Genomic DNA, 56,519 nt, shown 5'->3' with positions numbered 1-56,519 from the left:
ACGACCATGTCGACGCCGTCCATCGTGTCGGGATTCCCGGCCTTCCCGATGCCAGCGATTTCGCCGTTCCGAATACCGATGTCGGCGGCGACGATACCGAGTATCGGGTCGATGATCGTCGCGTTCGTCAGCACCCAGTCGAGTGCGCCCTCCGCCTGTGTGACGCCGGGAGCCATCCCCAGCCCGTCCCGGAGCGTCTTCCCGCCGCCGAAGACGGCCTCATCACCGTGGGTCCGGAGGTCCTCTTCGACATCGGCGAACAGCTCCGTGTCACCCAACCGTATCGTATCGCCCGTCGTCGGCCCGTACAGCTCGGCGTAGTTCTCGTGGTCGATGTCTCGTGTCATTGGTCGGACTCCGCGTCGCTGTCCGCTACTTCCTCGCCGGTATCGCCGAACCCGGCCGCACGCATCCGCTCGACGGCGTCGCTCGTCTCGCCGTCGACGCTCCCGTTGACCAGTCCGTTCATCCCGTGGGCGCGGCGCTTGCCGCCGATCTCGACGAGTTCGACCGTCTGCTCGTCGCCGGGCTCGAACCGGACGGCCGTCCCGGCGGGGATGTTCAGCCGCATCCCCATGGCCGCCTCGCGGTCGAACTCCAGGGCCGCGTTGGCCTCGAAGAAGTGGAAGTGTGACCCGACCTGGGACGGCCGGTCGCCGGTGTTGCCGACCGTCACTTCGGTCGTCTCCCGACCCTCGTTCAGTGTGACAGTTCCCTCGCCCGGGATGACCTCACCGGGCACGAGTCCGTCGCTCATTGCACCACCGTCCAGAGTATTTCTGACTGTTCGTCTACCATCTGCCCCTCTCTTTGAATACACATACTAAAATGGTTGCTCTCTGCGCAAGTGACGCCTCTATATCGGAAATCGGATTAAATGCTAAAATTATGGTCGTATATAAAGGGTTCCGACTATCGAATCGTCCGACTTCTCGGGGTTAACGCGACTCACGTCCAGTCTGTCGGCAGTGCCGACGGTGCGTGGCACCTGTGGCGCGGGCGAGAATACGACGGCCGATCTGCGGTCAGAGAGCGCAAAACTCGCCGATAGCTGCGAGACGGACCGTTGCGACGGAAAGATACCAGGATTCTCTATTTTTGCCGTATTGACTAGCAGCATCCCAAAATTACTGAATAATCCAAATTTCAACTCTGGTCCTAGTGGTTTCACTTTCTATTCGTCATATCCTTTGACGACCTTATACTCTCCAGACTGTGTGAAGGACAATATAAGATAAGAGTGGTAAACCTTATTTTCCCCCTCCCAGACGGCAACACTGTGAGCGAAATCATGGACGAACGTTCGGATATCACGAGAAAAGAACGAGAGATAGTCAACGAATGCGAGTATACCGGCACTAACAACAATCCGGAACTGGCGGTGGAAGCATGAGTCGGTCGCCCATCAGCCGGCGGCAGTTCCTCGGGGCGAGTGGGGCTGCACTCGTCACTGGCCTCGCCGGCTGTTCGGCCGGTGAGGGCGGGACCTCGACGGACACCGCGAGCAGTACCGAGACGCTCAAGATCGGCGTCCTCGAGGACCAGTCCGGAAACTTCGCTCTCGTCGGCGACCCGAAAGCGAAGGCGTCGATGCTCGCTATCGAAGAGATCAACGCTAACGGCGGCATCGACGGGATGCAGATCGAGACGTTCCAGCGTGACCCACAGTCGGACAACCAGCGCTACCAGGAACTCACCCGGACGGCGATCAACGAGGAGAACGTCGACGCGCTGTGGGCCGGCTACTCTTCGGCAACTCGGGAGGCCATCCGTCCGATAATCGACCGCAACGAACAGCTGTACTTCTATACCACCCAGTACGAGGGCGGTGTCTGTGACGAGTTCACCTTCGCGGTCGGCCCGACCGCCCGCCAGCAACTCGGTATCGTCCTCCCGTATCTGGTCGAGGAGTTCGGGCCTGACATCTACACCATCGCGGCCGACTACAACTTCGGCCAGCTCTCGGCCGACTGGGTGAAGGTGCTGGCAAACGAGAACGACGCGAACGTCCTGGGCGAGGAGTTCATCCCGCTCAGCGAGTCCTCTTTTGGTTCGACGATCAACCGGATTCAGGAGGAAGACCCGGACTTCGTCATGTCGATGCTCGTCGGCGCGAACCACACGTCGTTCTACGAGCAGAAGGCCTCGGCAGGTCTCGACGTGCCGATCGGCACCTCGACGGCAATGGCACAGGGGTACGAACACCGACGGCTCGACGCCCCAGCGATGGCCAACATCTACGCGGGCGTCAACTACATGGAGGAAGTCCCGACCGACAGCAACACGCGTGACGGCGGCTTCGTCGACCGGTACTTCGAGATGTACCCCGACGCGCCCTACCTCAACGAGGAGGCCGAGACCAACTACTTCTCGACGTACATGTACAAGAAAGCCGTCGAGCAGGCCGGCACCACCGAACAGCCGGAAGTCATCGACGCTCTAGAGTCGGGGATCGAACTCGGCACGGAAGAGGCACCTGAAGCCCCAGAGGGCGAGACGATAAGCCTCGACGGCGCGACCCACCACGTCGACCACCACATGTGGATCATGCGCGCAGACGAGGAGCACAACGTCGAAGCCGTCGAGAACCGACAGATCCCCGAGACGTTCCTCTCGGAGACGGCCGGCTGTAACCTCCCCGAGAACCCGGAGCAGACCCAGTACACCCCGGTCGACTACTACGAGGAGGCCGAGTAGGGATGGTAAACGGCATCAACCTCGCGTTACAGTTCCTCGACAGCTTCGCGTTCATCGTGCTCGCTGCGGCGGGGTTGGCCATCATCTTCGGGATCATGGGCGTCATCAATCTGGCACACGGGGAGTTCATCCTCATCGGTGCGTACACGTCAACGCTGGCTGTGACCACGTTCGGGATTCCGCTCGTCGTGGCAATGGCCCTTGGCGGCGTCGTCACTGGCCTCTTCGGGATTCTGACCGAGCGGGTTATCATCTCCGGAGCGTGGCCCAACTACGTTAGCCAGCGGACGCTCGGCCGTGACATCATCCAGCCGCTGTACGACCGATTGGCCGATTCGATGGTCGCCACGTTCGGGCTCAGCCTGATACTGACTCAGGGAGCTCGGATCCGCTTTGGGAACTCTATCGACCAGATATCTACGCCGTTCGGTGCGATCTCGTACGGTTCGTTCTCCTACTCGACGTACCGGATCGTGTTGGCCGGCATCAGCATCGGGCTGCTGGTGGCCACCTACTACCTGTTCACCCGGACCGAGTTCGGCATGCGCGCCCGGGCGACGATACAGGACAAGGAAACCGCACAGGCGATGGGGGTCAACACCGACCGCATGTACATGCTCACGTTCGGTATCGGATCGGCGCTGGCCGGGCTGACTGGCGCGCTGTTCGCGCCCGTCGTCTCGATGCAGCCGTCTCTGGGCGACCAGTTCCTCGTCGAGGCGTTCGTCGCCGTCGTCGTGGGCGGCCCGAGTGTCGTGCTCGGGACCGCGCTCTCGGGCGGCGTCCTCGGGGCGATTCTGGCCACGTTCACGAACCTCTACGGGACGTTCATCGGCCGCATCGCGCTGCTGGTCGCCGCGCTGATCGCGCTCAGATTCCTCCCCGAAGGGATCACCGGCTTCCTCGAACAAGTACGGAAACGCAGACAGGAGAGCGAATAAATGTCGACAAACAGCGCAAACGGCGAGGCGAACAGGTCGCTCCCGGGCCGGCTCCGCAGCCGGTTCGAGGGGCCCAACACCATCGGGGAGTCGCGCGGGTTCTGGGTCGGCTTCCTGGTCGCCGTCGCCGCCCTGGCCGTCTACCCGGTGTTCGGCGACGGCTCGCAGCTGTCGCTGTTCATGGTGCTGGCGCTATTGGGGCTTTCGCTGTCGGTCGTCTGGGGCTACTCGGGCGTGCTGAGCTTCGGCCAGGTCGTGTTCTTCGGGATCGGGGCCTACACGTTCGGCGTCGTCTCGATCAACTTCGCGACCCCGGGCGGTATCACCGGCGCTGTCATCGCCGGAATCCTCATGGGAGGGCTTAGCGCGGCGATACTGGGCTACTTTATGTTCTATGGTGGGGTGCGTGACGTCTACGTCACCATCATCACGCTCGTCTCGACGATCGTGCTCCACACGTTCATGGCCCAGACCGCCGGGTCCGAGTGGGCCATCGGCGAGGCGGCCCTCGGTGGGTTCAACGGGATGCCGGACATCCCGCTGCTGACGCTGGGCATCGAAGGAGCCTCCTACCAATTCATCTACAACCCGTTCCCGATGCGGATCATCGGTATCGGAGCGTTCGAAATCAGCCCGTTCTACTACCTCGTCCTCCTCCTGCTGGTCGGAACGTACCTCGGACTGCGAGCCCTCGTGAACTCCGATTACGGCCGCGTGATGGTCGCTGTCCGCGAAGACGAGGACCGCACCGAGATGTTCGGCTACAACGTGACCCGCGTCAAGTTCGTCGTGTTCACGCTCGGAGGTGCGCTGGCGGGTCTGTCCGGCGTCCTGTACGCCGCGCGGAACGTCTACATCGACCCGACCGTGTTCTCGCTGCTGTTCGCGACGCTGCCGGTCATCTGGGTGAGCATCGGCGGCCGAAAGAGCCTGCTCGGAGCCATCATCGCCACGCTCGCCGTCGAATACCTCCGTATCTCGATGGCTGGAGAGCTGGCGCTGGTCCTGCTTGGGACCCTGTTGCTGGTGACGATTCTGGTGCTCCCCGGCGGGTTCGTCCCGTGGGTCCACCAGCGGATCGTCGACGCCCGGATCGGCCCGGGCAGCCCCAGCGGATCTGACGCACCGGACGCGTCGAGAGAGGTGAGTGACTAATGAGTGATACTGAAACCGAATCCGACATCGACCCGCTTGGGCCGAATGTCCGACAGACCGCGGCGGAACTGGCAACGGGTGATCGAACGGAGACGCTGCTGCAGACCGACGGTCTCGTCAAGCAGTTCGGCGGGTTCACCGCCACCGACGAGGTGGACTTCTCGGTCGCCGAGGGGGAACTGCGCTGTCTCATCGGCCCCAACGGCGCTGGCAAGTCGACGCTGTTGAACCTGATTACGGGGACCTACGACGTAACCGACGGGAGCATCTACTACAACGGCCACGAAATCACCGATCTCGACCCACACGAACGGGTCTCGCGCGGTATCAGTATGAAGTTCCAGGTCCCGTCCGTGTACGGCGACCTGAGCGTCAGAGAGAACGTCAGGCTCCCCGTCCAGCAGTTCGCCGACGGGGCGGAGCGACGCCGGCTGGTCGCCGAGGCCATCGAGGCTGCGGGGCTCACTGGCTACGAGGACGTTGACGCCAGCCAGCTCTCACACGGGCAGCAACAGCAACTGGAGATCGGGATGGCCGCCGCGCTCGAACCCGATTTACTCTTGCTGGACGAGCCGGTTGCCGGCCTCGACGTGGCCGAGCGCGAGGCCATCGCCGAGCGGATCACGCGGCTCAACGAGGAGCAAGGGATCGCCTTCGTCGTCATCGAACACGACACCGACTTCGTCGCGAGCATCGCCGACGAAGTGACTGTCCTGCACAACGGCGAGGTGTTCCGCGAGGGGCCGATCGAGGAGATAGAGTCGGACCCGGCGGTCCAGCGGATCTATCTGGGGGGTGAGTCGTGATGCTCGAACTCGACGGTGTCACCGCCGCCTACGACACGACGCCGATACTTCGGGACGTGGACCTCTCCGTCGAGGAGGGTGAAATCGTCGGCGTGATGGGGAAAAACGGTGTCGGCAAGACGACGCTGCTAAAGACCGTGATGGGGCTGTTAGAACCAAGCGAGGGAACCATCACCTACGACGGTACCGACGTGACGACCGCCTCGGCCGACGAGCGTGCCCGGGCAGGCATCGGCTACATCCCACAGGGCCGTGATGTCTTCCCCAAACTCACCGTCGAGCAGAATATCAAGATGGGCGAGACAATCCGGTCGGACAGCGACGAGACACTGTACGATCAGATATACGACTACTTCCCGGTGCTTCAGGAGCGGGCCAGCCAGGAGGCCGGCACGCTCTCGGGCGGACAACAGCAGATGCTCGCTATCGGCCGGGCGCTGGTCTCGAACCCAGATCTGCTCCTCCTCGACGAACCGAGTGAGGGTATCCAGCCCTCTATCGTCGACCAGATCAGTCAGGATATGCAAACAATCAACGACGACCTCGGGACGACGATCCTGTTCGTGGAGCAAAACCTCGGCGTCATCCGCGAGATGGCCGACCGCTGTTACGCGATGGAACGCGGCACGGTCGTCGACGAGCTCGGCCCGTCGACGATTGCCGACGAGGACGCGATTGCGGAGTACCTCGCGGTCTGAAGGGGACTGCTGTCGCTGTTTCCCGCGACGGGTTTCCGACTCCCGAGGGTCGAACGAGGTAACAGCCTGCATACAGCTAGGGCCGTCGGCCCGCTGATTCCTCCATAATCAAGTGCAAGGGATCGAATCAACACAGTCTTGAGTAGCCACTGAACAGACCTGTACACGAATGTCCGCTCGTGACACATGGCTATCGAACCTCGGCTTCGTGCTCGCCGCCGTCGGCGGTGCGGCGGGCCTCGGGAACATCTGGCGGTTCCCGTGGCTGACCGCCGGAAACGGTGGGAGCGCGTTCCTCATCGTCTACCTGCTCGTTGTCGTCGGCATCGGCGTCCCGGGACTGCTTGCTGAGTTCGTCCTCGGACGCTGCGGCCGGCAGACGCCAACCGCGGCGCTTCGCTCGCTTACTGGCTCCCGCTGGGGGTCGTGGCTGGGCGCGTTCAACGTTTTCACGACGCTTGTCATCCTCTCGTTTTACTCCGTTGTGGGCGGGTGGATCCTCCGCTACACGCTGGTCTCGCCGGTCGGGGCGTATTTCGGTCAGCCCCAGCAGTACTTCGGGGCGGTCAGCTTCGGCATCGACGCCGTCGCCTTTCACCTGCTGTTTCTCGGCATCGTCGCCGGCATCGTCTTTTTCGGCGTGAGCCGCGGCATCGAACGCGTCTCGAAGGTGATGCTCCCGGGTGTCGTGATAATCCTTCTCGGCCTCGCGATATGGACGGCCACCCAGCCCGGCACGGCCGCCGGCTACGTGTTCTATCTCAGTTTCGACGCCGACTACCTCGCCGCCAACTTCCTGAGCGTTATCGGCCCGGCGGCGGGCCAAGCGCTGTTCACGCTCTCACTCGGCGCTGGGGTCATGCTGACATACGCTTCGTATCTCGACGACAACGCATTCCTGCCACGGGATACGCTGGTCATCGCGGTCTCGAACACGTTCATCGGCGTCCTCGCCGGGCTGGTCGTCATTCCGCTGCTGTTTTCCCAGGGTGTCGACCCCGGACAGGGCGGCCCGGGCGCGCTGTTCGTCGCGCTCGCGACGGCGTTTGCGACGCTTCCGGGCGGCTCCCTCGTCGCGACGGCGTTTTTCGCGACCGTCTTGATGGCTGCGGTGACCAGCGGCATCAGCCTGCTCGAAACGCCGGTCGCCACGCTCGTCGACAGTTTCGGCGTCCCGCGACGCCGTGCGACGGTGCTGGTCTCGGTTCTGCTTGCGGCCACTGGGAGCGGACTGGCACTCACAAGTTCGGTCTTCCAGTTCGTCTCCGGCACGCTCGCAGACCTGCTGTTGACGGTCGGGCTGTTCGCGTTCACTGTCATCGTCGGCTGGCTGTTGCGTGGGGAGGCGCTGGCAGAGTTTCGCGCTGGGACCGACCGCTTCAAGTGGTTAGCCAGGCCGTGGCTCCTGACGGTCAGTTGGGTGCTCCCCGTCGTCGTGTTGTTCCTGTTGACGAACACGCTCGCATCGCTGGCCGGGATGTCGCTGGGGCTGGGCGGCCGGGCGATCATCGCCGTCGTCGGCACTGTCGCCCTGGCCGTCGCAGTCAAGAACAGAAGCTGGAGCGACCGGCTGAGTTCGCACTAGCCACGGCTGTCCTGCTCGCGCCCTATCTTGATTCGCACACCAGTAAACAGGTAGACTACCACCCTACTACGGTTCTCAGTAGGACCTGTGACGAGACGGTCTCTAAAACAGTCAGCGCTGCTTCTGTGGTTCGGGCCGCATCGATGCAATGGATCACCCTCCCTGAATGTCGTCAATGACCTGCGGCAGTGAGTACTGATAACTCCAAACCCTCGCATATGTGCAAAATCCTACTACTGATTATATAGTCTCGACATATATCCTCATCCTATTGAATTACACTTGTAGATGACCGTATCTCACTCTAGAATAGAGAAAGAATCTACAGAACACGCTCTATCGGCGGAAAAAGCGGGCACAGGAACGACCATACCTCCGCCAAAGTATTTGTAATCGAATCTCCCGTCCGTTGGTACTGCGTAGTAGTGATCGAACGACAACGCGACCGTCAGTAAAACGCCGAAACAAAGCGTCGGTGATGCCCAGCGGCCAACGGAATCAGGCCAGATCGGGTCAGTAGTTGCCCGTCGTGACAATCGGCGGTGCGTCGTGGGGGCCGTACGGCGCGTCGTCCAGATACTCCCCTGCCGGTTCGAAGTAGTCCGCGAGCGACGCGGCCGCCTCCTTTCGGAGGACGGTCGCGGGATTGTCGCCCTGGAGATACTCCAGTGCCGTCCCTGCGGCTTCGAGGTTGTATTCGGCAGCGCGCTCACGCCGCGCAGCGTACAGTTCGACCTCGTCACGCGCGACGGCGTCCCGCTGTGCGTGGTACGCCACAGTAATCGCGGAGGCCGCTTCGTCGGCGTCGGCCACGCCCGAGTTCATCCCGCGGGCACCGAACGGCGCAAGCAGGTGGGCCGCCTCGCCGGCCAGCAGTACGCGCCGGTTCTCGTCGATGAACGTGTCGGCCATGACCTGCAGGAACTTGTAACTGGACACCCAGGAGACGTTGTCGGCGTACTGCTCGCCCATGATCTCCGACACGAACTCCTGCATCTTCTCGTCGGTGATCAGTTCGTCGGGGTCGTCACCGTCGACACACTGAATATCGAGCCGCCAGCCGCCGGTGAACGGGACCAGCATGACGTTTCGCCCGCCGGCTCTCGGATCGTCGTAGTGGAACAGCCGTTCGAGCGGCCACTGCTCGTCCTGGTCTTCGATTTCGTCGACGTCGGCGATGATGAACGAGTTCTCCGACTGGTCGCCCTCGAACTCGGCACCGATTTCGTCGCGCACTGTCGAGCCGCCGCCGTCCGCCCCAACGAGGTACGGCGTCTCCCACTCGCGGCCGTCCGACGTTTCGACGGTGACACCGTCCGAACTCGATTCGACTGTTTCCACCGCACAGTCCCAGTGGATCTCGATCCCCGCTTCGTCGATGGCCTCGTGCATGTAGTCTTCCGTCCGGGCCTGGGGAATACTGGTGAAGTGCGGGAACTTCCCGTCGCCACCGGGGTTGTCGTAGGTCCGACTGAACACTTCCTTGCCCCGCCAGCACGTCCGCCGGGTCGGCCAGACCAGCCCGTCCTTGACGAGGTTCTCGCCAAGCCCCGGATGGGCGCGTTCGAGCGTGTGCAGCGTCGACCCGTGGACGTAGATCGCTCGACTCCCAGACCGGTCCCGGTCCTCGGATTCCGCTTCGAGAATCGTCGCCGGAACGCCGCGTGCGTTCAGGGCAAGCGCCGTGGTCATCCCGACCGGACCCGCACCCGCAATCAGCACTGGCCGTTCCGCATCAGTGGTACTCATGGTGTCTACCTTGTCGTTACGACACAACCGTCATAATTATTGTGGTTATGTAGCAGAAAACCGCGCCTCAAACGCGCTACGGACGGATATTGATGTAACTATGGCCGGGCGAACACGCTGTGGCACACGCCGTTACAGGCCCAGTTGTGTCTCGACCCAGTGGTCGCGTGCGGCGAACACCATCTCCTCTTCGTCTTCGAAAGCCGTCGCCTCGGCAACGAACTCGTCCCACGTGCCATCGGGCACTAGTTCGAGTTCGGCCGCTGAACTTGCGTCCGACGGACTGGCTGCGACCATCTCGTCGAACGAATCGAAATCAGTGAACTCCCGCATGAACACCTCGTCGAAGATATCCGTAACCGGGATCTCTTCGTGTTTACCGACGACGTCGCGTGGATGCGGGAGGTCATCTGCTTCGGCAGCCGCTTCTGCCAGGTCGCTTGCTTGAACCATACAGACAATGATGACTAATACCTTGTAAACGTTTCTGGTGCCCGCAGCGACAGCCCGAGATGCGCCACAGCCCGTGAAGCTGTGACTCCCACTCGATCCGGGGAGCGGGCCGACGACCTAGCGCGACAACTCGGCCAGCACGGACGCGGCGTAGGCCCCACGCTCGGGTGTATTGAACGTGGCAACGCCGAGATCCTCCATCCGCTGTCGGTCTTCGGCAAGGGCGTCGCTCGGGCCAGCGACGGTAAACACGACCGGCTTGTCTACCTCGTTCGTGAGTCGCTCGAGTTCTTCGACGGGGTAGCCCAGGGAGTGCTCGAAGATCTCGTAGACGAGAACGATGTCGACGTTGTCGTCACGCCCCACAGCGTCGATGACCTCACCGAACTCGGGCATCGGGCGGCCTGTATCGATCGGGTTCCGGTCGTAGGTGAACCCGAGCAGGATGTCATCGAGTCGTTCACGGGTCTCTGCGGTCAGTTCCGGGAAGTTCACGTTCCGTTCCTCCAGGTAGTCCGCCATCATGATGCCCGGACCGGCCTGTGCCGTGACGAGTCCGACGTTGGGGCCTGCTGCGGGCGGACACGTCGCCAGAACCCGGCTTGCATCCAGTAGCTCTGTCATCGAGTCTGCCATGACGGCACCGGCGTCCGTGAGTTCCTGTTCGTAGCTGTCGCCCGCCTGAACCGGCGCAGCAGTGTGCGACTGGACGAACTCGTCGACCCGGTTCCCGGATTTCAGCGCGACCACTGGGGTACTCGCCTCGTCGATAGCCTGTACGGCCGCGTCGAATCTGTCTGTCCCTTCGATGTGAAGGGCCATCGCCCCGGTCTCCGGGTCGTCGTCGACGGCCGGAATCACGTCGCCGAAGTCCGTGTTGACGCGATTCCCGAGCCCGTACATCCCCGCAGTCCCGTACCCTTCCCTGTCTAGCTGGAACGTGGCGGTTACCCCGACGCCGCCGCTCTGTGCGATTACCGCCACATCCCCGGTCGCTATCTCGTCGAACCCTGGAACGAAGGAACTGAACACGGACCGATGTGGGATGATATGTCCGGCCGTGTTCGGCCCGAGGATAGAGATATCGTATTCCTGTGCCGTGTGGCGGATCTGTTCCTGGAGCTGCTCGCCACGCTCCCCGGATTCGGCGAACCCGCCGGCAAAGACGACAGCACCGCCAACGCCCGCCTCCCCGCAGTCCGAGATGACATCAGGCGTCGCGGGGGCGGGGACACAGCAGAGCGCGAGGTCGGCGTCGGTGTCCTCGACGGAATCGACGAACTCGTAGCCGTAGACTGCTCCCTCGCCGGAGGGGTTCACCGGATACACGGGGCCGTCGAACTCCTTCGCGTTCGCCATCGCGTCGTTGCCGAGTTTCCCCGGCGTTTTTGAGGCACCGATAACTGCGATACTGTCCGGATCGAACAGATCTGTCAGGCTCATGCGCTTCCTTTTCGTGAGCGATGAATATAATTTTCGAATATCGGGGTCGCCCACGGCCTTCGAAACCCACGGTGTCGGTGACCGCACCACGGCGGATTTTTATCCGTCCGTTGCATCCGAACTCGTATGGAATTCTACGAGGATCTCTCGCTCGGCGACGTGCGTCGTTCGGATGGATACACTGTCTCGAAATCCGAGATCGTCACGTTCGGGGAAAAGTACGACCCGCAACCGTTCCACACTGACGAAGATGCAGCCGAGGACTCCGTCTTCGGCGGGCTGGTCGCATCGGGGTGGCAGACCGCCGCGATATGCATGCGCCTCCACGTCGAGAGCAGCGAGGACACGGCGACACTGGCAGGTGTCGGCGTGGACAACCTCCGCTGGCGTCTGCCGCTCCGGCCCGGTGACACGCTGCGATTGCGGACCGAAATCATCGACAAGCGACGCTCCGAAAGCGATCCGACCCGGGGGTTCGTCACCACCCGCCACGAAGGCCTGAACCAGGACGACGAACTGGTCATCTCGTACGAGGCGACGGCCATGGTCCGCCGCGAGGCCGACGAGTGACGACATAGCGGAACCGCCACCCTACCCGTACGAAACTTCTTAAGATAGCAGGTGAACCTTGTATCCAAACATGTCCGGATCCACCCCAGATAAGGCATCACTCGCGCCCGAACGGTCGGAGGCGCGCGACGAGACCGAACGTCTCCGCGCCGAGCGTGACCACTGGCGTCATCTCTTCGATCAACTCGTCGCATTGTTCCCGGAACCGGTCATCGTCGTCGACGATGACGGTCGTCTGACTCACTGGAACGAGGAACAGGAGGCGTTCATCGGCATCGATGCGGAGACCGCACTTGATCGCCCGGCACACGAAGTTGTCGGGACCGAGGAAGTGACCGAGACGCTGGCAGAGGAAGTCGCGCGGACCGGCGACCCGATCAGGGAAACTGACGTCAGGTCCGGCACGCACGACGACGGGACGGACTGGCACGTCCGCGCCACCGGCGTGCCGCTGGTCGCACCGAGCGGCGACGTTGTCGGGTCCTTCGAATACGTCAGTCGCGTCACCGATCTCGTGGAACAACGCAAGTCGATAGAACAGCTCCAACAGAAGGTAAGCGAGGAGATCGAGACCTCTGTCACAGATCTCGAATCGGCGGCCGAACAGGTGACCGACAACGCGGAGGAGATTGCAGATATCGCGGAGCAGGAGGCCAGCAACGTCGGTGACGTGGATCAGGAGATACAGACGCTGAGCGCGGCGACTGAGGAAGTCGCGTCGAGCGTCGAGACGATCAGCGCCCAGAGCGACGAGACGGAGTCGCTGGCCGAGGACTCGGAGGGTGCCACCCGCGACCTCCTCGAAACTGTCGAGGCTGTCACTGACGCGAGCGAGCTGATGGCGGCGGACGCGACCGAACTGGCCGACCGGATCGACGAGATCGACGACGTGGTCGCGACCATCGACGATCTGGCAGAGCAGATCAACATGCTGGCGCTCAATGCCTCAATCGAGGCTGCCCGGGCCGGTGAAGCGGGGGAAGGGTTCGCCGTCGTCGCCGACGAGGTGAAGAACCTCGCCGGCGAGTCCCAGGCGGAGGCCGACCGCATCGAGCAGTTGATAGATTCGGTCTCGGAGATCGCGACCGAGACGGTCGACAGCGTGGAAGCGACGACGGAGATGGTCTCGGAGATCGACGCGAAAATCCGGGAGGTAAACGGGAACCAACAGCGGATACAGGAGTCTATCACGGATATCTCCACCCAGTTGACACAGATCGCCGACGCGACCGACGACCAATCAAAGAGCGCCGAGGAGATCGCGGCCCTGCTGGATACGACGGTCGAGGGCGTCAAACGGGTGGCTGACGAGGTATCAGAGCTGGCAGCCGCGAACCAGCGGCAGACGTCCCAGCTAGCCCAGATACGGGAGAGCGTCGAGTCGTTAGAGCGGAACCTGGACGAAGCCATCGACGCCCGCTGACACCTACTCTTCTTCGCTCCCACAGACCAGCACCGGGCAGTGGGTCCCGAGAATCACGTCCTGTGTGACGCTCCCGAACAGGGCCTTGCCCGCCGGGGTTCGCTTGCGGCCCCCGACACAGATCTGATCGACGTCGTACTCCTCGGCGTATCTGAGGATCTCGCCGGCCGGGTCCCCGCTCGACTCCAGGAGTTCAACCGTCACGCCGGCCGCCTCCAGTCGGTCTTTGGTCTCTCTGACCGCTTCGACCTGATGGACGGAGGCGCCCTCGGGGTTGTCGTCGAACACGTGGAGCAGATAGGCTTCGGCCCCGTCCGCGGTTTCGACCATGCTTTCGACGGCGTTGATCTGTGCGCGTGCCTGTGAGAGGTCGTCGTCGAGTGCGACCAGGAGACGTACCATACCCCACCATTCGAAACGGGGCTTGTTATATCCACTGTGTGTTCTCAGCCTGTGATGTTCGCGGTACCAATTAACTGTCTGGGGGTACAGTGTGTGCACATGGGACATGAACGCGAGTGGGCCTGCACCGGGTGGGACAACAGCGAGTGTGTCGGGACCCCGCTCTGTCCCCCGCGCTGCCCGCGGTTCCGTGACCGGGAGTCCGTCCAGGGCCTCGTCCGGCCACACAGCGCCACCGATACGGACGAGCTCGTCGAGATGTATCTGGGCCTCGATCCAGCGGACAGGACGATGGGGCTCCCACCTGCAACTGAATCCATGCTCCGGTCCTGGCTCGACCGGTTCATCGACGACGGCTGGAGCCTCGTCGCCGAGACGGAGTCGTCGATAGTTGGCCACACGGGCGTGACACCGACGGACGCCTCGGAGCCACACCTGGTCGTGTTCGTCGCCAACGACGCCCGGGGCCGCGGTATCGGCTCGGAACTGCTCCGTCACCTCATCGCCCACGCGGCTGACAGCGGCCACGACGCCCTCACGCTGACTGTCGCCGCCGACAACGATGCCGCAGTTACAGTGTATGATAATCTCGGGTTCGATGTCGTCGAACAGATGCGGGGTGAGTTCGAGATGCGTCTCTCGCTGGCGGAGCCGGTTGCGGAGCGGGTTCAGCGTCCACCGGCCGAGCGAGAGAGTTGAGAGCACCCGGTTCACGTCCACTGATCAGTCGACATTTGTTCGATGTGGTCGAACACGATGGCAGTGACTGGCCACCTATGTTTTAGTCCCTGCATCGCGGTTGGGTGAGTATGCAACGGTCAACCGTGCACGGAACCCCACAGATTGCGGACGAGGCGTTTGTTTCCGAGATGGCCTACGTCGTCGGCGACGTTACGGTCGGCGAGCGGTCCAGCCTCTGGCCGTTCGTCTGCCTGCGAGGCGATGGTGGGGCCGTCACCGTGGGGACAGAAACGAACGTACAGGAGTTCACGATGCTCCACGGGGCGACGCTCGGGGACGAGGTGACGGTCGGCCACGGTGCAGTCGTCGATTACGCCGATGTCCACAGCCACTCGCTGGTCGGTATGGGGAGTGCGGTGATGGGTGGGGCGACGGTCGAATCCAACTGCATCGTTGCGGCCAACGCCGTCGTACGGCAGGGACAGCGTATCCCAGAGGGGCACATGGCCTACGGCGTGCCGGCCGAGACGCGCCCGCTCAGCGACGAGCAGATCGCCCAGATCGGTACCACACACGAGAACTACGTGGAGTTGGCAGCCACGTACCGTGGCACCCCAGCTGACGCGGCCGACGACCGCTGATACTGCCGGTTGTACACCAGTGAAATACTTCATCACCCCTGAGTGGGGAATCTCTAGTCGGATGGACAGCCAACAGTGTGCGGTGCTCGGGGATTGCATAACATGGGTACGTTTGTTATTTATTTCTGGTATGAACGAATGTGTAAAATTCGATGTTGTCGAACAGAGTGTGTTACCACCTGCCGTTGGCTAGTTCGCAATGCTTAATTATGGAGTATCGCTTGGGCAATGTATGGGCCAACGTTCGAAAAGCGGGAAAAGAATCAAATCGGACGAAACGCTGTTCGCCCTCATCGAATGTATCAGAGAGTTCGATGGGGCTGGCGTGACGGAATTAGCAGAGCAACTAGATATCGCCAAGAGTACCGTTCACGGCCATCTAACGACCATGCGCGACCACGGCTTCGTCGTCAAACGCGGGTCGGAGTACCACCTCGGGCTGACGTTTTTCGACTACGGGCAGTACGTCAGGGGGCAACTGGGTATCTTCCGGTCCGGGATGCAGGCCGTCGACGAACTGGAGAAGGCCACCGGAGAGATGGCGTGGCTCATCACCCACGAGAACGGCAAGGCCATGTACATCTACGGCAGGGGCGGGCAGAACGATATCGACATCAACACCATCCTGGGGACCTGGGCGTACATGCACTGTAACTCCGGCGGGAAGGCCATCCTCGCACATCTGCCTGAGGAGGAGATACACGCTATCGTCGACGAGCACGGGCTGCCAGCCCGGACGGAGAACACCATCACCACGCGGGACGCGCTGTTCGAGGAGCTAGAGCAGATCCGCGAACAGGGCTACGCCCTCAATCGCAGCGAGGACCTCAAGGGCGTCCACGCCATCGGCATCCCGCTGATGTTCGGCGGGGAGATACAGGGCGCGCTGAGCATCGCTGGCCCCGCCCACCGACTCTCACAGGAGCGTTGTGAAGGGGAAGTGCTCGACCAGCTCCGGGCCGCGACCGACGAGATAGAGCTAAACCTGGCCTACCGCTGAGGCGAAGCGGCCCAGTATCGCCCACCCGTGACAGCGGCCGTTACAGACCGCGACGAACAGGACGCCGACGAAGGCGTAGCTGAGTGCCATCTGTATCCTGACGGCCCAGCGCGGCGCTATGGCTGGCGTCGCCACGGCACAGCCAGCGGCGGGAAGGAGTGCTATCGCTGCACGTCGGGGGAGTATCCCGATACTGACGGCTCCAAGCACGACGAGCGCCGCCGCGGCGAAACAGCCGACCGCGACCCACGTAGCACCGGTTTCGGTCGCGATGACGGGGACAGTACGTTTCCCGACTGTCGCGTCGAATGCCGCGTCGAGGCGGTCGATACCGACCTTGATGCCGGACAGCAACGCCGCGATGCCCGCGGCCACTGCAAGGACGTCCGGCGTCAGCCTATCGGCCTGTGCAGCGAACCCGCCACTCAGCGTGATGGCGATTCCCAGCGGGTAGTCGACGGTGACCGGAACCGGATGCCTGTCGAGGTACGGCGCGTGTAGTAGGGCGAGACAGAGCAGGGCCAGGACGGAGAAAGCGGCGAGTAGCCCGGCGGTGAGCACTAGCGACGAGGCCAGCGCTAACGCGACGATGACGGCGGCGGCTGTCGCCCACCGATAGGCCGCCACCGAGAGCGGTGGCGTTTCCTCGCCGCGAACGTGGCCGTCCACGAACCCGTCGCGCAGATGGGCGACGAACAGGGTCGTCGCGACGGCACCTGCGTGCAGGGCCACGACACCGGCGCTGACGCTCGATGCGAGCAGCGCCCCGCAGACCGACGTGGCGACGACGGGGAGCATGAACACCGGGCGGACGTGTGCGAGCAGTCCGGCGATGTGTCGTGACATACACCGAGTTCTCGGTGGATTCGTATAAGCCACACTGTTGCGGTGACATCCCTGTAACCAGAACTATTAATATTGCAGTTCATCTGGTAGACGGTAACAGAACCACCATGCAACTCAGAGAGGCATTTGCCCGGACAGTACGGTGTTACCCGGAGCAACCGGCTGTCGTCACAGACGACGGGCGGACCGTCACCTACGAGCGACTCGACGAGCGCAGCACACGACTTGCCAACGCAGTGCATCAGCGGGTCGGTGAGCGGCGATGCGCCGTTCTCACGCTGAACGGCCTCCCGGCGGTCGAGTCGATGCTCGCCGGCAACAAGCGCGGCGTCGGGACCGTCCAGTTGTCCTACCGCGCGACAGTGGCGGAACTGGAACGGATGGTGGAGACGGCGTCGGCGCGTGCACTCGTGTTCGACGACGCCAACACCGACACGGCGCTTGCCCTGCTCGACAACGGCGGCTTCGAAGCGGCGATTCACGCCGGGGACCGCTCCATCGACCACGAACGCGTCGAGTCCTACGAGGCGGTCCTCGACGACGCCGCTCCGGACCTCGACCCCGCCCTGCCGGTCGGCGACGAGTGTGGCGTCCTCTACACGAGCGGGACAACTGATACGCCAAAAGCTGTGCCGTTCGACCAGGAGCAGCTCTGGTACGGTGCCATCCAGGTCATCATGGAACACGGTATCGACGAGACGGACACGGCGCTGTGCACGACGCCGTGGTACCACATGGTGACGACCGACGCCTGGCTCTATCCCCACTTCGTCGCCGGTGCGACGGTCGTCCTCCACACCTCCTTCGATCCCACGGAGGCGCTGGAACTCATCGAGGACCACGGCGTGAGCGGCCTCCTCGCCGTGCCGACGCAACTCAGAGCCATCAACGGCGTCCAGCGGGACGCTGGCTTCGACGTGGACTCACTGGGATACATCCGGACAGGCGGGTCCATCGTCACCGAAGACCTCGTCGAAGCGACCAGCGAGCTCCTCACCGACCAGGTGTACAACACCTACGGGATGACAGAAGCCGGCCCCGACCTGACCTTCGCGCACCCGAGTACACAGGCCGACCACCCCGGAACCATCGGCAAGTCGTCGTTCTCGTGGGAGATCCGTGTCGTCGAGACAGCCCCACTCGACGAGGACCCGGACCCCGAGGCGACCGTCGACGCTGGCGAACGCGGCGAGATAATCGCCCGTGGCCCCGGGATGTCAACCGGATACATCGACAACCCCGAGGCCGAGTCGAAGTCGTATTTCGACGGATGGCTCCGCACCCGGGACGTGGCCACCGTCGACGAGGACGGCTACCTCTACATCGTCGACCGCGTGGACAACATGATCGTCAGCGGCGGCGAGAACGTGTACCCTGCCGAGGTCGAGGAGACGCTGGAGGCCCACTCCGATGTCGAGGAGGTCTGTGTCTTCGGCCTCGACGACGACACGTGGGGACAGGTCGTCACGGCTGTCGTCGTCACCGACGGGGACCTCACGGCCGAGGACCTCGACACGTACTGCCTCGAAACGGAGGCGCTGGCGGACTTCAAGCGCCCGCGGGAGTACGCTGTCACCGCCGACCCGCTCCCGCGGTCGGACACGGGCACGGTCCTCAGAACGGACCTGATCGACGAACACTTCGACGACCGGTAGCCGCGGCTCATACTGTCGGACCCTGTCACGAATTTTGCCACTTCGGAATGGCGAATATCTTCTCGAAGTTACGTCCAACAGTATCAGAACAGCAGGGTGAAGATCGCGATCTGTACGGGCACGAGCAGGAGTAAGGTCGCGAGCGAGCAGACACTCGCCATCTTCGTCAACTCCATCGAGTCGACCACGTCCAGCCCGAGGATCGCGACCAGTACTGCCGACTGATAGGGGAAGAAGTACGCGTTGAGCGCGACGGCTTCCGTCATCGCCACGGGGACCAGCGGAATCCCCGCGCTCGTGGCAAACGAGACCAGGACCGGCGTGAGGACGCTGGCGACCGCGAGCCCCTCCATCACGAGCGTCAGCGCCAGTGCCACGACGACGACGACGACCAGCACCAGCGGGAGCGATGGGTCGGCCGGCAGAATCGAGAGGAGACGGTTCGCGGCGAGGTCGGTGAAGGCTGTCTGTCGGAGCCCCTCAGCGATTGCGAAGATCGCTCCGAGGAAAAACAGAATCGAGAAGTCCGCGTCGCCGACAGCGTCGGGTCCCACGACGCCGATCCGCGGGGCAAACGCCAGCAGCGTCACGACGACGGCCCCGAACAGCGGGTGGAGGCCGTGGACGAAGTCAGTCGCCCAGATCACCACGCCCAGGAGCAGAAAGCCGAGCATCCGGCGTTCGCGGGCCGTCGTCGAAACGCTCTCTGTCCCTTCTGGCGTCGTCACGCCGTCTCGGTCCCGGGGGCGGTACAATAGGTACGTGATTGCGACGATGAGAACCACCCGGCCGATACCCATCACCGGACCGAGCCACAGCGTCCATTCGGTCCAGGTGATCGCCGGGCCGCCGCTTGACTCGACCAGCCCGGTGACGATGATGTTCGCCAGCGACCCGGTGAGGATGCCCGAGGAGCCATAGAAGGTCGCAAACAGCGGGCCGAGGAAGATCCCGACCGCCGCTCGCCGTTCATCGAACAGTTCGCCCAGCGACTGGAGGATCGGTGCGAGGATGAGGACCCGGACCAGCGACGACGGGATCAGTACCGCCAGCGCGAGGCTCCCGAACGAAAGGACGACGAGCAGATAGCGGTACGCCGCGACGGCGTCGGTTGCGACGGACACAGGCATCCGGTGCAGTGCCAGCCGTTCGACCAGGTCCGCGAGCCCGCTCTGTCGAGCGCCCTCGCCGATGAGGATGCCGACGACGACGAGCCACGTCGCCGGCGACTGGAACCCGGTTAGTGCAAGACCCGTAGAGAACGTGACGCCGATGAGACCAATGCCCAGCAAGGCGGTAAACCACGGTTTAACTGGTGCCCCGATCCAGAGAGCGATACAGAACAACGTGATAGCGAGCATTCTGGCCGCGCCGGTCGACAGCGGCGCGTACCGGAGGACGGTTCCGGCCGCGAGCACCCCGGCCGGCACCGAGAGCCACGAGGGGTCGATCCCCCGGAAGACGCTCGCCCGAATCGCGGTTTCGTCCGACATTCTGGCTACCGAATGCCACATTACCCACCACTATCAGCGTATCGGTGCCGAAAGACGCTTGCGGGGGCCGGCCCACGATCCGAGTGAGATGCCGACAGAGATTGCCCCGGACGTATACGATATCACGGTCAAGACAACCCCGGACGCCCGCTATCGGGTCTACCTGTTCGACGGCGAGACGCCGACGCTCGTGGACACAGGGTTCGATGACACCGTCGACACCCTCGCCGACGCACTGGACGACCTCGGTGTCGTCCCCGAGCGGGTACTCATCACCCACGGCGACCCGGACCACATCGGCGGCCTCGACGGCCTCGCCCAGCGATACAACCTCGACATCTGGATGCCCGAGGGAGTCGAGACCGACGCCGCCGTCGACCACCGGTACAGCGACGGCGACAGTATCGGCCCGTTCCGTGCCGTCCACGTCCCCGGCCACACGCATGCGCATCACGCACTCATCGACGAGGGACGCGGCATCGCCATACTGGGTGACGCGGTGTTCGGCGCTGACGCTCGCGGACTCCCGGCGGGGTATTTCGTCCTCCCGACGGCGTTCTTTTCGGCGGACGTGGCCGCTGCTGACGAACACCTGGACCGACTGCTTGACTTCGAGTTCGACATAGGACTCGTCTACCACGGCTCCAACGTCACCGAAGACGCGAGTGAGAAGCTAGCGGCGTTCGTCGACTTCGCCGGCAAACCGAGCTAGTCGCCGGTGACGGCGTTCGAGAGGTCCTTGTTGGCGTGTTCGCCGAGATACGCCTCGATGACCTCGTCGTCGTTCTGTATCTCCGTGGGCGTTCCCTCGGCGATGAGCCGGCCGTTGTTCAACACCATGACCCGTTCGCTGACGGTCATCAGCGCCCGCATAACGTGGTCGATGAGAAAGACCGTCTTGCCCTCGGCTTTGATGTCGCCGATGAGGTCGACGATGTCCTCGGTCTCTTCGGGGTCGAGACCGCCGGCCACCTCGTCGAAGAGGACGAGTTCGGGGTCTGTCGCCAGTACGCGGGCGATTTCGAGGCGTTTGAGCTGGCCGACGCTCAGCTCTCCCGGCTCGGCGTACTGGAGGTCCGCGAGGCCGACGAACTCCAGCATCTCGCGGGCCCGGCCACGAACGTCGTCGAACTCACTGCCGCCGAACTCCGCACCGACAGCGACGTTCTCGAGCAGCGTCATGCTCTCGAAAGGCCGGACGATCTGGTGGGTCTTCGCGAGCCCACGGTGACAGATCTCGTGTGAGGGTTCGCCGGTAATATCTTCGCCGTCGAAAAACACCCGTCCTTCGGTCGGTTCGTGGACGCCAGTGACGGTTCGGAACAGTGTCGACTTCCCGGCCCCGTTCGGGCCGATGAGGCCGATCGCCTCGCCACGCTCTACGGTGAACGAAACGTCGTCGATCGCGACGACACCGCCGAACTTCTTTGTCAAGTTCTGTCCTTCGAGCAGAGCCATTGCTGAATGGTATCCTATCCACTCAAATAAACCTACCCCTGTGACGTCCTATCGAGGGAAAACGCTTTGAGCAAGTTCCGACAACTAGCGGCCGTGACTCTCACAGAGATGTTCGAACCGTCGGCTGTCGCAGTCGTCGGTGCCTCCGAGACCGAAGGCAAGATCGGATACGAGGCGATGGCGAACGCCACGGAGTTCGACGGGCCGGTGTACCCGGTGAACCCGTCCAGCGACGGGGATCTGTTCGGTGTACCGTTCGTCGATTCGGTGACCGATATCGACGACGACGTGGATCTCGCGCTCTGCTGTGTCCCCGGTCCGGCGACTCCCGAGGTCATAGCGGACTGTGGGGAGGCCGGCGTCGGCGCGGCGGTCATCTACGCCGGCGGCTTCGCGGAAGCCGGGGACGACGGCGAGCGCCTGCAGCGCTCGGTCGTCGAGACGGCCGAGGAGTACGGTATCTCGCTGCTCGGGCCGAACACGAGCGGGTTCGTCGTCCCTGCGACGGATCTGCTGTGTTCCTTTGCCAGCGGCGCTGAGAAGCTACCGGAAGGAAACACCGCCGTCATCGCCCAGAGCGGCGGTATCGCACACGTCCTCGCCTTCCAGTCCCGGAGACAGGGCCGGGGCGTGTCCGCGATGGTCGGCCTCGGCAACCGCGCGAACGTCGGGTTCACCGAGACTATCGAGTACTTCGACGGCGACGACCGGACCGACGCTATCGTCCTTCACGTGGAGGGGACCGACGACGGCCGCGGCCTGCTGGAGGCCTGTCGCGACAGCGACACGCCCGTTATCGCCTACAAGGTCGGGCAGTCCGATGTCGGCGAGTTCGCCGAATCCCACACGGGTGCGCTCACAGGTGACCACGAACTGTACACCGCCGGGTTCGAACAGTACGGCGTGCCCACGGTGACGGCGACCGACGAACTACTCGACGCCGCCGCGGCGCTGGGCGACTCGCCCGCGCCAGCGGGCCCCAACGTCGGCGTCGTCACCGCACAGGCCGGCCCGGGGATCATCATCACCGACCGCCTCCAGCGCGGTGGTGCCCGCCTCCCGTCGCTGACCGCGGAAACCCAGGAGCGGATCGACGGGATCCTCCCGGGCGTCACCTACACCGGCAACCCTGTCGACACCGGTCGGCCGATGCCGGCGTTCGGCGAGGTCGTCACGGCCGTCGCCGAGGACGCCGCCGTCGACATCGTCCTGGTGTACGAACTGTTCGAACAGTCGGTCGGCTTCCCCGTCGACGCACTTGACGGTCTCGCCGAGCGCGTCGACAAGCCGGTTCTGTTCGCCACTGACGGCATCGAAGAGGATATGGCCGAGGATAGCGCGGCGCTGGCAACGGCAGACGTGCCGGTGTTCGAGACTCCCGAGCGGGCCGCCGACGCCGCGGCCGTCCTCGCCCGATACGCCGAGATGCAGGCGGACGAGGCGGACTCGGAGGTGGTCGCCGATGACTGACGACCCTATCGCGACCGCCCGCGCCGACGGTCGGCAGACCCTCACCGAAGCAGAGGGCAAACGATTGCTCGCGGGCGCGGGCATCGAAACGCCGTCGTTCGCACTCTGTGAGACCCCCGAGGCGGCCGTCGAGTCGGCCGAAGACATCGGCTATCCGGTCGTCGTGAAGATCTCCGCGCCGTCGGTTACCCACAAGAGCGAGTGGGCCGAAGGCGCGGGCGTGGCCGTTGGGCTGGGCTCGGCCGAGGACGTGCGTGTGGCCGCCGACCGCATCTTCGAGGCGGCAGCCGCCCGGGATATCGAGGCCGAGATCCTCGTCGAAGCCGCGATGGACGTCGACGCCGGGACAGAAGTCATCGTCGGCGGGCTCCGTGACCCCTCCTTCGGCCCGGTCGTGCTGACGGGACTGGGCGGGGTGTTCACCGAGGTGTTCGAGGATACCAGCCACCGGATCGCGCCTATCGACGCCGCCGAGGCCCGTGACGCAATCGAGGAACTCCAGGCCGCGCGGTTGCTGGAGGGGTATCGCGGGAGCACCCCCGCCGACGTGGCCGAACTGGCGGAGGTGGTAGCGACTGTCGGCGACCTCGTGACCGAGTACCCCATCGCTGAACTCGATGTCAACCCAGTACTGGCGGCCCCCGACGGCGCTGTCGCACTGGACGCGCTCGTGGTGCTGGAAAGCGAGCCGACCAGCGACACCCCGGCCGATGCCGAACTGGAGGGACAGCGATGAGCTACGAACGCGTCTGGACGGTTCGGTTCTCCGATAGCGACCCGTTCGGCATCGCTCACTATCCCCGCATCGTCGACGCGCTGCACGAGACATCGGACATGTTTATGGAGGAGATCGGCTACCCGTTCTGGGAGATCTCCCAGGACCACGGTTTCGGCCTGCCACTGGTCGAGATTGACTTCGAGTTCGAGTCGCCGGTCGAAGCGGGCGACGAAGTGACCATCGCCCTCACGCCGGACGTCGGGACCCGGAGCGTCCGGTTCGACTACACCGCGACCTGTGACGGGACGGTCGCCTTCGAAGGGTTTGAACAGCGCGTGTGTGCCGAACACGGCGGCGGTGGCGCTATCGAAGTCCCGGCGGAACTGCGGGACGCCATGGCGGCGTACGCCCCACAGTAAGTCCCAGCGGCCGAAAGTATGCTTCCAGAGTAACGAAGCGTTTTTATCGATTCCACAATGTCTTATTGGTATGGCGGAATTCGAGAACCCATACGCCGAGGAAGACCCGTTCGTCGAAGCCCACTTCGACTGCCTGAACTGCGGCGGTAAACTGTGGGAGTACGCCATCCAGGGGTCGATGGTCTGTGAGGACTGTCGGTCGATGTACCAGTCGGCCGAGATCTTCGACGCACAGGCCTGACCCGGCGTGGACGGCCGACGATAGTGCTCGACCCGAGGGACACAGCGACAGCCGTGTCCCTCGAAAACACTCGATATAGGAACTCTGGCGGTGGATTAGTCCGTAATTCCATTACACTTATGTTGGTGCTGTGGTAACATATTGGTAGACCATGTCCCAGCAAGAGGAGCAGGACCCCCAGGAACAGGAGCTGGAGGACCAGCTCGAACTAAGTACCGACACGCGGGAGATTCTCGAGCGGCACAACCTCCGTCCGCTGTGGGAAGTCGAGGACGACTTCGGCAACACCATCGACGACCTCGAAGCGGATATCTGGAAATGGGAGGACATCCAGGCGGCTATCGACGGCGTCGAGAACGACGTTCCCATCGCGGACCTCCCGCCGGGCTTCCAGCGGCGGGTCGCCGTCCCGATCAACGCCTCGTTCGGGAACGCGATCTCGAACACGATTTACGTCGGCGTCCAGACCGTCTCGCCCGGTGAGACAGCCCCCTCACACCGCCACGGCGCGAACGCGCTTCGGTTTACCATCGACGGCAGCGAGGACATGAAGACCGTCGTCGCGGGCGAGGAGTTCCCCATGGAGGACAACGACCTCGTCACCACGCCACAGTGGGAGTGGCACGACCACGTCAACGACTCCGACGAGACGGCGGCCTGGCTGGACGTGCTGGATTTGCCGCTGGTGCTGGACTCGCTGAACGCCCGCAACACGTTCGAGAACCACGAACTCGAACGACAGCCGGTCACCAAGACACAGGGGTACTGGGCCTCACAGTACGGCCGTGGCCGCCCGGACGAGGAGGCGAAAGACGGGGGTATCCCCGGTCCCTTCGAGGGAATCCGAGAGGCGACGCCGCCCTATCGCTTCAAGTGGTCGGAGATGGTCGAGTCACTGCACCAGCGGGCCGACAACGACGAGCCGGACCCATACGACGGCTATAGCCTCTCGTATGTCAACCCCGCTACCGGGTCGCCGCCGCTGTTCCCGACGATGTCGTTCCGCGCCCAGTTGCTGCAGGAGGCGACCGACGCCCACTTCCACAACGCCACGGAAGTGTTCTTCGTCGTCGAGGGCGAGGGCGCGACGCACGTCGACGGCGAGGCGCTCGAGTGGAGCGAGCGGGACATCTTCGTGGTCCCCCCGGATGCGACCCACCATCACGAACCGGACGGCGACGAGGCCATCCTCCTTGGGATGACCGACCGACCGGTGTTCGAGGCGATGAACTTCTACGCGGAAGCCAGCCCCTCGTCGTAACCCGGTCGCCCACTGTTCGGGCTCTTTTATCAGCCCAATACCCGTTACGTCAGCGGCCCACACAACAACGGGTATCTTTATAATCTATCATCGATATCAGCCTATACGGTATGGTTAACGACGATAGTCCAGTCACACGTCGCTCGTATCTCAAGGGAACCGCCGGTGCTGCTGCGATGGCTAGCCTCGCCGGGTGTGCTTTCGGCGGCGGTGGCGGCAGTGACGAGACGCTCACAATCGCCGGGACAGTCCCCGAGACAGGGTCGTTCTCCTCGCTCGGGCAGGATCTGCGCCGCGGGTACGAACTCGGACAGGCCCAGATGAACGAGCAACTCGACCGAGACGTCGAGCTCATCCTGCAGGACGACGAGAGCGACGCACAGACGCTCCGGCAGAACCTCCAGCAGATGACCAGCAACAACGACGTCAACATGATCTGGGGAAGTTTCTCCAGTCTGCTGGTCACCGCCGGGAGCGCCTTCGCGGAGAACCAGAACCTCCCGTTCCTCGGTATCGCGTTCGCCTACGAGGAGCCCCACCGCAACGATAACTACGAGTGGACGTACTCGCCGTTCCCGAAGTCCCGCGACGTCGCCCGGTCGACGCTCGGGACCCTCGAACTCATCCCGGAGAGCGAGCGGCCGAGTCGCGTCGGCATCTGGGAGCCAAACTCCGGCTGGGGGAGAGAGCAGGCCGAATACTGGGAGAACCGACTGGGCGAGGCGGGCTACGACATCGTCCTTCGCGAGACGTTCGAGATCGGGTCACAGGACTTCTCGACGCTCATCAGCCAGTCCGAGAGTGCTGATGTCGAAGTGCTGCTGTCGAACCCGACGCCGGGTGGCGGCATCACGGCGGTCAACCAGATGCAGTCGAACAACTGGTCGCCGGACATGCTCAAGTTCGTCCGTGGTGCCGACCCGTCGGCGTGGTGGTCGGCACTCGGCGACGCAGGCGCGTATGCGCTGATGTGTCCGGGCTGGGTCCCCGGCCTGACCGGCAACGGCAACCAGGAGCTCCGAGAGACGTACATGAGCGAGTACGAGACCGAGAGCCAGTACATGCCGGTCAACGTCGGCGGCTCGTACAACCTCACGCAGGTCGCGCTGCAGGCGGTCCAGGCCGCCGGCTCCATCGAGGCTGAAGACATCCGGAACGCGCTTCGCAGCGAGACCTTCCAGACGGTCATCGGGGAGTTCGGCTTCGAAGACAACGGACTCCCCGCGGAGGGTGAACTGACGGCTCCGACCGGCCAGTGGTGGGACGGCGCGCAGCGCCTCGCCTACCCAAACACCGACTCCGAGCGGTCACTGGAGTTCAGGTACCCCATCCCGCCGTGGAGTGAGCGGTAACCTCTCGACAATGGTAGCAGGAGAACTCGTTTCACAGTCTATTGTCAACGGGCTGTTGCTGGGCGGGATTTACGCCGTCGCAGCCCTGGGCCTGTCGCTCGTGTTCGGGATCATGGATATCGTGAATCTCGCACACGGCCACATGCTGATGGTCGGCGCGTACGTCGCCATCATCCTGTTCGCGGCGACGGGTATCACTCCGCTTCTTGGCATGTTCCTCGCCATCGGATTGCTGTTCGTTCTCGGCGTCGTCTTGCAGAAAGTGCTGCTGAAACACGTCGTCGGGGAGGGTATCGAACAGCCTATTATCATCCTGTTCGGGCTGGCACTGATACTGCAGAACATCGGCCAGCTGGTCCTGGGCGGCGACGCGCGGACCGCCGACCTCGGTATCCCTGGCAGCGGTCTCGACCTCGGATTCGTGTTCCTTTCCCTGCCGCGCACGGTGACGTTCGTCGTCGCAGTGCTTCTGATCGTCAGCACCTGGGCGTTCCTCCAGTACACGCGAACGGGGCAGGCTATCCGCGCGACCGCACAGAACCGGACCGCGGCTAAACACATGGGTATCGACACGGACCGGATCTACGTCATCACGCTGGGGATCGGCACGGCGCTTGCCGGCGCAGCCGGTGCGTTGCTCTCGATGCTGTTCCCGATCGACCCGTACATCGGGTGGTCATACCTCCTGAAAGCGTTCGCTGTCGTCGTGCTTGGCGGTGTCGGGAGCATCCTCGGGACCCTCGTCGGCGGCGTCGTTCTCGGCGTCTCGGAAAACCTCGGCGCGCTCTACCTCGGTGGCGGCTACCGAAACGTGGTGAGCCTGCTCATCTTCCTCGGGGTGCTGTTGCTCAAGCCCGAGGGGCTGTTCGGTTCAGGGGGGGATGGTGAATGAGCCTGCTCCAGCGCCATCCGGAGCAGTCACTGCTTGCCAACCGACGGTTGCAGGCCATCGTGGCGGTCGCCGTTGTCGTGCTTGCGCTCGTCCCACTGACGACGACCGATTCGCTCACCGGGCTCATCCTGACGGGGTTAGTGTTCACGATGCTCGGCGTCTCGTGGAACCTGCTGGCCGGCTACGCCGGACAGATCTCGCTCGGCCACGCCGCGTTCTTCGGCATGGGCGCGTACGTCGCCGCGTGGCTGACGACCCCTGGTGCAGCTGGTTTTCCGGCCGCGATACAGCTCCCGATTCTTGTCGCCGTCATCGTCGGCGGGCTGGCCGCGGCGCTGATCGCGCTCGTCATCGGCCCAGTTATCTTCCGGCTGAGCGGTCACTACTTCGCCATCGGGACGCTCGCGCTGGCGGCGGTTATCGAACTCGTGATGCTCGACCAGCGCTCGCTGACCGGCGGATCCTCGGGGTACTACGTCCAGGGTGACCTGAGCGTCGGCAGCGTGCTTTCCCACGGCGATATCATGTTCTTCCTGACGCTCCTGGCGACGGCCCTGACGATTGCGATCACGTACCTGATCGTCGAGGGGTCCGGTGGGCTCGCGATGAAGGCCATCCACGACGACGAATCGGCCGCGAGCAGTCTCGGCGTCAACCCGCTGAAATACAAGATGTACGCCTTCGTGGTCTCCTCGTTCTTCGCGGGGCTCGCGGGAGCGCTATACGGCCACTACACGCTGTACATCAACCCGGGGTCCACACTGGCGGTGACCTGGACCATCGACTCGCTGGTCATCGTGATTCTGGGCGGGATGGGAACCTTCGCCGGGCCGATTCTCGGTGCCGGCCTGTTCCTCCTGCTCGACACCGGCCTCGCGTCTATCGTCGGTAGCGTCGCGACATCCATCGAGGGGACGCTCATCATCCTGTTCATCATCTTCCTTCCGCAGGGGCTGTACGGACTCGCTGAGGACTACCTCATCGCTGACACGGGCGGTTCAGAAGCGCCGTCGAACTCGGATACGATTCCGAACGACGAGGCGGTCGAAACCGAGCCGGGCGTGACACCCGACGAAGAATAACCTACAGCAGTCCGTCTTACGCTCCGAGATACGATTCTTCGACGCGTTCGTCCTCCGCCAGCTCGGCGGACGTCCCGGAAAGCGTTACCTGCCCCGTTTTGATGACGTAGCCGCGGTCGGCCACGCGGAGCGCGTTGTAGATGTCCTGCTCGACCAGTAACACCGTCGTTCCGGTCTCGTTGATCCGCTCGATCGCCTCGAACACGTCGTCGACCAACACCGGCGCAAGGCCCAGGCTGGCCTCGTCCAGCAAGAGGAGGTCGGGATCGCTCATCAGTCCACGACCGATAGCCAGCATCTGCTGTTCGCCGCCCGAGAGCGTGCCGGCGCGCTGGCTGGCCCGCTCTTCGAGTCGGGGGAATATCTCGTAGACGGTTTCGAGTCGCTCGTCCATCCCGCTGCGGTCGATGTATGCCCCGAGCTCCAGGTTCTCACGGATACTGCTATCGGTGAAGATCTCCCGTCCTTCCGGAACGTGAGCGACGCCCATCTCGACGACCTCTTCGTGGGGCATGCTGCCGATACTCTCCCCCTTGAACCGTACTTCACCGGCCGTCGGCTGGAGATCACCACAGATCGTCTTGAGGGTGGTCGTCTTGCCGGCACCGTTGGCGCCAAGCAGTGCGACGGTCTCGCCTTTCTCGACGGAGAGACTGACATCCCAGAGCACCTGCACGTTCCCGTACGACACGTCTATCGAATCTACTTCGAGGAGCGCCATCGATTACCACATGATTTATCGCCGGTTTTCTTAAGTGTACCCCTCTGTAGGGGGCCAAAAAAGCGATCCGAGTGGGCCGAGAACCGACCGGAGGCCGCTACTCCTGTCCGCTTTTCTGGACGTCGGCCTCGGCGTAGCTGACGTCCCGCTCGGTGACGTCGACGGTCATCTCGCCGACGGACTCGATCTGTGCGTCGATGGTATCGCCGTCGGAGAGTTCGCTGACACCTTCCGGCGTCCCGGTGGTGATGACGTCGCCGGTTTCCAGGGTCGCCCCGAGTGATGCGTACTGGACGACATCCGCGCAGGTGTACACCATATCGCCGGTGTTCTCGTACTGGCGGCGCTCGCCGTTGAGCTGGAGTTCCATCTGGAGGTCCTGTGGATCGTCGATGTCGTCGGCCGTGGTCACGCACGGCCCGATGACGGTGAACGTGTCGTAGGACTTCCGGTTCGAACGGTCCTGGTCGCCCCGCAGCGAGATGTCAAGCAGGATCGTGTAGCCGAAGATGTGGTCCCAGGCTTCCTCGGCCGGCACGTCCTTCACGTCGCCTTCCATGACGAACGCGAGTTCGATCTCGTGGTCGGTGCGCCGGTCCGAAAACGGCAGTTCGATGCCGTGATCCGGGCCGACCACGCTGGACGGCGCCTTCAGGAAGTAGCCCTTGTCCTTGATCGAGAACCACTCGTCGGTCGTGATGTCGCGGTCCGACAGCGCCTCCTCGATGTGGTTCTCGTAGTTCAGCGGCGCGGCGATGACCTTGCCGGGGCGACCCACGGGCGACCCGATCTCTACGTCTTCGACTGCGTGGTCCGGGTCGGCGTCGGTGTACTCACTGGCGTCGTACTCGCCGTCGATGTACTCGACGAGAGGGTCGTCGGCGTCGATACCGAGGCGGTCGTTCAGGGCGACGATGCCGTCGCCGTCGTCTGTGAGCAACCCGAGCTGGTCGTTGTCGTAGCGGACAAATCGCATAGGGGAAATATCGTTGGAGGCCGTGATAAAAGATGCCTTTCTGTGTGACGGAGAGAGGGGCTTCCCCCCGCTCCCTACTCAGAAGTGCGCGTCCGTCCGGGTCAGATCCACGTCGGCGGCCACGTCCTCACGGAAGTGCGCCGCCAGGGAATCGAGCGTCCAGCCGTCGGGATCGACGCCGACAGCGTCCATCGCCGGGTCCGAATAGACGCCGACCCGGTTCCCACCGGCATAGAGCGTACAGCCGGTCACGTCCGCCGCCGCGTCGCTGGCGAGGTACGCGACCATCGGCGCGACGTTCTCCGGCGGCATTTCCTCCCGCGTGTACGGGCGGTGTTTCTCCGGGACCGTCTCCGTCATCCGCGTGTACCCGTTCGGGACGAGGGCGTTGACCCGCACGTCCGAGTGGTGCAGCTCTGTCGACACCGACCGGACCATCCCGAGGACGCCCGCCTTGGCCGCGGCGTAGTTGACCTGTCCGAGATTCCCTCTGGCGGCCCCGGCGCTGACCGCCAAGTACGACCGCTGACGGTCGAAGCCGTCCTCGCCCGCTTCGCGCCAGTGTGCGCAGGCCGCCCGGAGCGGCGCGAACTGTCCGGTAAGGTTATTCTCGATGACTGCCGTCCAGTCCTCGGGATCGAGCTTGTAGCTCATGCCGTCCCGGAGGATGCCGGCGAAGTTGGCGACGAAGTCCAGACGGCCCTGCGACGCGACAGTCTCCTCGATGAGCCGCTGTGCGTAGTCGAAGTCGCTCACGTCGCCGTGGTGGGCCGTCGCCTCACCGCCCGCCTCGCGGATGTCGGCGGCGACCTCCTCGGGAACGGTCGGGTCGCTGCCGTCGCCGGACACGGACGTGCCCAGGTCGTTCACCACGACGGTCGCACCGTGGTCGGCGAGTTCGTGGGCCGCCGCCTCGCCGAGACCGTTGCCGCCGCCGATGACGAGACAGACGGTCCCCGCTAACTTCTTAGAACGGGAACTCACGGTCCTCGTGCTGGAGCGAGATCCACTTCTTCTCGGTCACCTCGTCGAGGAAGTCGTCGGTGTTGTAGCCGCCGACGCCGGAGGCGGCCGTGCCGCTGAAGGGCACGTGGGCCTCGTCGTTGATGGGCTGGTCGTTGACGTGGACCATCCCGGTCTCCATCCGCTGTGCGATGCGCTTGCCCGCACCCACGTCGCCCGCGTGGACGGACCCGGACAGGCCGTACTCGGTGTCGTTGGCGAGTTCGACGGCTTCGTCGACATCCGCGAACGGAATTACCGGTGCGATGGGGCCGAAGTGCTCGTTACAGGCCGCCGCCATGTCGTTGGTCACGTCCGAGAGCACCGTCGGTTCGACCACCAGCGAATCCTCGACACCCTCTACCTCGACGGTGTCGCCACCGGTCTCCAGCGTGGCACCGGCTTCGACGGTCTCCTCCACGTACTCTAACATCTCGTCGCGCTGGGATTCGTCGATGATGGGGCCGAGAACGACGTGCTCGTGGGCGCTGCCCGCCGGCAAGTTCTCGGCGCGTTCGGTCAGCCGCTCGACGTACTCGTCGTAGACGTCCTCGTGGACGAGATGCCGGTTGATGGAGATACAGACCTGTCCCTGGTGGGCAAAGGAGCCGAAGACGCCGGCGTCGACGGCCTGCTCGATATCGGCGTCGGCCGTGACGACGTGAGCGTTGTTCCCGCCCAGTTCCATCGCGGCCTCTGCGAGGTTCTCACCGGCCGCCGCGGCGACGCGGCGACCGACATCGGTCGATCCGGTGAAGGCGACGACGTCGCTTTCGGGGTGGCTGGCGACGGCGTCACCGATGTCCGACCCGTGGCCCGTCACGACGTTCAGCACGCCGTCCGGGAACCCCGCGTCCTCGAACAGCCGGGCGAACAGGAGTCCGCCGACAATCGGCGTGTTCGTCGCCGGCTTCAGGACGACCGTGTTGCCGGCGGCGACGGCCGGGGCGAGGGCCCGCGCGGAGAGGTTCAGCGGGAAGTTCCACGGCGAGATGACCGTCACCACACCCTGCGGTTCACGCTGGACGATGTTCTCCTTGCCCGGGATGTTCGATGCGGCGTGTTCGCCCTTCATCCGCCGTGGCATGGTGGCCGCCTCCGCGATCTGGTCCTCGGTGAGGTGGACCGACGTTTCCCCGATCCCAGCGGCCTGGCCGGCTTCGGTCGCCAGGAGTTCGACGATCTCCTCGCTGTGTTCGTCCACTGTTTGCAGGAGATTCTGGACGAGTTCCTCGCGTCGGGCCGGCGGGGTCTGACCCCACTCCGTCTGCGCTTCGGCAGCCGCTTCGTACGCAGCGTCTACGTCCGCCTCGGTCCCGCGGGGAACCTGCGTCACCGTCTCGCGTGTCGAGGGGTCCTCGACAGCGATGCTGTCCCCGCTCGTGCTCTCTTTCCACTCGCCGCCGATGTAGTGCGTGTTCCAGTCGGCCTCGATACTGTACCGTGATACGCCTTCTTGTGCCATATGAGTACATACGGCGAGGCTATAATCAAGGTTTGGTCACGTCCCGCTGGGCCGCCGCCCAGTTCTGATTTCTGACGGGACTACCGGCGCGGGGTCGAGAGCGCTGCATCGAGGGCTTCGACCGGGGTCGGCGGCTCCTCGCTACGACCCGCAAAGGCCCCGTCGACCGTGACATCGAGGTCGCCGAGCTGTGTTCGACAGGAGGCTCCTGGAGCGACGACGCTGTCGGCGTCGCTTCCGGTCACCTGCCCAGCGAGTTCGTCGCCGATGGCCATGCTCATCGCGTGGTGTTCGGCCTCGTAGCCGAAGGAGCCGGCCATGCCACAGCACCCGGAATCGAGTGGATCGACGGCGTAGCCGGCCCGACGGAGGACGCCGACGGCGTGGTGGTCCTTCTTCGTCGCCTTCTGGTGACAGTGCCCGTGGTACGCCAGCGACCGGTCAAGACTGTCAAACGCTATCTCGTCGTCGAGCCGGAAGGTGTCGAGGTACTCACACACGCCATAGCTGTTGGCCGCTAGCCGCTCGACTGCCTCTCCGGAGAGGAGGTCCAGATAATCGGACTGGAGCATGACGGCGTCGCTTGGTTCGACGACAACCACGTCCCAGCCGTCGGCGACGCGGGGGGCGAGCGCAGTCACAGCCTCGCTGGCTGTCTCACGAGTTGCGTCGACGAACCCCTTCGAGTATGACGGGCGACCGCTGTCTGTCACGTCCGCCACGTCGACGTGGACGCCCGCTGCTTCCAGCACCCGGACCGCCGCCTTCCCCACGTCGGGGTGGCTGAAGTTCGTGTACGTGTCCGGGAACAGCACCGCTTTTCGCTCGGCCTCCCGCTCGGGGACCTGCGGCCCCCTGGTCTCGAACCAGTCCTGCAGGCTCTCGCGCTCAAAGGTCGGCAGCGAGCGCTCGCTGGCGATACCGAGTGTCTTCTCCATCACCGTTCGTGCGCCCGGGAGTTTCGGCCCCAAGTTCGACAGTGGTGCGAGCGCGCTGCCGACCCGGGCCAGGGTGTCGATATTCGCGAACAGTCGCTCCCGGAGGCTCGCGCCGTGTTCCTCGTGGTGGGCGTGTTCCACCTCGACTTTCAGCTTCGCCATGTCCACCTCGCTGGGGCAGTCGTGTGCACACCCCTTACAGCCGATACAGAGGTCCATCACCTCGGTGACGAACTCGTCGTCGGTCGGATCGTCCGGCAAGTCACCGCTCATGGCTTGCCGGAGCATGTTCGCCCGACCGCGGGTCGACGTGACTTCCTCGTCGGCCGCCCGGAACGTGGGACACATCACACCGCCCTCGGACTGCTGTGTCCGACAGCCGCCACAGCCGTGACACAACTCGACCATCCCCTGCATCCCGTTCTCGTTGTCCCATTCGAGCGCCGAATCGAACCCGGCGTCGAACTCGTACTCCGGGTCGAACCGCAAGTTTTCGGTCAGCGACACGTCGCCACACACCTGGCCCGGGTTGAGCAGCCAGTCGGGGTCGAACGCGGTTTTCAGGTCGCGAAACGCCTCCCAGAGCTGTTCGCCGTACAGTTTCCGGTTCCACTGGGTGCGGGCGCGGCCGTCGCCGTGCTCGCCGGAGACGGACCCGCCGAACTCCACGACGAGGTCAGTTACGGCGTCGCCGATGGCTTCCATCGCGTCGAGATCGGTCTGTGACTTTGTGTTGACCAGCGGACGGACGTGGAGGACGCCGGGGCCGGCGTGCGCGTAGAACGACGCGAAGGTGTCCTGTTCGGCGAGTACGTCCTGGAACTCGCTGACGAACTCGGGGAGGTTTTCCGGCGGGATGGCGCAGTCTTCGAGAAAGCTGATGTGCTTTGCGTCACTCGTCCGCCCGAGCAGTATCGGCAGCCCGGACTTCCGGAGCTTCCAGAGCTCTTTCCGGTCGTCGGCGTCGTAGGCTTCCAGCGAGTCGAAGGCGTAACGGTCACCGACAGGGCCGTCGTCGCCACCCTCCGGGACCCGGTCGGCCAGCAGGTCCGCGACCTGTGCTCGGCCGTGGTCGTCGCTGTCGGCGTAGAACTCGACCAGCAGGGCGGCACGCGTTTGCTCGGGCAACCGGTCGGCCACGGCGGCGAACTCCGTCGTGTCGGCCGCGAGGTCGATGAGTACGTCGTCGATGAGTTCGACAGCGGCGGGGTCGTGCTGGAGAACGTGTTGCACGTCGCTGACCGCGTCGACAACACTGTCGTAGGTCAGCAGCGCCACTGCTTTCGTCTCCGGCGTCGGTTCGAGCGAGACAGTCGCTTCGGTGACAACGGCGAGCGTCCCCTCGCTGCCGGCCAGCAGGCTGGCGAGGTTAACCACTCCGGGGTCGCCGTACTCGCCTTCGTACTCCGCGACGAGTCGGTCGAGGTTGTACCCCGAGACGTTCCGCTTCATCTCGGGATAGCGCTCGTCGATCGCATCGGCGTGGCCGTCCAGCAGTTCGACGACGCCGGCTGCGATACGGGCCTCGATATCGTCGCTCTCAGAGTCAGCCCGCGAGCGGAGGTCGTCGACGGAGACCTCCCCGAACGTAGTGACGGTCCCGTCGGCGAGGACCACCTCGCAGGATTCGACGTAGTGGTCCGTTTTCTCGTAGACCAGCGAGTGCGCCCCGGTCGAGTTGTTCCCGATAGCGCCACCGATGGCGCTGCGGTTTCCGGCGGCTGGATCGGGCCCGAAGGTTAACCCGAACGCTGCGGCGCGGTCGTTCAGGTCGGCGAGGACAGCACCCGACTGCACCGTTGCCTCTTTGGCATCGGGGTCAACGTCACGGACAGTATCCATGTGACGCGTAAAGTCGAGGACGACCGCCTCGTTGACAGTCTGGCCGGCGAGACTCGTCCCGCCGCCCCGCGGGAGGACCGGTATCTCGCGGTCGGCACAGTAGGAGACGACCGCAGAGACATCGTCGGTCGATGTGGGAAACACGACGCCGATAGGCGTCACCTCGTATGCACTGGCGTCAGTGGCGTACATCTGACGGGTATAGGTATCGAACCGCACTTCGCCTTCGACACGGCTCTCTAAATCAGAGACGAGGCCGGGGCGCTCGACTTGCCCGCCGACGTAGTCGTAGTTCGCACGGCCGTCGCTCGCCTTCGGCGCGAGTTGGACACCACCGTCTGTGGCGGCGTCGCTATCGTCAGGGTGCATGTGCTACCACCTGTGTGAACCAATAACTTAACGCCGCCGTTCTCGACACGGCGTATCGGTGCTCCAGACTGTGTCTACCGGTACCAAACTGGCCGACTCCGTTGGGATGTGCCTGATTTCCTCCACCCGACTGAGGTTATACTCCCTAGTCATCAATGCAGATTAGGGCAAGATATTCAAATTTAACAGCAAAATACCAAATATCTGGATGAAAAGATGGAATAATAACCAAATAACAGATATTCACTCTTATATAGCAACACTTTAGAGACAAATATTAGAACTATATTCATATATGCCAGTATATTATCTCCAAATCTGAAGGAAGCCCGATATACACATTTGAAACTATTCGAACCAAAGGCAGCAATCCTTGGCCACTACCTTCACCCGACGGAGAGTTCCTACCCCGGGAGAAAGAGATTGAGGATTGCAACGACCAGTCCGGCGAGTCCCATCCGTGCCGCGGCAACGTACCACCGCTGGCCCGAAATCGAGCCCATGTAGGCGCCGAACACACCCAACACACCAATACCCAAGCCGACCGCGATAAGTGCCGCCTCTTGCATTGTGACAACGGTTCCTTCGACGAGGAACGGGGTTAGCGGGATTAGAATCCCGATTAGTGGACCCAGGCCGCTCATTATCGCGTGTACGAAGCGGGCACCGCTCTGATTCCGTTGCACGCGGGTATCGTCGAGGTCCGTGAGCATCGCCTGCTCGATACGTCTGATCTCGGCCCGTGTTTCGGCCCGTTCGATTTCCCAGACGCTCCAGACCGCAGATGTCCCGAGACCGACTGCCGCACCCAGCCCGATTTTGATCACAGTGTACCCGTCAGGGACTCCGGAGAGGACGGCGCCGACAATGATTCCAATGCTCGTGAGCGTTCCATCGAACCCGTTCGAAATGAAGTAGCGACGCGAAATCGCCAGGACGTCCTCCTTCCCGAGAAGACGCCTGAGGAGTTGTCGAATCGACGCCACGGCGTATCAGGCATCCTGTAGCGTACGCCGGTCCGTCACGACGTAGTCGCCGCAGGCAACTTGATCCACGGAGTGCACCGATCCACCGAGGTTTTCGATCTTTTCTTCGACCTTTGTGAAGTCAAGATCCTCACCCTCAAACGTGAGCTTGACGTTTTGAACTTCCTGATCTAGCTCGATCAGAGACGATGTTACTCCCTCGACACTTTCGGTCTCAGCGACCTGATCAGTAAACACAAGCAGGGGCGGGTCGTGCGGTTTCAGTACATCGATGACGAGGCGTCGGACTGCTGCCATATCTCAACACGAGGAGGGGTTATCTTAAAAAAGTGTGTTAGAATCTCTCTGCCGATCCGCTGGTCTTCTGTAGTTACGCTAAAGCGGTCTGCGCGTTTTCCCTCTCTATTGGGAAAAATTATCAGCAGAGGAGATATTATCACTTTCCGGCCAAAGAACGCCCCACGAGAGTTTCTGAATCCCGGTAAGTGCCTGAGAGAACGTCGATGTGGGAACTCCGCTGCCGAAAATAGATCTAGATTGATCAGGCCTCTGGAATCACAGCCGAGACGGATCACAGATGAAGTCACGTATTTGTCGTTATCCGTGTAAGCCCTGTTGGTAAACTGGGTAAATAGTAAGATATCGTCCAAGAATTTATCGGTAAAATCTGATAAGATGTCGCTCGTTCCGTCCCCGGATACCCTGTTCCAGTGGCGCTTAATGCGCCTCTGGCGAGCTCTCCCGTATCGCTTTTATCACCTGCTGATCTCTTTCACCACAGGAGATCAGTTATCGAACACAGTGGTGACTGCAGCCTCCGAATCGTCCGGCGACGAATCAGCGACTGGCGTCCAGCTAAGCTGGACTGTCCATCGATTACCTTCCTCCCCCTCTGTCGCGTATTCGACGAGATGGACATCACCCTCCGCCTGCGGAGGCATCTCTTTCTCTTCAGCCCCTGATACAACATGTGTGGTCGTGAGTCGCCGGTTCAGCCCGCGGAGGTAGGCATCGACTTCATCTCGATTGAGCGAGGCCTCGCGGCGAGGCTGAGATAAGTTAGCTCTGTCACTGATACCGCCGGCGTGACCGGATGAGTGTCCACCCGTTACCGCATTTATAACGGCACCGAGCAGGAGAACGAGCGCCGAAAAGTAGAGGTAGGTGATCACGATGATCACGCTGCCGGCGAAGCTTCCTGCCCCGGGGTTCGAGAACGTGAGGTACACCTGAAAGAGGCCCTGGAACGCTGCCCACCCGACCGCAGCAACTATCGCGCCGGGGAGGACGTCGCGGACGCTTAACTCACGGTCCGGAAAGACGTAGTACATCGGGAGGAACGCGACGACGAGTCCGACGAGTAACACCAGCGGCATGGCGTACCCGGCGAACGGAATCGTGTCCGCGAAGACGGCGAACGCGGCACTCGTTCCGACCGTGGCCACTACAGCGACCCCGAGGGCGAAGAGGACGACAACACCGTCTTTCAGTTTGTTCACGAACGAATTGCGACCGACGGTTCCGTATATCTCGGAGAACGCCGTATCGAGGCCCCGGAAGATCTTCAATGCCCCCCAGATCAAAACGACTGATCCGACGACGGAAGCGCTTCCGACACTAGAGCGTTCGAGGAACGTTTGCTGGACGACATCGGCGATCGGTCCCGGGAGCCACTGGTTGGCGAACTCGATGATACGGGCTTCGAGGCCGCCACCGACGAGGGTGAGCACGAGGAACAGCAGGATCAAAAGCGGTGCCAGCGAAACGAAAGCGCTGTACGCCAGACCAGCCGCCATGAAGGGGACGTTCTTCTCGGAAACGTCCGTATACACCCGCTGCACGAACTCACGTCCGTTGGCTACCGAACCCATACCTGCAGTTGTGGTTCCGACGGGAAAACATGTCCGCTGGCTATTGCGCGGTACCGGCGAACCGGCCGCGAGATACTCGGGGACTGCCGCTCTCACTCCACTCAAAGGACGTCGTCACTTACACGGCTATCCGTCCGATGTCCTGCCGGAGATTGCTGGCCTGTTCGAGACGTAACTTCCGTGCCAACGCTTTCCCGGCAACTGGGGGGCCACGAAAATCCGCTGAGACCGGCTCGTACGTGGACGTATCGAAGCCCATCTTTTCCAGGTAGATCTCGACCGGTTTCGATTCCAGTCCGAAGCGGATCGCCTGTTGGCTGAGCTCCTGAAGGGTGGAAAACTCCGGAACTCTGATCTGATCGGGGTACACGCCGGGACGTCCACGATCAAGTGATTTCGTCTCGGTCTGGGAAACCAGATCCCCCACGTCCACTGCCAACTTGATCACTTCACTCGGCAAGGCAGCGTCGGGCGCTCGCCACTCGACAGTCGGCTGGCACTCCCGGAGTCGAACGGGATTGAGCACTGTGTCTTCGGCTTCGAAATAGTCAGTGACTGTCTCGGCGCGTACACCGCGGCTATCCGCCAACTCTTTGAATCGTTCGAATACCTGATCGACACGATCTGTCCACTCCTGCAGACTATCTACGTACGGCCAGAGATCGCAGAACCGCTGGAATTCGTGCCCGCACTTCCTCCGATAGGCTCGTGCCCGCGAGGAGCTATCACCCGCTTCTCCGCAGTAGTACGGTGAGGAGTTCAGTAAGGCCAGTGCCGGATCGAGTGCGGTGAGGAGGTTCAACTGGTCGACCACACATCCTTTCTGGAAGTGGATGTGTGTGCCGGCGCAGTTCTTCGCGCTCTGGACCCCGTCGCCGTAGATCTCCTCGAACAACTCCCCCCGCTTGCAGTTCGCCTCCGTATTCGATGGCGTGAGTGGAGTTCCCAGAGGGACGAGCTGTTTGTCGTGCTTTTCGGCGGCTCGGACACCGGCCCGGAGTGTCGTCTCCAGGTCCCGACGCAACTCGAACTCGTTGTCGTGAGGCTCTGTCTGCACTTCGATGAGCGGATCGATGAACTCCGGTCTTATCCGGTCGTGAGCAGCCACGACCTCTTGGCCGTCGGCCAGTCGTCCATCGTCGTCTACGACCCATAGCTCAAGCTCGACACCGGTTTTGATCTGGCACATGACTATACCCCACCTCGTTTGACCGCATCGTCGACGTCCTCGACGGTCTTCGATTCGGGATCGAACGTGATGAGGCCGTGATCAGCTAACTTCGGTAGATGTGTGTGATACAGCGATACGTGAACCTGTTTGAGTAGTTCCGCCGGGATCGGCTCCGTATCGCCAGCCTGTTCCCGAGTTGCAACCGCTTTCGACAGCGTTTGCAGCGTGATCGGCGTCGATTCACAGGTTAGCGTGTGGAGAACCGTTCGCCGTCGCTCATGTGATAGCGCTTCGCACGTCTCGTCAGTCGCTGCCTCGGCATCGAGGGTAATCGAAGCGCCACTATCGGCGACCATGTTGATCTGGGCTGGGGAACTGCGTTGTGGCATGATATATCTCCAGACGATACTACTGTGTGAGCGGTGGTGAGCTATCGGCCTAATATGATTGAATCGGCTCTAATAGACCCGTATTGCTGCCAGGCACCCTGAATTGCCCAGTCCGAGGAATGACTGTCGTCCCCTCACGTTTCCAGCAGCGCCGGATCGCTTCCCGGTCCCGTCGACCATGTCCCGGTACGTTCTCTCCCGGCGAAGCCGTTCTCGCCTCTCTCGTCGGACTGATACTCGAATCGGTTGATCAGCCGCTGTTCGTGCCTGACTCGGACGTTTTCCACGGCGACGACGGCGGGGAAGTTTCGGTGTCCTCGTTTTCGAAGACCGCATCGAAGAACTCCCGTTCTGCCGCTCGGAAGTGCTCGCTGAACGTCGCCTGCGTAATTCCGAGGAGCTCCGCGATTTCCTCGCCGCTCGTCGTTCGCGGCCAGTCGAAGTACCCGGCTCGATACGCCGTCTCGAGGGCAGCACGCTGCTTCTCTGTGAGGCGGCTTCGGAACACGGATCGGGTCTCGGGAATGCTCGGGTCGTCCTGTTCCACGGTTCGATGAGAACAGAGTGTCGCTCCCTCACAGTTGTCCTCTACGAGCTGGGCGAGTTGGCGCTTGTCCCGCCCCTGTGGAAACTCGACGATCAATCTGAGTACGCCGGAGTCGATAGTTCCCGAAGCGACGCGGCCACCGTGATCTGCGACAGCGGTATCAAGTGACCCGAGCGCGGTTGTCGTGAATTCGAAATCGTAACTGTCCTGTCCGGCCGATAGAACCCGGAGGCCTTCGATTTCGGCCGACTGCTGGGCCGCCTCGTGCAGTTCCTCGCGTCGAAGCCCCTCCGCGTGCCCGTACACGAGAGTACCGCTATCGCTTCTGATGAAATTCTCGAACTGGAGCGTACACCTGGTGTTCGCCGAGAGTGTGACCAGTTCCTCGCACACGCCCGTTATCCGAAACCCGAGGTGCAACACCGAGTCCGAAACGAGGGCGTTCTTGCGCTCGATCGAAGTGATCGCGTGCCCGATGACCTCGCCCAATCGTGAGAGGATCCCCGTTTCGTGACTGGAAAACGCATTCGGTGACGTGGCGTGTATGACGAGGATCCCGTAGAATATCGTCCGGTACGTGATAGGGATCGCGGCGACCGAACGGCGGTCAGACTGTCCTGTCTGCTCGGTCTCGGACCCTTGATCTACCTGTACTTCCTGGGCGATCTGTGTTTGCCGCGTCTCAATCGCCATCGCTTCTGGACGGTCTTCTGCCTCCTCGTCACGGGGGACAATATTACGGTCGCTTTCCTCACCCGCGCTCGCCCGCGGGGAGAGCCGTTCGGTCGGCCGGTCGAGATCGCCGATCCAGGCGAGCAGGTAATCGTCCGCTTCGATGACTCGCTCGCAAACAGCCTGTTCGAGGCTGTCGCGAGAGTGAGTTGTGATGACATCGTGGGTGATCTCCTGGCTGATCGTATTGAGTTCGTTGAGTGACTCCAGTTGCTTGCGATAGCGGACCCGTTCGGCTTCCTGACGGGCCTGCTCGATCGCGTACTGGATCGAGTGGATCAATAGCTCGCCGCTGACTTCGTCTTTCACCAGGTAATCCTCGGCCCCGTGTTGAATCGCCTCGATCCCGACGTTCCGATCATCCAGTCCCGTGAGCACGATGATGGGCGTAAACTCCGCTTTCTCGACGAGCGTGACCAGCGTGTCCAGCCCGGCACTGTCCGGAAGCCCCAGATCGAGTAGAATAACGTCGACGGCGTTGTCGGTAAGGTACTCGACGCCCGCTGCAAGGCGCCCTACGTGATGGACTGCGACTCGCTCCGGAGGCGGTCCATCGAGGTTGATTCGGTGGAGGCGGGACTGGGTTTCCCGGAGTATCTCCTCGACAAGTCGTGCATCGCCCGGGTTGTCTTCGACCAGGAGGACGTCGAGTTGTTCGGCTGTCATCAACTTCCTCCGTTCGGTGGCAAGCACACGATATCGAGCCAGAACGTTTTGAACGTCCGGATTGTTTGAATGAACTCCCCCGGATCGACCGGTTTCGTCATGTACGCGTTCGCCTGAAGCTCGTAGGATCTGACGATGTCCTCTTCCGCCTGTGAACTCGTCAGGATGATGATCGGAATCCGGCTGAGATCGGGGGATTCCTCGTGTAACTCTTCGAGAAACTCGTCGCCGTTCTTCCGCGGGAGACTCAGGTCGAGGAGAATGATATCGGGGCGAGGGGCGTCGGCATACTCTCCGCGCCTGTGGAGAAATTCGAGCGCTTCAACGCCGTCAGTTACGACGTGGAGCGTGTTGGCGATCCGGTTTTCCCTGAACGCTTCTCTCGTCAGGTGGACGTCTCCCGGATTGTCCTCGACGAGGAGAATGTTCGCCGAGTCGTTCGGCTGGCTGTGTTCAGTCATGGTCTCGCTTCGCTCCCGAAAGGGTAAACGAGATGGTGGCCCCTTCTCCGGGCGTCGAATCGATCCAAATGTCACCGCCGTGGCGCTCGACGATCCGCTTGCACAGCGCCAGGCCGATCCCCGAACTCTGGCTGTCCGGTCCATCGAGACTCTGGAATACCTGGAAGATGCGCTCGTGGTCATCCGGATCGACGCCGATCCCCTCGTCCCGAACCGAGATAGTCCACTGGTCGGCTTCCGACGTGACGGTGGTGTCCCACTCCGGCATACCCCTGATCTCGTTTCGCTCAGCGGCAACGTGTATCCGTGGCGGTTCGTCGCCGCTATACTCTATCGCGTTCTCCAGCAGGTTCTGCAGAAGCTGGCGTAGTTGCCGTTCGTCCCCTTCGACGACGGGGAGCGATTCGCTGGTGATCTCGGCGTCGTGCTCCCGGATGGCGATCCGGAGGTTATCACACGTATTCGCGTACACGTCGTCGAGGTCCACCGCCTCGAAAGAGGTGCCTTGGGATTCGACCCGCGAGTACGTAAGCAAACCGTCGATCATCTCACGCATTCTGTCAGCGCCGTCGACGGCAAATTCGAGGAACTCCCGGCCGTCCGCATCCAACTCGTCTCCGTAGCGCCGCTCGATGAGGCGGAGATAGCTTGAGACCATCCGGAGTGGTTCCTGCAGATCGTGTGAGGCGGCGTGCGCGAACCGTTCGAGCCGTTCGTTGGACGCCTCAAGCGCCCGCTCGCGTTCGATCCGCTCGGTGATATCCCGACCGATACCCGCAAGCATCGTCTCCCCGTCGGGTGCCACGACAGCAGATGCCGCAAACTCCATCGGCACTCGTTGCCCTCCCTTGGTCAGTATCGTTGCCTCGATGCGGGTACTACCGGTCTCGAACACCGTCTCGATCCCGTTGTGAATGGTCTCACGGTCCTCCTCGACGAACAGATCCGCTGGGTCCATGGACCTGATCTCTTCGTCCGTGTAGCCAGTCACAGTGGAGACGCTCGCGTTCCATCGCTGGAAGTTCTTTTCGGTGTCGATAACGTAGAAGAGATCGTCGATGCTGTTCAGTATCTCAGTGGTGTACGCTTCGTACTCTTCGAGTTGCTGTTCGCGGTCTCGGACCCGTCGCTGGGCCTCTACCCGGTCCGTAATGTCGCGGAAATACACCGACAGGCCACTCTCGGATGGGTACGCGGTTACCTCTACCCAGATGTCCAGCACATCGTATTCGAGGTCAAAGCTGACCGGTTCTTGGGTGTCCATCGCCTCCTGGTAGCGGTCCCAGACGCTGGTGTCGGCAGCCTCGGGGAACATATCCCAGAGGCACTCGCCGAGGAGTTCCTCGCGGGGTTGCTGAAGCAGTTCCTCCGCGCGCTCGTTGACGTGTGTGAACCGCCACTCCTCGTCGAGCGCGTAGAACGCATCCGAAATCCGTTCCAGAATACGCTGGAGTTCGCTCTCTATCTCCTGCTCGTGTCGGTGCCGGTCAGTCATGTCGCGAGTGACCTTCAGATATCCCTGGTGAATGCCGTCGTCGCGGAGGGCCGTGATCGTCACGTTCGCCCAGAACTGGGTACCGTCCTTGCGGACGCGCCAACCCTCGTCCTCGATTGACCCCTTCTCGAGCGCATCAGCGAGGTTTTGCTCGGGAACGCCCGATGCCCTGTCAGATTCCGTGTAGAACTGTGAGATGTGTTCGCCGAGTATCTCCGCGGCCTCGTACCCCTTGATCTTCCGTGCCCCTTCGTTCCAGCTAACCACGCGACCGTGCGGGTCGAGGCGGAAAATGGCGTACTCTTCTACCGCATCGACTAGGGAGTGAAATCGTTCCTCAGTCTCTCGAAGTGCGTCTGCCGTTTTCTTCTGGTCCGTGCCCTCAGTGTAGATTTCGACTCGTCCCCCGGCGAACGGTCCGGATTCGATGGGTTTGCTCCAGTGGTTGAGCCAGCGTCCCTCCCGGTTCTCACCGGCGGTAATTTCGCACGTGAACTTATCGACGTACGCGTTATTGTCGTATGCAGAGAGCACGCGGTCCGCAAACCGATCCGGGTCGGCGACTCGTTTTCTCATGACCTCGTCGACGACGTCCCGCTTGTCCCGACCGACGAGTGCGCTCGGATCCACGCCGAAATACTGACCGATGGTCTCGTTGGTCCGAACTATTTCGAACTCCTCGTCGAGAACGAAGATACCCCCGTGGATCTTTTCCAGGATCGTACTGAGTACGTCACCCGATCTCTGGGTCCATTCCGGTGTCGGCGGAAATCCTTGCTCGGACAGGTTTCTCACAATACCGACGGTCCCCTGGCAATCACCCTCCGTCAGGAGACGGGACACCCGCAGTTCACAGGGCATCGTCCTCCCGTCGGAACTCCGGAGAACGGATTGGAACGTTACGAGATCGTCTTCGCGATCCTGTAAACGCTGCATTTCGTGTTCGGCATCGATCTCAGAAAAGAGTAATGAGTACGGTTCGCCGAGGAGCTCGTCCCGGGAATAGCCTGTCATCTCCACCAGAGAATCGTTTACAGCAACGAAATGACCGGACTGGTCCAGCTGATAGACCCCGTCATCGAGCAGGCCGACCAGCGTTCGATATCGGTCGAGTGCTCCGGCATCGCTCGTATCACCCCATATAACATCTGAAGCTGCGCTTGATCTGGGACTCACTACCGTGACATACTCCCTGGGGACGTTTAGGTTGTTCTAACCACTCGTATTCGTTTAGGACCCACGTAGTTCAAGACCCATTAATATCGAGCGAGACTTCTGGACGGAGGCTCTCTGGTTTTGAAGTTCGTATTTCAGGGTCAACACTTATTCGCGAGCCGCAAGTACGTTCATTGGCATGTTCCACCATGGTACGGAACTTCAGTACGAAGTGCGAGTTGAGGAGCCCGACCCGGAGTTCGCGAAGATGCTTCAACAGGCTATAGGCGGGGCCGAGGGCGAGATGCGCGTTGCGCTCCAGTATCTGTTCCAGGCGTTCGCCGTCCCCGAAGACAAACAGCAGTTCCGGACGCTGCTGATGGAAACCGCCGTCGAGGAACTGGGCCACATCGAGATGCTCGCGACCGCGGTTTCGAAGAACCTCGAAGGCGCACCCGAGGCTGACGGAGAGCGTGACCCGGTTATCGGGGCGATGATGGATGCCGGGCAACCTCGCCAGGCGCTCTCGGCGGGACTGCACGCGATGCCCGTCGACAGCAACGGCGTCCCGTTCACTGGCAACTACGTCGTCGCCAGCGGGAATCTGGCCGCCGACATGTACGCGAACGTGATGGCCGAGTCGACGGGACGCCTGCTAGCGACCCGCCTCTGGGAGATGACTGACGACCCCGGGATGAAAGACATGCTCTCGTATCTCATCGCCCGGGATACGATGCATCAGAACCAGTGGCGTGCCGTCCTTGAGGAAGCCTTCGAGGAACCCATGCCGATACCCGGAAGCTTTCCCCAGGCCGAGGAAAACCAGGAGTTCAACTACGACTTCATGTCCACGTTCCGCGACGAGCAGGAGAACCCCGAGCAGCCCTGGACCCAGGGCGACTCCCCCGATGGCAAAGGCGAGTTCGGCTACCGACCCTCCCAGCCCGGCGGTGGCCCCCCTGATCTAACGGGCGTCATCGACGAGATGCACAACGAGGTGAACTAATACGGGTACGCACTCGTCCGGGAGGGCCTTCCGAAGCGACCGAGGCCAGACATTCCGTGGCAAAACCTGGCCGGACGGCTGGTTCCTTGCAACCGCAGGGCTGGGATTTACCACGGTTGATGGTGTATAGCACGATGCGATGTCATTAGCAAACACCGTCTCTCAGATTGACAGTCTGAGCGACGAACAGCGTACGTGTGTCGAGAATTGTCAAGAAGCCACTGAGGTCTGTGAGTGGTGTGCGGACGAGTGTTTGGGCGACCCCGAAATGGAGGCGTGCGCCCGACTCTGTCGGGACGTTGCGGATCTCACCTCACTCCATGCGCGGTTCATGGCCAGAGGCTCGGAATACAGCGGCACCCTTGCAGAAGCCTGTGCAGAAGCCTGTGAGGCCTGTGCCGACGAGTGTGACACCCACGACGCGGACCACTGCCAGGTCTGTGCCGATGTCTTACGAGAGTGTGCAGAATCCTGTCGGCAGATGGCTGACGCCTAACCGGGAGCGAACTGTGGCTTGTGGTCACTCGCAGTTTTTACTCAAACCGTCACTCGGCATCTGCCGGCGGTTCCCTCGGGCGCGATACGGGGGTTCGTTTCTGGCTGCAGGAAAAATAGATGCTCTGGTAGCTTCTACGATCCAGACTATGAGCGGTGTTCGAAAGATGAGTGACGGGAAACGACGTTCTGCGTGTCGCTCGTCGGCCCACTGCTCCGGACCAACGCCGTACCGGACGGACGAATGGGACCAGTAATGACGACGATGTCACTCGATGGTGTCCCAAGTCGCGGGGCCGACCTGCGCTTACGCATTGAGATACGTATGACACGTGAACATGGCAGATAGCCTGGCACCGGCTCCAGGGGAGATATTCGAGCGCGCAGTCGACGAGGGTAATCGACGGCTCGATCAATCGCTGCTCGAACTGATCTCGACCAGCTTTATCGCGGGATTCACCGTCATTTTCGGTATCGTTGCACTCGGTATCACCGAGGCACTAGTCGAACCACAGGGGCGGGAAATCGCCAAACTCGCAGGGGCGTTAGCCTTCGGCCCCGGTGTCGTATTTCTCGTCGTCGGTCGGGCGGAACTGTTCAATGAAAATTTCTTTGATCCGACCGCAGCGGCTGTAGACGATCCTGATACTTGGTCTGTCACCTCCCTCGTTCGGCTCTGGGTCGTCACACTCGTGTTCAACCTCTGCGGTGGTGCGCTGTTCGCCGGTATCTTTGCAGTCGAAGGCGTGTTACCGGACGGAGCAGGGACCGCGTTGCGTGTGTTTGCAGTCGAGAGTACGCATCACGGAGTGCCGACATGGTTCGCCAGTGGAGTTGCGGGCGGTGCGCTCGTGGCACTGCTATCACACATGCTGGTTGCGGTAGACCGAGTCGAGAGCCGGATAACGCTCGCGTACATCGTCGGGGCGCTGCTCGCAGTTGGCCCCTTCGATCATGTGGTCGTCACCGCGTTGCACGGTTTCATTGGTTTCCTGTTCGGAGCCGATCTCGACCCTATTGCGTTCGGGACCCTGCTGGTGGTCGTCACGGCCGGCAACTTCGTCGGGGGCCTCGGCCTTGTAACACTCACACATATAACCCAGGTGAGAAGTGAACGAAAATCCGACCGGTCGTGATTGCTCCCATGCTCCCTCAACGCTGGGTACACAACCGTCGAGCGTAACTGCTGTAACACTTCTTAATACTATATTACTAACTAGTATGGTAAGACATTCATTCATTACCATACATATTACTTTCCGAATACCGACACACAGGGGATACGCAATGAGTTCAGATCGAGTCATCGAACTGTTACAGAAGGGATACAGCGACGAGATAGAGACGGTAATGAACTATCAGACGAACGCTATCGTTCTCGATGGCGTTCGTGCTGAGGAGATCAAAGACAGTCTCGAAGAGGACATCCAAGAAGAGTTGACACACGCGAAGCAGCTCGGGCAGCGTCTCAAGCAGCTTGGTGGAGAACTACCCGCGTCGATGGATTTCACCGCCCGACAGGAGTCGTTGCAGCCACCGGCGGACTCGACGGACGTTCCCGCCGTTATCAACGGGGTTCTCGAAGCTGAGGAGGATGCGATAGCAACGTATCACGAACTGATCGCCGCCGCCGAAGCCGCTGGGGACCCCGTCACCGAAGACCTCGCTGTGACGATACTCACCGACGAAGAAGCCCATCGCAGCAAGTTTCAGGGATACCTGAAGGAGTATTAGACGGGCTGAAGAGCGGAATATCGATGGTGTGCTCCCTCGAGGTACCGGAACTCAGCTCGCAGGTATGTCCAATCGACTGCCGGTGACAACAGCCGGTTCAGTTGGCGTGTGAACCCCTACGGTTTCCAGTCGCCTTCCTTGTCGCGGTCGTACATCTCGCCAGTCGCTTTCCGCTCTCGGGGCCAGGCCATGATCGCAGCCGCCCCGAGATACGCAATGCCGACAACGCCGATCACTATCTCACCTGGGATGCCGACCACTCCGGCAGTCGCTATTGGCCCCGCGTCTGGGGAGAACACCGACAGCCGGACGGCCCATGCGACCAGCAACACCGTCTGGAGCGGTAGATAGATGCGACGGTACCGGCGCGCATACGCCTCGATGAAGGGAATCTTCAACGCGGGACGGCGGAGATCAGTCCCTAACTCGGATTGCCAGTCGTGGTGATCAGCGTGGTCATCGGGATGAATCGCCGCCGCAAACACGTCCCGTTCCAGTAAGCGGATCCGAGCACGCCACACGTCGAACCGCCGGTAGCGCTGTGTTTCGACGACATGGAACGTCATCACCGTCAACATCCCGATCAACAGGAGGTAATGAGGATTGTCCGGACTGGAGAACACCCACGTCAGCATGGCGGCGATGATTGTCACTGTCCAGTTCGTCGTCTGGTCGAGTCGCCCCCGCCAGGTCGTCGTCCGGTCTAGCTCACCCCGATAGAGTTCGGTGAGCGTCGGCGACACGTCGTCGATTGGTTTCTCAGCCGGTTCGTCGTCACTGTCGGACCGAGTTGCCATAGTTCCCGGACGAGTCCAGGAGGAAAGAGAGTTGGGGTGATGGCGGCCGATATTTGGCCCTCTTATGTCGTCTATTGGGTTTGTAGCCGCTCAACTATCGATAAAACTGGACTGCAAGCGCGGCCCCTGTGCGTCAGGAGACGGCCGAGGTTCTGCAAGATGTATCCGATGACATCGGACTCGATGAACTGGCCCGGCGTGTGGCGAACCGTCACGCGGTCTCCTTTTCGGAGCGTACGACTGGACGAGAGAACCGTGTCACGGTGCTAACGGTAATACTGACTGCAAGACACGCTCGTCGTCTCTCACTACGTACTGTATCCTCGGCAGATTGCTATGCCGACTCAACGAAGCCGTCTGACGAGTCGAAGCAGTACTGAGACTGCAACTCCGATACCCGGGACACGCTTGGAGAGTGCCGCCGAGGCGATTAGCAGGAGCCCACTCGTCGGCCGACCACGAGAAAATGCGACCGCCGCATCTACCAGTGTGGAAACGATTCCGAGCCGTGAAAGCGCACCTGACGTTCCGAGTGTCCGTTCCATCGTTCTGGCCGACGCGGCCACGGAATAAGTAGCTACGCCCTATCAAATTAGAACGACCGGACAGATTGCTCGGTCATCTAGTGATACAGACCGCTGCACAGTTCTACTACGGTGATGCCCATTGACAGTACAGCACCAGAGATGGACCTCCCTCGTCCAGAAAGCCGGCGTATCGGACCGGTCCTCGCCTGTGAGATCCGCCCCAATGGTCTTTGATTCGAAGTCTCGCCAGAAGCTGTAGATGCACAATCTCTTTCCCGCTGGTCGCTAAAGGGGGTGTATGGGGAACGACAAATCCAGTAGCGGTGAGACAGGCGACTCCAGGGAATTGGGTGTCGACTTCGGCCGTCTCGCCGACGAACTGTCGTCTGAATCGTATCCTGTCGAGCGGGAGACCCTGCTTTCGAAGTACGGAGACTACGAGATAGAGACGAGCAGCGGGTCACAGGAGTTGCAATCGATACTCGGCGGTCAAGAGGCAGAGACTGACAGCCACGAGTACGAATCAGCGGACGCAGTGCAACAAGCCGTGCTCAACATGGTCGGATCCAGCGCTGTCGGGCGAGAGGAATATTCGGACCGCGGCGGATCAAGCCGAGAGCAGGGCGACGAGGAAGAAACCCATGACGAACAGTCCCTCTGAGGAATCGAATCACGATGGAGACTCGCGATTCCATGGAACACGTCCACCGACCGCGACTAGCTGACCGCATCGACTGAGTATCTGTCACCCGGAGTTCGGTCGTGGTAGAATGCGTAAGGCCGGCATGCGCCCGCCGGTAAGTGACGAGGGCGAGTGCCTGACGAGTAGAAAACGGAGCAAAAGCCGAGAACAAAGATGGATGAGAAACTGCCGGAGACCACGCCCGGGACCACACTCGCGTCGGCAGGGACCAGTGACCACGACGACCGGCAAGTGAATGTCGGGGTGCTAGTCGCCCCCTCACCGCGGACAGATCGGCACGAACTGTACGAGTTCGCACGTCAGATGGTCGAAGACGCTACTGCAGAACTCCACGCTGCGACAGACATCGCCTGGCAGTTCGTGGCCGAGGAGTCCATCCACCTCTCCGATAACGCCGCACGTCGTCCGTCACAGTTCCTTGACGAAGCAATGGACCGCATCGTTGAGGGGCCGTACGACATCATCGTAGTCGCGACCGATGTCTCGTTGCTCTCGCGGACCCGTCGGTCGGTTCCGGGGTTGGCATCGACTGTGAGCCGGGTCGTGGTCGTTTCGACGTACAAACTCGTGACCGGTCCACGCGAGGAACCGGTCCGGTCGTTGGACGCACCAGCCGTCCGCTGGAACGCGGGGGCGCTCTTGTTGCACCTCCTAGGGCACGTCCTCGGTGCGGGACACGGCGAGGCCGACGGCGGTGTGATGGAACCGTTCGAGTTCGACCGAACGCGGCGCGACACGCCGAACTTCGACGCGGATACAGAAGCCTATCTCCACCGTATCGCACGGGAGATTCCGGAAACGGGATCGAGTCGCGGACGGCTCGGTCGCCTCGCCTTCCATGCTCGCAGCGCTGTGCGGAATCCCGGACAAATCATCGCTTCGCTCCGGAACAGTCAGCCATTCAGGTTCCCGCTGTCCCTCCCGAAGCTGTCGACAACCGCCCTCACGCCGACGCTGATAATCATCTTCAGCGCGGAGTCGTGGGACGTCGCACTCCATCTTTCGAATGCGACTGCGACGCTGTTCGCCGTCGTGAGTGTTCTCGCCGCTGCAGTGCACCTGATGTTCGTCCAGAACCTCTTTTTTCCGCGACGTCAGCAGCAAGCTATCACCGAACACATGGCTCTCATGAACGTAATCGTGTTCGCAAACCTCGTCGCGGCGATGATCGGCCTGTTCACACTCGTCGCAACGGTGATGCTCGTCATCGAGTTCGTCGTCTTTCCCCCGCAGTTGATGGCCGATTGGCCGAGTCTCGAGGACCCGACGGTCAGTGTGGTAGACCGGATTCGCACGGCAGCGTTTATCAGTACTCTCGGGATGCTCTCAGGTGCCCTTGCCGGCGGCCTGGAGAACCGGGCGATACTTCGTCACCTCGCGCTGTTCCACAAGGAACCGTAGCCACGTCAGCCGAGCGGCAACTCGATGGTTCCGGCCGCGATAGCTCAAATGATGGATACAACCTCTTAAATCCGTTGAAGCTCTCAATAATTGAACCATCTCGCACCAGTATCGGTCACTACAGGGTAACAACTGATCACTGACTGGATTAGAAGAGCCGTCGAGTGACGAAGATGAAGATGCCGACGATGAGGAGACCGATGCCCCAATAGACGGACGGATACGGCAGATACGCAAGTAGAAGCGTTACTATGCCGGAAGTGATGAGCGACCACCCTATTGTCGTTCGAATTGCCATATCCATCAATCGGCACCGACCAATATGGTTAGTCACCTGTTTTGGTCAGTATGCCGACCTACTGAGCGGATGTTGCACGCTCCTTTATCGCTGAACGATAGGATATCAACGGAGCCAGATCTTATTAAACAACTAATTCTCAGAGTGCATGATAAGACTCGACTATCGAGACATCGGCTTCCATTTTATTTCAGATGGCCCGCCTGAAGTGGTGTTGGTGACTTACTAATCCCGAGAGTTGAGCTGGCTTAACAATAGTACCCTTGTTATTTCAAATTGTGTTATCACTTACCATGGAATATGGGCGGACTACTCGTACATGCGACCTACGACGGAAGCTGCTGAACTCCGCGATCTACCCACTGCCAGTGCCGAATGGACTATGAAGCTAGTAACCCCGAATTTCGCTGGAGTAGCCAACTCTTCGACAGCTTGGTCACTCTATACTATTATGGGTGGCAACAAAACCTCAAGTACCAGATGGCCACTATCGTGAAAGCGACCGTTCCGGCCGAGCAGTTTGCGCTATCCGAGACGTTTGAAGTTGTTCCCGATGTCGAATTCGATGCTGCCAGACTGGCTACACACGGCACTGATCGAGTTGTCCCCTTGCTCTGGGCCACGAACGCCGACACCGATTCCGTACTTGCGGCGATTATGACGGATGAAACGACACGGGAAGCACGAGTCATCACCAGTCGGAATCGACACACGTTGTTCCGAATGGAGTGGACTGAGCAGGTCCGGTTTCTCACCCACGTGCTGATTGAGGAGAACGGTGCTGTCGTCAGTGCTCAAGGCAGCAGTGAGGGATGGACGTTCCGCATCCTGTTCCCATCACGGGACGCGGTTTCCGCGACGTGTGAAGCGTGCACGGAGTATGATATCGACATTGAGCGAATCGCTGCACTGGAAGACGCACCGTCTCTAGATGGGTCCCGACTCACCGACGACCAGTTCAGGACGATGAAAAAAGCTGTCGACAAGGGTTACTACGAGGTCCCTCGGCGCACGAACCTACAGAAACTGGCCTCGGAGTTCGCTGTCTCCCACCAGGCCCTCTCGGAGCGATTGCATCGGGGCCACCGCGCTCTCATCAAGTCAGCCATCCAACCGGTAGCGGGAACGGAGCTGTGAGCGGCACCAGGCCAGGTCAATCAATACACATAGGCTAGCCATGTATCCGATGCCAGGCGGAACTAGCGGACAATGAGTGCTATTGTCGAAGCGACCGTCCCCGCGGACCAGTTTGCTCTCGGGCGGACGTTCTCCCGAGAGCCGGACGCGGAGTTTCGCACTGTCCGTCTCGTGGCACACCGGCCCAAACACGTCATGCCGTTTCTGTGGGCTGATCACGCCGAGACGGACCGGCTCACCGCGACTGTCAAGCGTGACGACAGCGTCCGTGCCGTCGACCGACTCTCTGAGGTCGATGGGGCGTGTTTGCTCCGGATCGAGTGGGGTGCGCGCACCCAAGCTTTAGTGTCGGCCCTCGAAGAAGTGAACGCCTCAGTTCTGGACGCGTCAGGTTACGACGGCTCGTGGCAGTTGCAATTGTTCTTTCCGGACCACGGCCGGGATACAGCCATTCACGAAATCGCGGACTCTCTCGGTGCTGACCTCTCGATCAACCGTATCAATTGTCTCGCTGAATCCCCCATGTACGGCTCCCTCGGGCTCACTGAACGGCAGTACGAGACGGTGGTGTCAGCATACGACGCGGGCTATTACGACATTCCGCGCACGGTTAGCCTAACAGAACTCGCTGAAGACTTCGACGTTACGCACCAAGCGCTCTCCGAGCGGTTACGCCGGGCCCACGGGACGGTCATTACAAACGAACTGTATCACAGCGTCGACCAGTGTGCGTCTGCCGTCCCCCCCAGGTGTGCGGCGAAGACGATATCTGACGTGCATCAGTAACCGAAGCGCGGTCGACCTAATTCCCTACTGTTACAACGGCTATGGCCTGAAATTCAGGAACTGATCAGCACACGCCACCAGTCGCTTGCACCTGCAGGCCCCAGAACAATATACGTTGCACCCCTATCACTGATTGATGCAGTCTAATCCGACCTTCACAGAGTCCGACGAGGGGAAGAGTGTCGTTAACGAGAACGGTATGACCATCGGTCGGGTGATCGAAGTCGAAGGCAAACACGCCTACGTCGACCCCGATCCGAGCCTGGCCGACTCGATCATGTCGAAACTGGGCTGGGGGAGCCGGGATGAGGATAGTTACCTGCTTGAAACAGACAGCGTTAGTTCCATCACCGACGACGAAGTCCGACTGAGCGCTCTGTAGAACCGCCTCGGACAGACTGGGCGTTCTCTACTCACCAGTACTTTCGGATTTTGCCCTAAATTTGGGACACCCGACAGGGTCGCTACCGAGCAGTGTTCTGAGATCGATGTCATTAACGAACTCTAACAGGCGTGGATTGTAAACGGAGAGCAGGTCTGTGGGCATCTGGTCACGAAGTATTGCCTCGCTGGGCAGTTCCGTCGCCTTCAGACGACGGGAACCTCAATAAGTGACATCTCGTCCCCGGCAGCTGCTTCGAGAACCGTCCGGAGTTCCGAGGCGGAGTCCGGTCGATACCCCTCGATACCGAAGCTCTCGGCGAAAGCCACGAAGTCCGGGTTAGTCAGCCCGGTCCCGAATGATTCGCCAGTATGGGCCGTCTGCTTTTCCGATATAAGGCCGTAGTCGTCGTCAGTAAACAGCACAATCGTGAACGAACAGCCCTCGCGGGTCGCCGTCTCGATTTCGGCGGCGTTCATCAGGAATCCCCCGTCGCCGGTCGCCGCAACGACGTTCGCGTCGACTGCGAGGTCAGCCGCGAGTGCGCCCGGAACAGCGATCCCCATCGAGGCGAACCCGTTCGAAATGATGCAGGTGTTGGGTTCGTACGTCGGGAAGTTGGCCGCGATGGCCATCTTGTGGCTGCCGACGTCCGAGACGAGAACGTCCTCTGGAGCCATCACCGCACGCAGAATAGGCAACACCGACCGGACAGTAAACGGCGGGCCATCGGCTGGATCGCTGTCCACGTCAGCGACGATCTGTTCGCGATAATCCCGATACCACGAGGAGTCGAACGACGTGTCCGTTTCCCGGACCCAGTGGAGGAGGCGCTCGAAGGTCCGCTCGATGTCTGCGACGACTTCGAAGTCGGGATCGTACGCCTCGTACACCTCTGCGGGTTCGGTGTCGATGTGGACCAGCGGCGTGTCTCCCTCGTGCCAACTGCTGGGGTCGTGTTCGGCGATGTCGTAGCCGACGGTGATAACGAGATCGGACTCCTTGATCGCCGTACTCGGTTCGTCGTTCGACCCCGACCCGAGCGTCATCAGGGAGCGCTCGTCGGCGTCGGACACTGCTCCCTTCCCCATGTAGGTCGACACCACGGGGATGTCCGTCGAATCGACGAACGCCCGGAGCTGTGTCGCGGCGTGCGTACGGACGGCACCGTTTCCAGCGATGAGTATCGGCCGGCGCGCATCCCGGAGCGCTGTTTTCACTCGGCCGAGCGTGTCGGGATTGGGTGCGGCAAACGGGACCCGATCCCCGGGGTCCATCGGACGGGTCGCAGTCTCCGCCCCGGCCACGTCCTCGGGGAGTTCGAGGTGGGTCGCAC

At 61.9% G+C, this 56,519-nt stretch carries 55 protein-coding genes (2 of these 55 cut by a window edge); 30 read left to right on the top strand and 25 right to left on the bottom strand.

The window, feature by feature from the left end; all coding sequences use genetic code 11:
• Positions 1-347: the beginning of an urease subunit alpha gene (ureC, locus tag ACY9XZ_RS15470; protein ID WP_463457916.1), read on the bottom strand. 1,360 nt of this gene lie to the left of the window's left edge; 347 of the gene's 1,707 nt are visible here — the first part of the coding sequence; its start codon is at positions 345-347; its stop codon lies beyond the left edge, outside the window.
• The gene (locus tag ACY9XZ_RS15465) at positions 344-757 is read right to left on the bottom strand and encodes an urease subunit beta (RefSeq protein WP_463457915.1); all 414 of its coding nucleotides are present in this window, start codon (positions 755-757) and stop codon (positions 344-346) included. The genes ureC and ACY9XZ_RS15465 overlap by 4 nt, the downstream gene beginning before the upstream one ends.
• Before the next feature lie 632 nt (positions 758-1,389).
• Here ACY9XZ_RS15465 and ACY9XZ_RS15460 point away from each other — a divergent pair.
• The 6 genes from ACY9XZ_RS15460 (at position 1,390) to ACY9XZ_RS15435 (ending at position 7,882) form a co-directional block, all read left to right on the top strand.
• Positions 1,390-2,697 (top strand): urea ABC transporter substrate-binding protein, encoded by a 1,308-nt coding sequence (locus ACY9XZ_RS15460; RefSeq protein ID WP_463457914.1) that lies wholly within the window; start codon positions 1,390-1,392, stop codon positions 2,695-2,697.
• 2 nt (positions 2,698-2,699) lie between these two features.
• Positions 2,700-3,638: an urea ABC transporter, permease protein UrtB gene (gene urtB / locus ACY9XZ_RS15455; RefSeq protein WP_463457913.1), complete on the top strand. Its 939-nt coding sequence runs from the start codon at positions 2,700-2,702 to the stop codon at positions 3,636-3,638.
• Positions 3,639-4,793 (top strand): urea ABC transporter, permease protein UrtC, encoded by a 1,155-nt coding sequence (gene urtC / locus ACY9XZ_RS15450; RefSeq protein ID WP_463457912.1) that lies wholly within the window; start codon positions 3,639-3,641, stop codon positions 4,791-4,793. It abuts the gene before it with no gap.
• Positions 4,793-5,599, top strand: a complete 807-nt coding sequence (locus ACY9XZ_RS15445; protein WP_463457911.1) for an ABC transporter ATP-binding protein — start codon at positions 4,793-4,795, stop codon at positions 5,597-5,599. The genes urtC and ACY9XZ_RS15445 overlap by 1 nt, the downstream gene beginning before the upstream one ends.
• Positions 5,599-6,297: an ABC transporter ATP-binding protein gene (locus ACY9XZ_RS15440; protein WP_463457910.1), complete on the top strand. Its 699-nt coding sequence runs from the start codon at positions 5,599-5,601 to the stop codon at positions 6,295-6,297. The genes ACY9XZ_RS15445 and ACY9XZ_RS15440 overlap by 1 nt, the downstream gene beginning before the upstream one ends.
• 169 nt (positions 6,298-6,466) lie before the next feature.
• On the top strand, positions 6,467-7,882 hold the full coding sequence (locus ACY9XZ_RS15435) for a sodium-dependent transporter (protein WP_463457909.1): 1,416 nt from the start codon (positions 6,467-6,469) through the stop codon (positions 7,880-7,882).
• Between the two features lie 513 nt (positions 7,883-8,395).
• On the opposite strand, the gene ACY9XZ_RS15430 is transcribed toward ACY9XZ_RS15435, so the two are convergent.
• The 3 genes from ACY9XZ_RS15430 to ACY9XZ_RS15420 form a co-directional block, all read right to left on the bottom strand.
• Positions 8,396-9,631, bottom strand: coding sequence for an FAD-dependent monooxygenase (locus ACY9XZ_RS15430; protein WP_463457908.1), 1,236 nt, complete (start codon positions 9,629-9,631; stop codon positions 8,396-8,398).
• Between the two features lie 132 nt (positions 9,632-9,763).
• Positions 9,764-10,084: a hypothetical protein gene (locus tag ACY9XZ_RS15425; protein ID WP_463457907.1), complete on the bottom strand. Its 321-nt coding sequence runs from the start codon at positions 10,082-10,084 to the stop codon at positions 9,764-9,766.
• A gap of 117 nt (positions 10,085-10,201) precedes the next feature.
• Positions 10,202-11,527, bottom strand: a complete 1,326-nt coding sequence (locus ACY9XZ_RS15420; RefSeq protein ID WP_463457906.1) for a CoA-binding protein — start codon at positions 11,525-11,527, stop codon at positions 10,202-10,204.
• Between the two features lie 126 nt (positions 11,528-11,653).
• Here ACY9XZ_RS15420 and ACY9XZ_RS15415 point away from each other — a divergent pair, with 126 nt between their 5' ends.
• Both ACY9XZ_RS15415 and ACY9XZ_RS15410 read left to right on the top strand, forming a co-directional pair.
• Positions 11,654-12,097: a MaoC family dehydratase gene (locus ACY9XZ_RS15415; protein ID WP_463457905.1), complete on the top strand. Its 444-nt coding sequence runs from the start codon at positions 11,654-11,656 to the stop codon at positions 12,095-12,097.
• 70 nt (positions 12,098-12,167) lie between these two features.
• The gene (locus ACY9XZ_RS15410) at positions 12,168-13,520 is read left to right on the top strand and encodes a methyl-accepting chemotaxis protein (protein WP_463457904.1); all 1,353 of its coding nucleotides are present in this window, start codon (positions 12,168-12,170) and stop codon (positions 13,518-13,520) included.
• Between the two features lie 3 nt (positions 13,521-13,523).
• Here the strand turns inward: ACY9XZ_RS15410 and ACY9XZ_RS15405 are convergent, their stop codons facing one another.
• Positions 13,524-13,922, bottom strand: a complete 399-nt coding sequence (locus tag ACY9XZ_RS15405; protein ID WP_463457903.1) for a universal stress protein — start codon at positions 13,920-13,922, stop codon at positions 13,524-13,526.
• Between the two features lie 99 nt (positions 13,923-14,021).
• Here ACY9XZ_RS15405 and ACY9XZ_RS15400 point away from each other — a divergent pair, with 99 nt between their 5' ends.
• The 3 genes from ACY9XZ_RS15400 (at position 14,022) to ACY9XZ_RS15390 (ending at position 16,244) form a co-directional block, all read left to right on the top strand.
• The gene (locus tag ACY9XZ_RS15400; RefSeq protein WP_463457902.1) at positions 14,022-14,621 is read left to right on the top strand and encodes an N-acetyltransferase family protein; all 600 of its coding nucleotides are present in this window, start codon (positions 14,022-14,024) and stop codon (positions 14,619-14,621) included.
• A gap of 110 nt (positions 14,622-14,731) precedes the next feature.
• A complete protein-coding gene (locus ACY9XZ_RS15395) occupies positions 14,732-15,244 on the top strand; it encodes a gamma carbonic anhydrase family protein (RefSeq protein WP_463457901.1) in 513 nt (170 codons plus the stop codon).
• A gap of 232 nt (positions 15,245-15,476) precedes the next feature.
• Positions 15,477-16,244 (top strand): IclR family transcriptional regulator, encoded by a 768-nt coding sequence (locus ACY9XZ_RS15390; protein ID WP_463457900.1) that lies wholly within the window; start codon positions 15,477-15,479, stop codon positions 16,242-16,244.
• On the opposite strand, the gene ACY9XZ_RS15385 is transcribed toward ACY9XZ_RS15390, so the two are convergent.
• Entirely contained in the window at positions 16,224-17,090 is an 867-nt protein-coding gene (locus ACY9XZ_RS15385) for a UbiA prenyltransferase family protein (RefSeq protein ID WP_463457899.1), read from the bottom strand. The two genes, ACY9XZ_RS15390 and ACY9XZ_RS15385, sit on opposite strands and share 21 nt — an antisense overlap.
• A gap of 107 nt (positions 17,091-17,197) precedes the next feature.
• Between ACY9XZ_RS15385 and ACY9XZ_RS15380 the strand changes: the two genes are divergently transcribed.
• Positions 17,198-18,745, top strand: a complete 1,548-nt coding sequence (locus ACY9XZ_RS15380) for a class I adenylate-forming enzyme family protein (RefSeq protein WP_463457898.1) — start codon at positions 17,198-17,200, stop codon at positions 18,743-18,745.
• Positions 18,746-18,828: 83 nt separating this feature from the next.
• On the opposite strand, the gene ACY9XZ_RS15375 is transcribed toward ACY9XZ_RS15380, so the two are convergent.
• Positions 18,829-20,238: an SLC13 family permease gene (locus tag ACY9XZ_RS15375; protein WP_463457897.1), complete on the bottom strand. Its 1,410-nt coding sequence runs from the start codon at positions 20,236-20,238 to the stop codon at positions 18,829-18,831.
• Between the two features lie 88 nt (positions 20,239-20,326).
• Between ACY9XZ_RS15375 and ACY9XZ_RS15370 the strand changes: the two genes are divergently transcribed.
• Positions 20,327-20,950 (top strand): MBL fold metallo-hydrolase, encoded by a 624-nt coding sequence (locus ACY9XZ_RS15370; protein ID WP_463457896.1) that lies wholly within the window; start codon positions 20,327-20,329, stop codon positions 20,948-20,950.
• Here ACY9XZ_RS15370 and ACY9XZ_RS15365 read toward each other — a convergent pair.
• A complete protein-coding gene (locus ACY9XZ_RS15365) occupies positions 20,947-21,696 on the bottom strand; it encodes an ABC transporter ATP-binding protein (RefSeq protein WP_463457895.1) in 750 nt (249 codons plus the stop codon). The two genes, ACY9XZ_RS15370 and ACY9XZ_RS15365, sit on opposite strands and share 4 nt — an antisense overlap.
• A gap of 93 nt (positions 21,697-21,789) precedes the next feature.
• Here ACY9XZ_RS15365 and ACY9XZ_RS15360 point away from each other — a divergent pair, with 93 nt between their 5' ends.
• From ACY9XZ_RS15360 to ACY9XZ_RS15325, 8 genes are all read left to right on the top strand, one after another.
• Positions 21,790-23,166 (top strand): CoA-binding protein, encoded by a 1,377-nt coding sequence (locus tag ACY9XZ_RS15360; RefSeq protein ID WP_463457894.1) that lies wholly within the window; start codon positions 21,790-21,792, stop codon positions 23,164-23,166.
• On the top strand, positions 23,159-23,902 hold the full coding sequence (locus ACY9XZ_RS15355; protein WP_463457893.1) for an acetate--CoA ligase family protein: 744 nt from the start codon (positions 23,159-23,161) through the stop codon (positions 23,900-23,902). The genes ACY9XZ_RS15360 and ACY9XZ_RS15355 overlap by 8 nt, the downstream gene beginning before the upstream one ends.
• A complete protein-coding gene (locus tag ACY9XZ_RS15350; RefSeq protein ID WP_463457892.1) occupies positions 23,899-24,303 on the top strand; it encodes an acyl-CoA thioesterase in 405 nt (134 codons plus the stop codon). Before ACY9XZ_RS15355 ends, ACY9XZ_RS15350 begins: the two co-directional genes overlap by 4 nt.
• Before the next feature lie 70 nt (positions 24,304-24,373).
• Positions 24,374-24,544, top strand: a complete 171-nt coding sequence (locus ACY9XZ_RS15345) for a hypothetical protein (RefSeq protein ID WP_424330420.1) — start codon at positions 24,374-24,376, stop codon at positions 24,542-24,544.
• Positions 24,545-24,695: 151 nt separating this feature from the next.
• Positions 24,696-25,805, top strand: a complete 1,110-nt coding sequence (locus ACY9XZ_RS15340; RefSeq protein ID WP_463457891.1) for a cupin domain-containing protein — start codon at positions 24,696-24,698, stop codon at positions 25,803-25,805.
• 110 nt (positions 25,806-25,915) lie between these two features.
• Complete coding sequence (locus ACY9XZ_RS15335) at positions 25,916-27,157, top strand: amino acid ABC transporter substrate-binding protein (protein ID WP_463457890.1); 1,242 nt, start codon at positions 25,916-25,918, stop codon at positions 27,155-27,157.
• A 10-nt stretch (positions 27,158-27,167) separates the two neighbouring features.
• Positions 27,168-28,049, top strand: coding sequence for a branched-chain amino acid ABC transporter permease (locus ACY9XZ_RS15330; RefSeq protein WP_463457889.1), 882 nt, complete (start codon positions 27,168-27,170; stop codon positions 28,047-28,049).
• Positions 28,046-29,131, top strand: a complete 1,086-nt coding sequence (locus tag ACY9XZ_RS15325; protein WP_463457888.1) for a branched-chain amino acid ABC transporter permease — start codon at positions 28,046-28,048, stop codon at positions 29,129-29,131. The genes ACY9XZ_RS15330 and ACY9XZ_RS15325 overlap by 4 nt, the downstream gene beginning before the upstream one ends.
• Positions 29,132-29,147: 16 nt before the next feature.
• Here ACY9XZ_RS15325 and ACY9XZ_RS15320 read toward each other — a convergent pair whose 3' ends face one another.
• The 13 genes from ACY9XZ_RS15320 to ACY9XZ_RS15260 form a co-directional block, all read right to left on the bottom strand.
• On the bottom strand, positions 29,148-29,852 hold the full coding sequence (locus tag ACY9XZ_RS15320; protein WP_463457887.1) for an ABC transporter ATP-binding protein: 705 nt from the start codon (positions 29,850-29,852) through the stop codon (positions 29,148-29,150).
• Between the two features lie 97 nt (positions 29,853-29,949).
• Positions 29,950-30,828, bottom strand: coding sequence for a fumarylacetoacetate hydrolase family protein (locus ACY9XZ_RS15315; RefSeq protein ID WP_463457886.1), 879 nt, complete (start codon positions 30,826-30,828; stop codon positions 29,950-29,952).
• A 78-nt stretch (positions 30,829-30,906) separates the two neighbouring features.
• Entirely contained in the window at positions 30,907-31,812 is a 906-nt protein-coding gene (locus ACY9XZ_RS15310) for an SDR family oxidoreductase (RefSeq protein ID WP_463457885.1), read from the bottom strand.
• Positions 31,796-33,295 carry an aldehyde dehydrogenase family protein gene (locus tag ACY9XZ_RS15305; protein ID WP_463457884.1) on the bottom strand — a complete coding sequence of 500 codons (1,500 nt, stop codon included), beginning with the start codon at positions 33,293-33,295 and terminating at the stop codon, positions 31,796-31,798. The genes ACY9XZ_RS15310 and ACY9XZ_RS15305 overlap by 17 nt, the downstream gene beginning before the upstream one ends.
• Positions 33,296-33,375: 80 nt before the next feature.
• Positions 33,376-36,444, bottom strand: a complete 3,069-nt coding sequence (locus tag ACY9XZ_RS15300; RefSeq protein ID WP_463457883.1) for an FAD-binding and (Fe-S)-binding domain-containing protein — start codon at positions 36,442-36,444, stop codon at positions 33,376-33,378.
• 404 nt (positions 36,445-36,848) lie between these two features.
• The gene (locus ACY9XZ_RS15295) at positions 36,849-37,430 is read right to left on the bottom strand and encodes a VIT1/CCC1 transporter family protein (RefSeq protein ID WP_463457882.1); all 582 of its coding nucleotides are present in this window, start codon (positions 37,428-37,430) and stop codon (positions 36,849-36,851) included.
• A 6-nt stretch (positions 37,431-37,436) separates the two neighbouring features.
• Positions 37,437-37,727: a DUF211 domain-containing protein gene (locus ACY9XZ_RS15290; protein ID WP_463457881.1), complete on the bottom strand. Its 291-nt coding sequence runs from the start codon at positions 37,725-37,727 to the stop codon at positions 37,437-37,439.
• Between the two features lie 488 nt (positions 37,728-38,215).
• Positions 38,216-39,301: a YihY/virulence factor BrkB family protein gene (locus tag ACY9XZ_RS15285; protein ID WP_463457880.1), complete on the bottom strand. Its 1,086-nt coding sequence runs from the start codon at positions 39,299-39,301 to the stop codon at positions 38,216-38,218.
• A 118-nt stretch (positions 39,302-39,419) separates the two neighbouring features.
• Positions 39,420-40,490 carry a glutamate--cysteine ligase gene (locus ACY9XZ_RS15280; RefSeq protein ID WP_463457879.1) on the bottom strand — a complete coding sequence of 357 codons (1,071 nt, stop codon included), beginning with the start codon at positions 40,488-40,490 and terminating at the stop codon, positions 39,420-39,422.
• Positions 40,491-40,492: 2 nt separating this feature from the next.
• On the bottom strand, positions 40,493-40,861 hold the full coding sequence (locus ACY9XZ_RS15275; protein WP_463457878.1) for a DUF7344 domain-containing protein: 369 nt from the start codon (positions 40,859-40,861) through the stop codon (positions 40,493-40,495).
• Positions 40,862-41,111: 250 nt separating this feature from the next.
• The gene (locus tag ACY9XZ_RS15270; RefSeq protein ID WP_463457877.1) at positions 41,112-42,806 is read right to left on the bottom strand and encodes a bacterio-opsin activator domain-containing protein; all 1,695 of its coding nucleotides are present in this window, start codon (positions 42,804-42,806) and stop codon (positions 41,112-41,114) included.
• On the bottom strand, positions 42,806-43,267 hold the full coding sequence (locus tag ACY9XZ_RS15265) for a response regulator (RefSeq protein WP_463457876.1): 462 nt from the start codon (positions 43,265-43,267) through the stop codon (positions 42,806-42,808). The genes ACY9XZ_RS15270 and ACY9XZ_RS15265 overlap by 1 nt, the downstream gene beginning before the upstream one ends.
• Positions 43,260-45,938 carry a PAS domain S-box protein gene (locus ACY9XZ_RS15260; RefSeq protein WP_463457875.1) on the bottom strand — a complete coding sequence of 893 codons (2,679 nt, stop codon included), beginning with the start codon at positions 45,936-45,938 and terminating at the stop codon, positions 43,260-43,262. Before ACY9XZ_RS15260 ends, ACY9XZ_RS15265 begins: the two co-directional genes overlap by 8 nt.
• A gap of 178 nt (positions 45,939-46,116) precedes the next feature.
• Here ACY9XZ_RS15260 and ACY9XZ_RS15255 point away from each other — a divergent pair, with 178 nt between their 5' ends.
• From ACY9XZ_RS15255 to ACY9XZ_RS15240, 4 genes are all read left to right on the top strand, one after another.
• Complete coding sequence (locus ACY9XZ_RS15255) at positions 46,117-46,923, top strand: manganese catalase family protein (protein ID WP_463457874.1); 807 nt, start codon at positions 46,117-46,119, stop codon at positions 46,921-46,923.
• Positions 46,924-47,062: 139 nt separating this feature from the next.
• Entirely contained in the window at positions 47,063-47,419 is a 357-nt protein-coding gene (locus ACY9XZ_RS15250; protein WP_463457873.1) for a four-helix bundle copper-binding protein, read from the top strand.
• A 337-nt stretch (positions 47,420-47,756) separates the two neighbouring features.
• Complete coding sequence (locus tag ACY9XZ_RS15245) at positions 47,757-48,554, top strand: formate/nitrite transporter family protein (RefSeq protein WP_463457872.1); 798 nt, start codon at positions 47,757-47,759, stop codon at positions 48,552-48,554.
• 151 nt (positions 48,555-48,705) lie between these two features.
• Positions 48,706-49,152: a DUF892 family protein gene (locus ACY9XZ_RS15240; protein ID WP_463457871.1), complete on the top strand. Its 447-nt coding sequence runs from the start codon at positions 48,706-48,708 to the stop codon at positions 49,150-49,152.
• A 116-nt stretch (positions 49,153-49,268) separates the two neighbouring features.
• Here ACY9XZ_RS15240 and ACY9XZ_RS15235 read toward each other — a convergent pair whose 3' ends face one another.
• Positions 49,269-49,949, bottom strand: a complete 681-nt coding sequence (locus tag ACY9XZ_RS15235; protein ID WP_463457870.1) for a DUF2270 domain-containing protein — start codon at positions 49,947-49,949, stop codon at positions 49,269-49,271.
• Between the two features lie 825 nt (positions 49,950-50,774).
• Between ACY9XZ_RS15235 and ACY9XZ_RS15230 the strand changes: the two genes are divergently transcribed.
• Complete coding sequence (locus ACY9XZ_RS15230; RefSeq protein WP_463457869.1) at positions 50,775-51,137, top strand: DUF5789 family protein; 363 nt, start codon at positions 50,775-50,777, stop codon at positions 51,135-51,137.
• A gap of 195 nt (positions 51,138-51,332) precedes the next feature.
• Positions 51,333-52,580: a hypothetical protein gene (locus tag ACY9XZ_RS15225; protein ID WP_463457868.1), complete on the top strand. Its 1,248-nt coding sequence runs from the start codon at positions 51,333-51,335 to the stop codon at positions 52,578-52,580.
• A 148-nt stretch (positions 52,581-52,728) separates the two neighbouring features.
• On the opposite strand, the gene ACY9XZ_RS15220 is transcribed toward ACY9XZ_RS15225, so the two are convergent.
• On the bottom strand, positions 52,729-52,878 hold the full coding sequence (locus ACY9XZ_RS15220; RefSeq protein WP_463457867.1) for a hypothetical protein: 150 nt from the start codon (positions 52,876-52,878) through the stop codon (positions 52,729-52,731).
• Positions 52,879-53,358: 480 nt separating this feature from the next.
• Between ACY9XZ_RS15220 and ACY9XZ_RS15215 the strand changes: the two genes are divergently transcribed.
• From ACY9XZ_RS15215 to ACY9XZ_RS15205, 3 genes are all read left to right on the top strand, one after another.
• The gene (locus ACY9XZ_RS15215) at positions 53,359-54,015 is read left to right on the top strand and encodes a helix-turn-helix domain-containing protein (RefSeq protein WP_463457866.1); all 657 of its coding nucleotides are present in this window, start codon (positions 53,359-53,361) and stop codon (positions 54,013-54,015) included.
• 72 nt (positions 54,016-54,087) lie between these two features.
• Entirely contained in the window at positions 54,088-54,801 is a 714-nt protein-coding gene (locus ACY9XZ_RS15210) for a helix-turn-helix domain-containing protein (RefSeq protein WP_463457865.1), read from the top strand.
• A gap of 136 nt (positions 54,802-54,937) precedes the next feature.
• Entirely contained in the window at positions 54,938-55,183 is a 246-nt protein-coding gene (locus tag ACY9XZ_RS15205) for a PRC-barrel domain containing protein (RefSeq protein WP_463457864.1), read from the top strand.
• A 206-nt stretch (positions 55,184-55,389) separates the two neighbouring features.
• Here ACY9XZ_RS15205 and ACY9XZ_RS15200 read toward each other — a convergent pair whose 3' ends face one another.
• Positions 55,390-56,519, bottom strand: partial view of an acetolactate synthase large subunit gene (locus ACY9XZ_RS15200; protein ID WP_463458099.1) — the 3' portion only. It continues 451 nt past the right edge of the window; 1,130 of the gene's 1,581 nt are visible here — the last part of the coding sequence; the start codon falls outside the window, past its right edge — the gene reads right to left on this strand; the stop codon is at positions 55,390-55,392.

The sequence above is a fragment of the Haloarcula sp. HT12 genome (assembly GCF_055271655.1).
Note: the sequence above shows the minus strand (reverse complement) of the source record. Positions and strands in the feature narration are given on the sequence as shown.

Coding starts and splice junctions, on each gene's coding strand:
- ACY9XZ_RS15465 (WP_463457915.1), bottom strand. CDS start 757: ATGAGCGACGGACTCGTGCCCGGTGAGGTCATCCCGGGCGAGGGAACT.
- ACY9XZ_RS15460 (WP_463457914.1), top strand. CDS start 1,390: ATGAGTCGGTCGCCCATCAGCCGGCGGCAGTTCCTCGGGGCGAGTGGG.
- urtB (WP_463457913.1), top strand. CDS start 2,700: ATGGTAAACGGCATCAACCTCGCGTTACAGTTCCTCGACAGCTTCGCG.
- urtC (WP_463457912.1), top strand. CDS start 3,639: ATGTCGACAAACAGCGCAAACGGCGAGGCGAACAGGTCGCTCCCGGGC.
- ACY9XZ_RS15445 (WP_463457911.1), top strand. CDS start 4,793: ATGAGTGATACTGAAACCGAATCCGACATCGACCCGCTTGGGCCGAAT.
- ACY9XZ_RS15440 (WP_463457910.1), top strand. CDS start 5,599: ATGCTCGAACTCGACGGTGTCACCGCCGCCTACGACACGACGCCGATA.
- ACY9XZ_RS15435 (WP_463457909.1), top strand. CDS start 6,467: ATGTCCGCTCGTGACACATGGCTATCGAACCTCGGCTTCGTGCTCGCC.
- ACY9XZ_RS15430 (WP_463457908.1), bottom strand. CDS start 9,631: ATGAGTACCACTGATGCGGAACGGCCAGTGCTGATTGCGGGTGCGGGT.
- ACY9XZ_RS15425 (WP_463457907.1), bottom strand. CDS start 10,084: ATGGTTCAAGCAAGCGACCTGGCAGAAGCGGCTGCCGAAGCAGATGAC.
- ACY9XZ_RS15420 (WP_463457906.1), bottom strand. CDS start 11,527: ATGAGCCTGACAGATCTGTTCGATCCGGACAGTATCGCAGTTATCGGT.
- ACY9XZ_RS15415 (WP_463457905.1), top strand. CDS start 11,654: ATGGAATTCTACGAGGATCTCTCGCTCGGCGACGTGCGTCGTTCGGAT.
- ACY9XZ_RS15410 (WP_463457904.1), top strand. CDS start 12,168: ATGTCCGGATCCACCCCAGATAAGGCATCACTCGCGCCCGAACGGTCG.
- ACY9XZ_RS15405 (WP_463457903.1), bottom strand. CDS start 13,922: ATGGTACGTCTCCTGGTCGCACTCGACGACGACCTCTCACAGGCACGC.
- ACY9XZ_RS15400 (WP_463457902.1), top strand. CDS start 14,022: ATGGGACATGAACGCGAGTGGGCCTGCACCGGGTGGGACAACAGCGAG.
- ACY9XZ_RS15395 (WP_463457901.1), top strand. CDS start 14,732: ATGCAACGGTCAACCGTGCACGGAACCCCACAGATTGCGGACGAGGCG.
- ACY9XZ_RS15390 (WP_463457900.1), top strand. CDS start 15,477: ATGGGCCAACGTTCGAAAAGCGGGAAAAGAATCAAATCGGACGAAACG.
- ACY9XZ_RS15385 (WP_463457899.1), bottom strand. CDS start 17,090: ATGTCACGACACATCGCCGGACTGCTCGCACACGTCCGCCCGGTGTTC.
- ACY9XZ_RS15380 (WP_463457898.1), top strand. CDS start 17,198: ATGCAACTCAGAGAGGCATTTGCCCGGACAGTACGGTGTTACCCGGAG.
- ACY9XZ_RS15375 (WP_463457897.1), bottom strand. CDS start 20,238: ATGTCGGACGAAACCGCGATTCGGGCGAGCGTCTTCCGGGGGATCGAC.
- ACY9XZ_RS15370 (WP_463457896.1), top strand. CDS start 20,327: ATGCCGACAGAGATTGCCCCGGACGTATACGATATCACGGTCAAGACA.
- ACY9XZ_RS15365 (WP_463457895.1), bottom strand. CDS start 21,696: ATGGCTCTGCTCGAAGGACAGAACTTGACAAAGAAGTTCGGCGGTGTC.
- ACY9XZ_RS15355 (WP_463457893.1), top strand. CDS start 23,159: ATGACTGACGACCCTATCGCGACCGCCCGCGCCGACGGTCGGCAGACC.
- ACY9XZ_RS15350 (WP_463457892.1), top strand. CDS start 23,899: ATGAGCTACGAACGCGTCTGGACGGTTCGGTTCTCCGATAGCGACCCG.
- ACY9XZ_RS15345 (WP_424330420.1), top strand. CDS start 24,374: ATGGCGGAATTCGAGAACCCATACGCCGAGGAAGACCCGTTCGTCGAA.
- ACY9XZ_RS15340 (WP_463457891.1), top strand. CDS start 24,696: ATGTCCCAGCAAGAGGAGCAGGACCCCCAGGAACAGGAGCTGGAGGAC.
- ACY9XZ_RS15335 (WP_463457890.1), top strand. CDS start 25,916: ATGGTTAACGACGATAGTCCAGTCACACGTCGCTCGTATCTCAAGGGA.
- ACY9XZ_RS15330 (WP_463457889.1), top strand. CDS start 27,168: ATGGTAGCAGGAGAACTCGTTTCACAGTCTATTGTCAACGGGCTGTTG.
- ACY9XZ_RS15325 (WP_463457888.1), top strand. CDS start 28,046: ATGAGCCTGCTCCAGCGCCATCCGGAGCAGTCACTGCTTGCCAACCGA.
- ACY9XZ_RS15320 (WP_463457887.1), bottom strand. CDS start 29,852: ATGGCGCTCCTCGAAGTAGATTCGATAGACGTGTCGTACGGGAACGTG.
- ACY9XZ_RS15315 (WP_463457886.1), bottom strand. CDS start 30,828: ATGCGATTTGTCCGCTACGACAACGACCAGCTCGGGTTGCTCACAGAC.
- ACY9XZ_RS15305 (WP_463457884.1), bottom strand. CDS start 33,295: ATGGCACAAGAAGGCGTATCACGGTACAGTATCGAGGCCGACTGGAAC.
- ACY9XZ_RS15300 (WP_463457883.1), bottom strand. CDS start 36,444: ATGCACCCTGACGATAGCGACGCCGCCACAGACGGTGGTGTCCAACTC.
- ACY9XZ_RS15290 (WP_463457881.1), bottom strand. CDS start 37,727: ATGGCAGCAGTCCGACGCCTCGTCATCGATGTACTGAAACCGCACGAC.
- ACY9XZ_RS15285 (WP_463457880.1), bottom strand. CDS start 39,301: ATGGGTTCGGTAGCCAACGGACGTGAGTTCGTGCAGCGGGTGTATACG.
- ACY9XZ_RS15280 (WP_463457879.1), bottom strand. CDS start 40,490: ATGTGCCAGATCAAAACCGGTGTCGAGCTTGAGCTATGGGTCGTAGAC.
- ACY9XZ_RS15275 (WP_463457878.1), bottom strand. CDS start 40,861: ATGCCACAACGCAGTTCCCCAGCCCAGATCAACATGGTCGCCGATAGT.
- ACY9XZ_RS15270 (WP_463457877.1), bottom strand. CDS start 42,806: ATGACAGCCGAACAACTCGACGTCCTCCTGGTCGAAGACAACCCGGGC.
- ACY9XZ_RS15265 (WP_463457876.1), bottom strand. CDS start 43,267: ATGACTGAACACAGCCAGCCGAACGACTCGGCGAACATTCTCCTCGTC.
- ACY9XZ_RS15255 (WP_463457874.1), top strand. CDS start 46,117: ATGTTCCACCATGGTACGGAACTTCAGTACGAAGTGCGAGTTGAGGAG.
- ACY9XZ_RS15250 (WP_463457873.1), top strand. CDS start 47,063: ATGTCATTAGCAAACACCGTCTCTCAGATTGACAGTCTGAGCGACGAA.
- ACY9XZ_RS15245 (WP_463457872.1), top strand. CDS start 47,757: ATGGCAGATAGCCTGGCACCGGCTCCAGGGGAGATATTCGAGCGCGCA.
- ACY9XZ_RS15240 (WP_463457871.1), top strand. CDS start 48,706: ATGAGTTCAGATCGAGTCATCGAACTGTTACAGAAGGGATACAGCGAC.
- ACY9XZ_RS15235 (WP_463457870.1), bottom strand. CDS start 49,949: ATGGCAACTCGGTCCGACAGTGACGACGAACCGGCTGAGAAACCAATC.
- ACY9XZ_RS15230 (WP_463457869.1), top strand. CDS start 50,775: ATGGGGAACGACAAATCCAGTAGCGGTGAGACAGGCGACTCCAGGGAA.
- ACY9XZ_RS15225 (WP_463457868.1), top strand. CDS start 51,333: ATGGATGAGAAACTGCCGGAGACCACGCCCGGGACCACACTCGCGTCG.
- ACY9XZ_RS15220 (WP_463457867.1), bottom strand. CDS start 52,878: ATGGCAATTCGAACGACAATAGGGTGGTCGCTCATCACTTCCGGCATA.
- ACY9XZ_RS15215 (WP_463457866.1), top strand. CDS start 53,359: ATGGCCACTATCGTGAAAGCGACCGTTCCGGCCGAGCAGTTTGCGCTA.
- ACY9XZ_RS15210 (WP_463457865.1), top strand. CDS start 54,088: ATGAGTGCTATTGTCGAAGCGACCGTCCCCGCGGACCAGTTTGCTCTC.
- ACY9XZ_RS15205 (WP_463457864.1), top strand. CDS start 54,938: ATGCAGTCTAATCCGACCTTCACAGAGTCCGACGAGGGGAAGAGTGTC.